Origin of the sequence: Blattabacterium cuenoti, from assembly GCF_014252075.1 — a bacterium.
In the GTDB taxonomy this organism is placed as follows: domain Bacteria; phylum Bacteroidota; class Bacteroidia; order Flavobacteriales; family Blattabacteriaceae; genus Blattabacterium; species Blattabacterium cuenoti_AC.
Map to the genome: position 1 here is coordinate 288357 of NZ_CP059209.1, position 57671 is coordinate 346027.

Below are 57671 nucleotides of genomic sequence, written 5' to 3' on the forward strand. Positions count from 1 at the left end.
AATCTCATCCAAAACCTTTTTAGATTCTTGAGGAGAAAATCCAAGGACACTCAAAGCGCTTAAAGCTTCTTTTTTGATTAAATAAGGTGTATTTTCCAATAATTTTACGTTTTTTCCTTTTTTAGTAATAATTACTTTAGTAAATTTATCTTTCAGTTCAATAATAATTCTTTGAGCTGTTTTTTTTCCAATTCCTTTTACTTTTTCGAATACTTTTATATCTTCTTTATATATAGATTCTTTGATTTCATATGGAGTAAGAGAAGATAATAACATGATAGCAGAGTTTGGACCTATTCCATTCACGGATATCAAATAAGAAAATATTTTTCTTTCTATTTTGTCAAAAAAACCATACAAAACATGTTGATTTTCTTTGATAAAGAGATAAGTATGTATACATATATCTTTTCCTTCTTCTTCTAACAAAGAATAATAGGTATATAACGATATATGAATATGATATCCTACTCCATGACAATCTATTATTAAATAAGATTGATTTTTTTCTATTAACTTTCCTCTTAAACGTGTTATCACAGTATTATCAAAAAAAGTAGAGAATAAATCCTAAAAAATTATTTTTTTCTAAAAAAAATTTGTATAGGGACACCTCTAAAATCAAAGTGATAACGAATTTGATTTTCAACAAATCTTTTATAAGATTCTTTTATGTATTGAGGAAAATTAGAAAAAAAAATAAATATTGGCGTGCATGAGGGCAGCTGAGTACAATATTTGATGGTTATTAATTTATTTTTTTTCTTAGAAGGAGGAGGATTTTTTTTAAAAATTGGTAACATAATTTTATTTAAAATATTCGTTTTTAATCTGTTTTTACGGGATTTTAAAATCTGATCAGCTGTGGAAATAATATGATGGATTCCATCTTTATTTTTAGCAGATATAAAAAAAATGGGAACATTATCAAATGGAGATATTTTTTTTCGAATCAAAAATTCGTAATTTTTTTGAATAGAATAATTTTTATTATGAAATAAATCCCATTTGTTAATAAGAATTATAATCCCTTTATGATACTTTTTCACTAATCTAAAAATATTCATATCCTGTTTTTCCCATCCAAGAGACGCGTCTACCATTAGAAGACAAACATCAGTGTATTCTATTGTTTTTACCGTTCTCATAGAAGAATAAAATTCAATGTTTTCTCTTATTTTTGATTTTTTTCTTACTCCAGGAGTATCAACTAAAATACATTCATATCCCCATTTTTTGTAGAAAACGTCTAGACTATCTCTAGTTGTTCCAGAAATGTTCGTTACAATATGATGATTTTTATCTAGAAAAGAGTTAATCAAAGTAGATTTTCCGACATTTGGACGTCCTACCACAGAAAAACGAGGAAGAAATTCTTTTTCTACGAATTTTTCTTTTCTTTTAACGAATTCTTCTTTGAATATTCCTACTAATTTATCTAGTAATTCTCCCGTACCACTTCCATTTATAGCTGATATATAGTAATAGTTTACAAATCCTAAACGAAAAAAATCTGTATCAATGAATTTTCTGGTATCTACTTTATTCACTACTAATAAAGTGATTTTATGACATCTTCTGAGTATTTTAGCCATTTCTATATCCGTGTCGAATATTCCCATAATATCTACCAAAAATAAAATCACATCAGCTTCTTTGATTGCCATAAAAATTTGATTTTTTATTTCTTTTTCAAGTACATCATTTTTTGAAATCGTAAAACTAAAACCTCCTGTATCCACCACAGAGAATTTGACTCCATTCCATTCTGAATTCCCAAAAATGCGATCTCTTGTGACTCCACTTGTCATATGAACAATAGCTTGTTTTCTTCCTACAAGACGATTAAACAAAGTAGATTTTCCGACATTTGGACGTCCTACTATAGATACGATATAATTCATTTTGACAAATTATTTACAAAGGTAGAATTTTTTTATTAGTTTCATTCCTAGATTCTTAGTCAAAGTGTATATTACTAAAAAAAATAATGCGTATAGATATTGTTAGCTTAGTTCCTGAAATTCTTCATAGCCCTTTTTCCAATTCTATTATTAAAAGAGCAATCCATAAAGGATTGATTGATATTTATGTTCATGATTTACGTCAATATGGTTTAGGTAAGCGTAAAAAAGTAGACGATTATCCTTATGGAGGTGGATCCGGAATGGTTATTCGAATAGAACCTGTATATCAATGTTTTTCAAAATTGTTATCAGAACGAAATTATGATGAAAAAATTTTCATGACTCCTGATGGAAAGTTATTTTCACAAAAATATGCGAAAACTCTAACTGATAAAAAAAATATAATCATTCTTTGTGGACGTTATAAAGGAATTGATCAAAGAATTAGAGATCACATGATTTCCAAAGAAATATCTATTGGTAACTACATTTTATCTGGAGGAGAAATAGCAGCTGCTGTTGTAGTAGAATCTGTAGTTAGATTATTACCTGGTGTTATACAAAATAAAGATTCTATTCTTACGGATTCTTTTCAAAAAGAATCCGTAATCGCTCCTCCCATTTATACTCGTCCAGTCGTTTATAAAGGATGGTCAGTTCCAGAAATCCTTTTATCTGGACATCATCAAAAAATCAAAGATTGGTTTTATCAAAAATCCATGAAACTTAAACAAAAATTGGATTCTTAGAGGATCCATCAAAATGAATTTTACTATAAATTAAACGTTTTATAACTTTTTCAAGTTGTTCAAAATCAAAATTTTTGATCACATTTTGCATCAAATTTCTAATTTTTTCGTTACATAAATTTCCTATGCTTCCTTCATGAGAATAAAAACTCTTTGTTAAGGGTTTAAAACATCCATTTTGGATATCCAAACCGACTTTTTGATAAGCTTCTCTAAAAGAATATCCTTCTTCAACAACAAGTTTGTTAACTACTTCTACACTGAACAAGTATTCATACTTCTCTTCCTTAAGAATGTCCTTTCTTACTATGATATGATTCAACATGTACTGAAACATAGAAAAACATTTTTTTATTTCTTCAAAAAGAGGAATAAATCTTTCTTTAATAATTTGAAAATCTCTATGATATCCAGAGCAAAAATTAGAAGTAATCAAAGAAATTTCATTAGGCAATGATGTCATTCTATTACATTTAGCTCGTATCATCTCAAAAACATCTGGGTTTTTCTTATGAGGCATGATGCTAGATCCGGTAGTCATATTATCAGGAAAACTAATAAAATTGAAATTTTGGCTTAAATATAAGCAAATATCTTGTGCCATTTTACTTAAAGTTCTTGCTAAAGAAGCAATAGATTCTGAAACTATTCTTTCCATTTTCCCTCGTCCCATTTGAGCATATATTACATTGTAATTTAAATTTTCAAATCCCAATAAATCCGTTGTCATTTTTCGATTTAAAGGTAAAGAAGATCCATAACCAGCAGCGGATCCTAAAGGGTTTTTGTTGACAATGCGATATGCTGTACGAATTAATAGCAAATCATCTATTAAACTTTCTGCATATGCAGCGAACCAAAGTCCAAAAGAAGAAGGCATAGCTATTTGATAATGAGTATAACCAGGCATTAATGTATTTTTATGTTGTTCACTTAATTTTAATAACAAATCAAAAAAAGAATAAGTGATCAAAACTATTTCTTTGATTTCTGTGCGAACAAAAAGTTTTAAGTCTACCAATATTTGATCATTTCTGGATCGCCCACTATGTATTTTTTTTCCTACGTTTCCTAAACGATTTGTTAACAAAAACTCTATTTGAGAATGAATATCTTCTATTCCTTCATCTATTCTAAAATTATTCTTTAATATTTCGTGAACATAAATGTTACGTAACTCCTTAATCAAGACTTCTAAATCTTTTTGATTTAATAGACCAATACTTTTCAACATAATGATGTGAGCTATAGTTCCTATAACATCATGTGGAGCTAAAAGTAAATCTATTTTAGAATCCTTCCCTGAAGTAAAATTTTCTATTTTTTTATCAAAACTAAAATTAGTCTTTTTATCCCAAATTTTCACGAAAAAACATTTTTATTCTATCTTTGATCGAAGATAAAACTATAAATTTTTATGGAAATAAGAAAAATTTTTAATAAAAATCATGGATTATGAGTAAACATAATCCTATAAAAAATTATACAGCAGATAGTATTCAATCTCTTGAAGGAATAGAACATATCAGACTCAGACCTTCTATGTATATTGGAGACGTAGGAATTAGAGGGTTGCATCATTTAGTTTACGAAGTGATAGATAATTCTGTCGATGAAGCCTTAGCAGGTTTTTGCAATAAAATATGGGTAACAATTCACAAAAATGGATTTATTACCGTACTTGACAATGGTCGTGGAATTCCAATCGACATTCATAAGAAAGAAGGAAAATCTGCTCTTGAAGTAGTTATGACAAAAATTGGAGCAGGTGGAAAATTTGATAAAAATTCTTACAAAGTTTCAGGAGGATTACACGGTGTAGGAATTTCCTGTGTCAATGCTCTATCTGAAAAACTTATAGTAACAATTTATCGTAACGGAAAAATTTATCAACAAGAGTATTTAAAAGGAAAACCCCTTTATCCTGTAAAATGTTTAGGAAAATCCAATATGAAAGGAACAAAAATTTATTATCTTGCTGATCATTCTATTTTTAATTCCATTACATATAATTATGAAATTTTAGCCAATCGATTGAAAGAACTGGCTTTTTTAAATAAAGGACTGTACTTATTTTTAAAAGATGAAAGAGAGAACATCAAAGAATATTTTTTTTCTAAAAATGGATTAAAAGAATATCTTCCTCTTTTAGATAAAAATCAGGAATCTTTAACAAAAAATGTCATTTTTATTGAAGGAGAAAAAGATAATACAATTGTAGAAGTAGCGATGCAGTACAATACTTCTTTTAAAGAAAAAATTTATTCTTATGTTAACAACATAAATACTTATGAAGGAGGAACTCATCTTTCTGGATTTAGAAGAGCACTAACAAGAACGTTAAAAAAATATGCGGATGGATATGGAGTTTTATCTAATAAGGATAAAGTGGAGTTGACTGGAGATGATTTTAGGGAAGGAATTACAGCTATTATATCTGTTAGGGTAATGGAACCTCAGTTTGAAGGACAAACTAAGACTAAATTAAGTAATCACGAAGTGGGAGGAATTGTAGATAAAATAGTAGGGGAAATGTTGAACAGTTATTTAGAAGAACATCCCAGTGATAGAAAAAAGATTATTGATAAAGTCCTTTTAGCAGCTAAAGCTCGTCAAGCCGCTAAAAAAGCTCGTGAATTAATACAAAAAAAGAATCCCATCAATAATAGTATTTTACCTGGAAAGTTAGCAGATTGTTCTTTCAATAATCCAGAAAGCAGTGAAATATATTTGGTTGAAGGAGATTCTGCTGGAGGGACAGCTAAACAAGGTAGAGACAGAAATTTTCAAGCTATTTTACCTTTACGAGGTAAAATTTTAAATGTTGAAAAAGCTATGCAGTATAAAATATTTGAAAATGAGGAAATAAAAAATATATTTACTTCTTTAGGAGTCTCTATTGGAACAGAAGAAGATCAAGAAATTTTAAATGTAAAAAAACTGAGATACAATAAAATTATTATTATGACAGATGCGGATATAGATGGAAGTCATATTTCTACTTTAATTTTAACATTGTTCTTTCGTTATATGAAACCATTAATAGAAAAAGGACACATTTATATTGCAACACCTCCACTTTATTTAATTCGAAAAGGAAATCATTCTCAATATGCTTGGAGTGATCAAGAAAGAGAAAATATACTCAATCAATTAGGAGGAAGAAAAACTGTGAATATTCAACGTTACAAAGGATTAGGAGAGATGAATGCGGAACAGCTTTGGGAAACGACTATGAACCCCAATAAGAGAACTTTACGAAAAGTCAACATAGAAAATCATGCGGAAGCAGACAAAATCTTTTCCATTCTTATGGGAGATGAAGTTCCACCACGTAGAAATTTCATAGAAAAAAATGCAATACATGCAAAAATTGATGTATAGTATTTTATTCAATTCAATACATATCATTACATCATGAATTATATTCAATCAATCCTGTTAGGGTTTATTGAAGGAATTACAGAGTTTTTACCTATTTCTTCTACAGGACATATGATCCTTGCAGCTTCTATTATGGGAATACTAGAATATAAAATAACAAATTTATTTCTTATCTCTGTTCAGCTTGGAGCAGTTTTATCAGTAGTTTTTTTGTATAGAAAAAAATTTCTTTTTCAAGAATGGGGTTTTTACCTAAAAATTTTTTTAGCTAGTTTTCCTGTAGGAATTTTGGGTTTTTTTTCTTCCAAAAAAACAAATTTTTTATTAGGGGATCCACTGATTGTTGCTCTATCTCTTTTTATAGGAGGATTAGTCATTTTGAAAGCAGAAAATTTTTATGAAAAAAATTCCCCTCATCAAAAGAACAGAATTACTTATTTTAAAGCTTTTACTATTGGATTATTTCAATGTATGGCTTTGATCCCAGGAGTATCTAGGAGTGCAACAACCATTGTTGCTTGTATGCTACAAAATGTGAATAGAAAAAAAGCTATTGAATTCTCTTTCTTTTTATCTGTTCCCGTTATTGTAATTGCTACATTTAAAAAATTATTTGACTATTATTTTCAATTAAATTCTTTTACATTTAAAGAGATAGAATTATTATTTTTAGGAAACATAGTAGCTTTCATTACTGGAATGATAGTTATCAAATGTTTTATGAAATATTTGAAAAGAAATAATTTCAAATTATTGGGATACTACAGAATCATTTTGGGTATTTTTTTTCTTGTTATACATTATTTGATTAAACCGATTGGAAAATTTTGATAAAAAATTTATTAGAATTTCAAAACGGAAAAATGTTGTTAATAGATAAACCGTGGGGATGGACTTCTTTTGAAGTTGTGAGAAAAATTAAAAATTCTATTCTCACGAATACTCTTACTACAAAAAAAGGAAATTTAAAAATAGGACACGCAGGAACTTTAGATCCTCTTGCTACAGGGTTATTAATTGTTCTAACAGGAAAATATACTAAAAAAGTATATGATATTCAAAATTATAAAAAAACTTATACAGGTATTATCAAATTAGGCTGTGAAACTTTATCTTTTGATTCAGAAACAGAGGAATATAATTTTTCTTCCACTTTTCACATCACTCCTCAACTTATTAGAAAAACATCTAAAAAATTTATAGGAGAAATCGATCAATATCCTCCCTCTTTTTCTGCCTTAAAAAAAAAAGGAAGAAGATATTATGAGTATGCTAGAAAAGGAGAAAAAATAAATTCTATGAAATCGAGACGTGTCAAAATTTATCAATTTCATATCCTAAAAATAGGGATTCCCTACATAAAATTTTTTATAGAATGTGGAAAAGGAACTTACATTAGATCTCTTGCTCAAGATTTTGGAAAAGCACTCAGAAGCGGATCTTATCTCCTTTCTTTAAGAAGAGAACGTATAGGAAATTTTTCTACAAATAGTTCTTATGATTTAGATCTTTCAGAAAAATTCAAAATTCCATGTTATTTATTAAATTAAATTTTATATTTTTTGTACCATCCATGAAATCTTTTGTGGCATTCTTCATCAGTTAAAACTCCTTTTTTCACTCCTTCTAATAAATGTTTTTTGAGTAATACACCGTTTTTAGAAAAAATGGATCTTACCGTGTTGGTAGGTTGTGCCCCTTTCATTAACCAGGATACAGCATTTTCCATTTTTAATACAGTTGAAGGAGGATCCGTATGAGGATTATAAGTTCCTAGTTTTTCAATAAATTTACCATCTCTTGGAGAACGAGAATCAGCTACAACTATATGATAAATAGGTCTATGTTTTTTTCCTATTCTTTTTAAACGTATTTTAACAGACATAATTTGATGGATTTAAATAACAACCAAAAAACCTTAATTTAGGCATAATTATAATGTTTTTGAAAAAAAAATGGTATATATTTACACGTAGACCCGTTGTGTAACGGTAGCACAGCAGATTTTGGTTCTGTAAGTTGGGGTTCGAGTCCCTACGGGTCTGTTACCGACCGTATATTTTTTAATTTGATTTTTGAGATATGTTGAATTTTACAAAATGAGTATTGGAATGAAAGTAAAAAAGGAAAAAGTTTTATTAATAGCTTTTTTAAATGTTTTAGCATATGTATTGATTCATTTGTTCAAATCTTTTTTAGGATTGGATAAATTGACTCTTTGCATATTAAGATGCTTCGTCATATCTATTTTCATATTGTATGCCTTTCTGAAAAAAGATTTAACTACTTGGATCTTATTATCCATTATCATAGGAATAGAAATGGGATTAGATCTTCCAAAAATTGCTGTAGAACTAAGATTTTTATCTCAAATATTTTTGAGATTGATAAAAACTATTATTGCTCCAATATTATTTTCAACTTTAGTAGTTGGTATAGCAAGTCATTCTAATATTAAACAATTAGGCAGCATGGGATGGAAATCCCTGCTATATTTTGAAGTTGTTACAACTTTAGCTTTATTTATTGGTCTTATTGCTATTAATGTCTCTCAAGCTGGTGTAGGTATTGTTATCCCTTCGGGAATAACAGAACAACAATTGCCAAAAGTAGAAAGTAGAACTTGGCAAAACACTATTCTTCATGTGTTCCCAGAAAATTTTATCAAATCTATATATCATGGAGATGTATTACCTATAGTGGTCTTTTCTGTTATTTTCGGAATTTCCATGGTTTTTTTGGAAGAAAAAAAACGAACTCCTATATTACTATTTGCAGAGAGTCTTTCAGAAATCATGTTTAAATTTACTAAAATTATAATGTATTTTGCTCCTATAGGAGTAGGATCCGCTATAGCTTATACAGTAGGACATATGGGGTTGGATATTTTATATAATTTATTTCAATTATTGTTGACTCTTTATATTGCTTTACTTATTTTTTTGATAGTTGTTTTACTTCCTATTATTTTATGGATTAAAGTTCCTTTAAAAAGTTTTATTAAAGCATTAACTGAACCTGTATCACTTGCGTTTGCTACGACGAGTTCCGAATCCGCCTTACCTCTACTTATGGAAAATTTAGAGAAATTAGGCGTTCCAAGAAAAATTATTGCTTTTGTGATTCCTACAGGTTATAGTTTCAATTTGGATGGGACTACTTTATATTTATCTTTAGCTACTGTTTTTGTAGCACAAGCATCTGGTATTCCTTTGAGTTTTAGTCAACAAATATTCATAGGGTTGACTTTAATTTTAACTAGCAAAGGAGTAGCAGGAGTTCCTAGGGCTTCTTTAGTTATTCTTTTAGCCACTGTTGCTTCTTTTGGATTACCCACTTGGCCTATATTGGCTATTATAGGCATAGATGAATTAATGGACATGGCTCGCACGACCGTAAATGTAATAGGAAATGGATTAGCTAGTTGTGTTATAGCTCGTTCTGAGGGAGAATTGGACGATAAAAAAATGTTAGATTATATCAATCAAAGTGAAAATGATTTGTAATTAAATTTTGAAAAAAAACAGTTTTTTTTATAGAAAAAAAAAATATTCTATAGACCCAAATGGAGTTGTCACAAAAAAAAGTCATTCTAATATTGCTTTAATTAAATATTGGGGGAAGGATAAGAATAAAATTCAAATCCCGTTGAATTCCTCTATTAGTTATTCACTGGGAGGGGTCTACACGGTCACACGATTAATTTATAGAAAAAAAAAGAAAAAAAAAAAGAAATTTTTCCATAAGAGTTTTTCTGTCTGGAAAAGAAAAAAATAGTTTTCTTCCAAAGATTTTGGAATTTTTTCATAGAATTTCATTTTATTGTTCTTATTTACGAGATTTTAATTTTATTATCAAGACCTATAATACTTTTCCACATAGTAGTGGAATAGCTTCTTCTGCTTCTTCTATGAGTGCTTTAGCATTATGCATTATGGAAATAGAAAAAAAATTAGTTTCTTCTTTAAAAGAAGATTTTTTTTTAAAAAAAGCTTCTTTTTTAGCAAGATTAGGTTCCGGAAGTGCTTGCAGATCTATTTATCCTGGACTTGTTGTCTGGGGATGTCATCAATCAATAAAAGGAAGTAATGATCTTTATGCTATTCCATATCCATATAAAGTACACCCCATTTTTACAAAAATGGTAAATACTATTTTAATAATAGATGAAGAACCTAAAAAAATTTTGAGTTCAAAAGGGCATCAGTTGATGAATAACCATCCTTATGCTAGAGAAAGACTTAAATGTGCTAATAAAAATATGGATAGGCTTATATCCATATTAAAAATAGGAGATTTTCAAGAATTTGGAGAATTGATAGAACATGAAGCTTTGACTCTTCATGCCATGATCATGACATCTCGTCCCTATTTTTTATGGATGAAACCAAATACTCTGAAGGTTCTTTATACTGTATGGGATTTTAGAATACAAAGCAAGAAAAATATCTATTTTACATTAGACGCAGGTGCAAATGTTCATCTTTTATACCCTATTCAAGAAAAAAAATTCATTCTAAAATGGATATATAGCGATCTTTTTTCTTATTGTAAAAAAATTATAGAAAGTTTTTGTTATTAATTATATTTGTGTGATTCATCATATGGTGGACGTAGCTCAGTTGGTTTAGAGCATCAGATTGTGGTTCTGAGGGTCGCCGGTTCGAATCCGGTCGTCCACCCGATTTTTTTTTTTAATTTAATGCCTTTTTTATTCTTGTGAAGGCTTCTATAATTTTATCTTCTGAGGAAGCGTAAGAAATACGCAAACATTCATGATTCCCAAATGCACTCCCACTCACTGTAGCAACTTGAGCTTTTTCAAGTAAAAATTCAGAAAAATCATCTGCATTTTGAATAATTTTACCATATAATTTTTTTCCAAAAAAATATGAAACTTTTGGAAAAATATAAAAAGCTCCATTTGGTTTATTAAATTGAAACCCATCAATTTCTTTGATCAGATCCAAAACTAAGTTTCTTCTTTTTTTAAACTCTTTGATCATATATCCTATTTTACTCGGATCGTTTTTTAATGCAGCAATAGATGCTCTCTGTGCAATAGAATTAGCACAAGAAGTCATTTGACCCTGTATCTTATCACAAGATTGAGCAATCCATTCTGGAGCCCCAATATATCCAATTCTCCAACCAGTCATTGAAAAAGCCTTAGAGAGTCCATTTAGTGTAATTACTTGATTATAAATATCAGGAAATATAGCAATACTAGTAGCATGTTCGTCAGAGTAACAAATATGTTCATAAATCTCATCAGAAAGAATCATGATTTTTGGATGTTTTTTAAAAATTTCTGCTAAATCTCTTAATTCTTGATAAGAATAAACACTTCCTGTCGGATTACAAGGAGTACTGAAAATAAATAATTTCGTTTTAGAGGTTATTGCTTTTTCTAGCTGTTTTGGATGAATCTTAAAATTATTTTTCATGCTTGTTTGGACTACAACAGGATAAGATTCACACAATTTTACCATTTGTAAATAACTAACCCAATAAGGAGCGGGAATAAGAACTTCATCATTTTGATTCAGCAAAGAGAAAAGAACATTCATTATAGCTTGTTTTGCTCCAGTAGAAACTACAATTTGAGAAGGGGTATATTTTAAATGATTATCACGGTATAATTTTTCGCATATTACTTTTCTAAGTTCTAAATATCCGGATACAGGAGTATAATAATGATAACCTTCATCTATCGCTTGTTTAGCAGCATCTAAAACAAAATTAGGAGGTAAAAAGTCCGGTTCTCCCAAACTTAAGTTAATAATGTCATATCCTTTATTTTTTAATTCTCTGGCTTTAGCTGACATAGCTATGGTTTGCGAATAAGATATATTCTGTAAACGATGAGACAATCTATTTTTCATAGATATTATTAGAATTTGAAATGATTACAAATCTAAATAAATTTGTTTATAAATTTATTGATCCATTAATATGGAATTAATTAAAAAATATTTTCCAGATCTATTGAACCAACAAATCTATAAGTTATCTTCTTTGAAAAATTTATACGCATATTGGAATTCACATGTGAATTTAATTTCTAGAAAGACATTCTACGATTTTTATCAACAACATGTACTTTTTTGTTTAGGAATAGCTAAAGTATTTTCTTTTTTCCCTGGATCATGTGTTATGGATTTAGGCACAGGAGGAGGATTTCCGGGGATTCCTTTATCCATAGTTTTTCCTCATACAGAATTTTTATTGGTCGATTCTATTCTAAAAAAAATTAAAATTATAGAAAAAATCATATATAATCTTCATTTAAAAAATGCACATCCTATTTGTATACGTGCAGAAAAATTAGAAAATAAGTTTGATTTTGTGGTCTCTCGAGCTGTCACAAAAATAGATATAATCCATAATTGGATAAAAAATAAATTTAAATGCAAATCTAATTCTAAAATTCAAAATGGAGCTTTATATCTAAAAGGAGGAAATCTTTCTGAGGAATTAAAAAAAATTCCTCATGCAATAGAATATCCTTTAAATCATTATTTTAAAGAACCATTTTTTATAACTAAAAAAGTAATTTGGATTTCCAATATTTAAGAAACCGATTAAAAATGAATCCTAAGAAAATTTTTATAGAAAAAGTGAAAAAAAAAGGAGGATGGGTTAATGCTCATGCTCACTTAGATAGAGCTTATACTCTAACAAAAAAAAATTTCAAATATTCTTATTTTTCCATCAAAAAAAAATGGTATCTGGTTGATGAAATGAAACGTTTAGCTACAGAAGAGGATATTTATATCCGTATGGAAAAAGCTTTGGAATATTTTTTAATGCAAGGAACACAAGCTTTGTGCACCTTTATTGATGTGGATGAAATAATTGAAGATCGTGCCTTGAAAGCAGCTAAAAAATTGAAAAATAATTATGGAAATTCCATCCATATTCGTTTCGCAAATCAAGTTCTGAAAGGGGTATTAGACAAAAAATCAAAATATTGGTTCGATAAATCAGTAGAATTTGTGGATATTATTGGGGGGTTACCCGCTAAAGATTATGGAAAAGAAGATGAACATCTAGATATTTTATTAAAAACAGCTAAAAAAAAGGAAAAAATAGTCCATGTACATGTTGATCAATTTAATACTAGCGAAGAAAAAGAAACCGAAAAATTAGCCAAAAAAACGATTGAACATGGAATGCAAGGAAAAGTAGTAGCTATACATAGTATTTCTTTAGCAGCACATGCTAGAGCTTATCGTTATGAAACATATCAATTAATGAAAAAAGCAGATTTAATGGTAATCTCTTGTCCCATTGCTTGGATTGATCATACCAGAAGTGAACGTTTGAGCCCTAGCCATAATTCTATCACTCCAGTGGACGAAATGGTTCCTGAAGGAATCATAGTGGCTTTTGGAACAGATAACATTTGTGATATCTACAAACCTTTTTCTGATGGAAATCTCTGGATAGAATTACGTGTCATGTTAGAAGCTTGTCATTATTATGATATAGATCATTTAGTAGAAATTGCTACAATAAACGGATTAAGAGTATTAGGATTAGTAAATAAATAACTTATTTTTTTCCTCCTTTTTCTGGACGCATTTGTGGAAAAAGTAAAACTTCTTGAATAGAGTTTTTTTGAGTAAGTAACATCACTAAACGATCTATTCCTATTCCAATTCCTGCAGTAGGAGGCATTCCAAATTCTAAAGCACGTATAAAATCTTGATCAACTGACATTGATTCATCTTTTGTATTTTTTTCGGAGAACTTCATTTGTTCTCGTAAACGATTAAGTTGATCTATAGGATCATTAAGTTCTGAATAAGCATTGGCAATTTCTTGACCATTGATAATAAGTTCAAAACGTTCTGATAAATTTTTTTTATGACGATGTCTTTTAGTCAGAGGACTCATTTCTACTGGATAATCAATAATGAAAGTAGGATTAATGTAATTTTTTTCGCATTTTTCTTCAAAAATGTTCTCAATCAGTTTCGCTTTACTCATTTTAACATTTTCTTCTATATGCAATTTTTGACATACTTTTCTTAAGTCCTCCTTTTCCATTTTTTCTAGATCAAATCCTGTGTATTTTTTAATAGAATCCAATATAGAAATACGGGAAAAAGGAGTTTTAAAATTAATATGATTATTTTCTTTTTCTTGAAATTTATTCCAGATACACTTCATCAGTTTTTCTGTAAAATTCATCATCCAATAATAGTCTTTATAAGCTATATAAAGTTCTAGTACAGTAAATTCTGGATTATGAATTCGATCCATCCCCTCATTTCTGAAATTTCTAGAAAATTCATAGACGCCGTGAAATCCCCCAATTATAAGTCTTTTCAAATAAAGTTCATTAGCTATACGTAAATACAATGGAATTCCTAATGTATTGTGATAAGTTTCAAAAGGACGAGCTATAGCTCCTCCAGGAATAGATTGTAGAATAGGAGTATCTACTTCGATATACCCTTTATCATCCAAAAAATTTCTTATTTCCTGTATGATACGAGTACGTTTTAAGAAAATTTCTTTGACATGATCATTGACTATAAGATCTACATAACGCATACGATAACGTTGTTCTGTATTGGAAAAAGCATCATATGTTTTTTTATTTTTTTTATCCACTTTTACTTGTGGTAATGGTCGTATAGATTTGGATAACAAAGTTAATTTATGAGCATATATAGTGATTTCATTCATTTTCGTTTTAAATAAAAAACCTGTCACTCCAATAATATCTCCTATATCTATAAGTTTTTTTAAAAAAATATTGTAAGTATCCTCTTTCCCCATTTCCTCCGAGTCTAAATGATTTTTAGAAAAGTATATCTGTATGCACCCTGTATGATCTTTGATTTCTCCAAAAGAAGCTTTTCCTAAAATACGCAAACGCATTAAACGTCCGGCTATGCTAATAGTTTCTTTTTCTGTAAAATTTTTTAGTATATTACAAATTGTAGAGGTTACATTGTATTCTTCTGATGGATAAGGATTTATTCCTAGTAACTTTAGTTGATCTAGTTTTTTTCTGCGTATGATTTCTTGTTCTGATAAATAAGACATAGATTGATTTGTGTATGGACCGGACTAAAAATGAACAAAACGAAGGTACATTTGTTTATAATATTGTTTATAATATTATATAAATTTTAAAAAACTATGAAAAAAAAAATCCTTTTTTTCGAAGACTTAGGAAAAAAAGAATATGAAGAAACTTGGAGATACCAGAAAAAATTATTTGATGAGATTATTCAAAAAAAAGTAAATAACATTTCTTCTCAAGAAGCCGGATATTTTCTATTTGTAGAACACCACCATGTATATACTATAGGGAAAAATGGAAAAAAAGATAACCATTTGTTAGTTTCATCAGATTTTTTAGAAAAAATAGATGCAACTTTTTATCAAACAGACAGAGGAGGTGATATCACTTACCATGGTCCTGGACAATTGATAGGATATCCCATTCTAAATATGGATTATTTTTTTACGGATATTCATAAATACCTTCGTCTTTTAGAAGAAGTCATTATCCATTTTTTATGGAAAAATTATGGGATCAAGGGAGAACGAAAAAAAGGAAAAACAGGAGTATGGTTTCATAATCATGTAAAAAACGAAAAATCAAGAAAAATATGTGCAATAGGAATTAGGATGAGTCGTTGGGTAACCATGCACGGATTTTCTTTAAATGTCAATACAGATTTACGGTATTTTGATTATATTATTCCTTGTGGAATTTCAGATCAAGAAGTAACTTCTTTGAAAAAAGAATTAAAAAAGAATAATATCTCTTTTCAAGAGGTAAAACGTATGGTCAAAAAATCTTTTCAAGAGATTTTTGATGTGGAATTCACACCTATGTCAAAAAAATTGGATCAATAATTCAGAAATTTCTAATTTTATTTATGGGGTTGGCTATCATAATTCCATCTTTGTCTATTTTTGTGATGAATACATCTTGTAATGTGTTTTTATATAATAAATTGGATGAATTCAATGGAATCTTAGCTCTAATATAATTTTCTGTATACCCATATAAATATTCTTTATTTGTAGAATTTTTTTCAAATAAAACGGTTTTCTTCGTATGAATTTGTCTTTCGCAAAAAAAACGATATTTTTTTTTTGAAAGATTTCTCAAGATTTGATTACGCTTCCATTGTATTTTTTTCGAGACATGTCCCTGTATAGTGATCGATTTTGTATTTGGTCGAGGAGAATAAGTAAATATGTGCAGAGATGAAATTTCTAATTTTTTCAAAAAATGATAAGTTTCCAAAAAATGTTTATGTGTTTCTCCAGGAAACCCAACAATAACATCTGAACCTATATAAGCATCTGGGATGAACCATCGTATTTTTTTTACTTTTTCTTGATAAAGTTCTCGTCTATAACGTCTCTGCATTTTTTTCAATATATCGTTGCTTCCAGATTGTAAAGGAATATGAAAATGAGGAACAAAATGTTTGCTTTTAGACAAAAATTCAATACATTTATTTTTCAATAAATTAGGTTCTATAGAAGATAAACGTATTCTTCCTTCTTCCTGTATTTGATCTATAGCTTGTATTAAATCAAAAAATGTATACAAACGACGATTTTCTCCATATATTTTTTTTCCATAATCTCCAATATTGATACCTGTTAAAACGATTTCTTTCACTCCTTTTTGAAAAAGAAACCTAATATTTTTCAATATATTTTCCATACTATCAGAACGAGAGGATCCTCTTGATATGGGAATAATGCAATAGCTACATTTATAATCACATCCATCCTGTATTTTTAAAAAAGAGCGAGTTCTATCTCCAACAGAAAATGATGGAAAATAAGAATTTTTTGTTTTTGTATTTGAAATGATTTTTGGATGACATTTTTTCAATAATTCTCGATCAAGATAATCTATGATTTTGAATTTTTCTTCAGAACCTAAAACTAGATCAACTCCAACAATAGAAGAAACTTTTTTAGAATTCAGTTGAGCATAACATCCTATTGCTATAATAAAAGCTTGTGAATTATGATTCATAGCAGAACGTACAATGTGCCTAAATTCAACTTCTGCGTTTTCTGTTACAGAACAACTATTGATTACATAAATATCTGCATAACTCTTGAAAGGAACATGTTGATAATATAAATTCGAAAATTGTCTTGCTATAGTAGAGGTTTCTGCGTAATTGAGTTTACACCCCATAGTATAAAATGCTACTTTTTTTTTCCCCATTTATTTAATGTAATGAAGAGAAAAGGATCAGATGATCTTTATCTGATCCACTTTTCTAAGATGAAAAATAATCTATAATTCCACTATGACTAGCTTTCATCGCTCTTTTTCCTTTTGTCCAATTTGCTGGGCAAACTTCTCCATTTTTTTCATAATATTGAAGAGCATCTATCATGCGAATAGCTTCATGCACATTTCTCCCTAAAGGAAAATCATTAATTAAAAAATGTCGGATAATCCCTTCTTTATCTATTAAAAATAATCCTCTGTAAGCAATAAGTTCACCCGTTGCTTCTTTAAATCCTTTATCATGATTGCAAATCCAATCTCCAGACAAAACTCCATAGTTATGAGATATGGTTTTATTAATATCAGAAACAATAGGGTAGGTCACCCCATCTATTCCACCTTTTTCTTTTGGCATCTGCAACCAAGCCCAATGAGATTGTTCTGTGTCCGTAGATACAGCAATAATTTGTACATTTCTATTCTCAAAATCCTTTATTTTTTCTTGAAATGCATAAATTTCTGTGGGGCATACAAAAGTAAAATCTTTAGGATAGAAGAAAAGCAAAACATACTTTCTTCCATAAAATTGTTCTAAAGTGAAATTTTGTACAATATCTTTTCCATTTAATACCGCACTAGCCGTAAAATTAGGCGCTTTTCTTGAAATTAATGTCTTCATTTTTCGCAAGTTTATATGCACGAATTTACCAAAAAAATTATTATAGAAAAAAATCACACATATCTATGTAACTCCTTATGAATTTCATTTTTGATATTTGTTAAATACATGATCTTTTTGAGAAAAGATTTTTTATCATCATTTTTTGTTAAATGATGATGAATGATTTCTTTTTTAATTAATTTTGAAAGATATAAAGATCTATATCTTAATAAAAGATCCATTATATATTTATCTATGTGATCTTCGTGAGAAGAAACTTGTATTCCTTTTTTATCCCATTTGGATAATAAATAAAATTTATGATTTTGATTTTCTTTATCATAAAATCCATTCAAATGACCTTTTTTTTCCTTTTGTAAACAAATTTTATCAAATATTTCTTGGTTCTTTTTCAAAGAAAAACGTAAATTCCAATGTTTGAAAGCATGTAATATTTTTTCGAAAACTGTTGTGTTGCATTTTTCTTTTTTTATTATTTTATTTCCATGATTTAAAATAAATTGAATCAATTCTTCTTCAAGAAGAAGAAGAGTGTTTTGATTCTTTTTTTTGTGATGAATCGCTTTAATCGTAGGCGTAGGAAGTCGAAGTCTTTGTCTATTTTTTTTGTTGATTCTTTCCAATTCATGAATTAAAACTTCTTGACGAATTTGTAGCATTTTGGATGCTTCTTGCAAGTATAATTCTTTTTGAAGAACATTGGATATTTTTGAAATACTATTCAAAATGTTTAAAATCAAAAAAGATTTTTTAATAGGATCATCTTGATGATATTTTTCATATATTTTTTGTTTAAAAGAAACAAAATTATAACTTCTTTTCGATAAAAAATATCTTAATTGAGAGAGAGAATACTTTTTAGATATAGAATCTGGATCTTCTCCGTTAGAAATAAATAATATACGTAAATTCATTCCTTGTTCCAGTATCATATTAATTCCTCTTAAAGAGGCTTGAATTCCAGAACGATCTCCATCATAAAAAAGAACAACATTTTTTGTAAATTTTTTGATCAATAGTATTTGATCGACTGTCAGTGAAATTCCAGAAGAAGAAACCACATTCTTGATTCCAGATTGATGTAAAGAAATAACATCTGTATATCCTTCCACTAAATAACAAAGATCTTCTTTGATAATGTTTTTTTTAGCTTGAAATAACCCATATAAAATTTTACTTTTTTGAAAGACATCGCTTTCGGATGAATTGATATATTTAGAAGAAGAACTAGAATCAATATTCCTCCCACCAAAACCTATGACCCTTCCTGATAAATTATGGATTGGAAACATCACACGTTGACGAAAGCAATCAAAAAAATTATTATAATATTTCCTGAAAACAGTAAAACCAGATCTTTTTAGATCCCGTATTTTAAATCCTTTTTCTAAGGCCTTGTTTGTAAAAAAATTCCCAGAAAGAGGGGAATAACCTAATTCAAATTTCTGAATGATTTTCATATTAAATCCTCTTTTTTGAATTAAATAATTGAATCCATTTTTCTGTCCCTCTTTAGTAAAAAACAATTGATTTATGAAAAAACGTTTTGCATAATCTTGTATCAAGTATAATTTTTCATGTTCTTCATCGTCTATTTTACTAAATTTTTCTGTATAATCAATTTTAATATCATATCTCTTAGCAAGATAACGTAATGATTCTACATAAGTAGAATGTTCATGTTCCATAAGAAAAGTAATAATATTTCCACCTTTTCCAGAACTGAAATCTTTCCATATTTTTTTTGTAGGAGAAACTATAAAAGAAGGTGTTTTTTCATTAGAAAAAGGACTAAGTCCTCTATAGTTTAGACCACTTTTTTTTAACTCTAAAAAATCTCCAATCACTTCTTCTATACAAGAAACAGAAAGTATTTTTTTTATAGTTTCTTTAGAAATCATGACAAATCATTATTACAAAATTTCATTCTATGAATAATTTTTTTTGGATTCGAATTAGAAAAAATAGTAGTTCCTGATACTAATATATCTGCTCCATTATTGAATAATAAAGAAGCATTTTCTAAATTAATACCTCCATCAACTTCTATGAGAGCAGAAGAATCTTTTTTTAAGATTAAATCTTTAGTATCTTCTAATTTTTGATATGTTTGTCTAATAAACTTCTGTCCGCTAGAACCAGGATTAACACTCATCAATAAAACAAAATCTATATCTTTAATAATATCTTGTAAAAGAAAAACTGGAGTATGCGGATTCACAGCTACACCTACTTTCATTCCATATTCTTTAATAGAATAAATAGTTTTATTTAAGTGAATACAAGCTTCATAATGAATGTGTAAATGATCGGCTCCACAGTCTTTAAATTGTTCAATATACAGATCTGGTTGTAATATCATTAAATGAACATCTATAGGTTTATTAGCGTATTTTTTTACATATTTAGTAAACAATGGGCCAAAAGAAATATTAGAAACAAAAGAGGAATCCATAATATCAATATGGAACCAATCTGATTCACTTTCATTCAGCATTTCTATATCACGATGTAAAAAAGCTAAATTAGCTGAAAGTAAGGATGGAGCTATAATTTTTTTCATATTTATATAGGATTTAGAAGCGTAAGCGTTTTCTAGAAATATTTTTTTATGAAATTATAGTTTCACTAATTCCAGTATTCGAAAAACCACCATCATGATACAAATTTTGCATCGTTACTTTTCTTGTTAAATCTGAAAAAAGTGTAATTATATAGTTAGCACAATCTTGTGCTGAAGCGTTTCCTAATGGAGATATTTTCTCAGAAAATAGAAAAAATTTATTAAAACCTTTAATGGATTTTGCTGCTCTTGTTATACTAGGAGATTGTGATACAGTATTAACCCTAACCTTTTCTTTGACTCCCCAATGATAACCAAAATTACGTGTAATACTTTCTAAATAGGACTTATAATCAGACATATCACCATAATGTGGAAAACTTCGTTGAGAAGCAATATATGTTAAAGCTACAATAGAACCCCACCTATTCATCGCTTTTTTATTCCAAGCCGTTTGCATAATTTTATGATAAGAGACAGCAGATATTTCCCATCCTTTTCTTAAAAATTCATAATTCAGAGAGGTATAAGTCAATCCTTTTCGTATATTTATAGACATAGCTATAGAATGCAATAAAAAATCTATTTTTCCTCCAAAATGATCTAATGTTTTTTCAAACAAAATATTAAGATCTGATATGGAAGTGGCGTCTGCTGGAATAACCATAGATTTTGTTTTATGAGATAATTCATGAATTTTTCCAATTCTTAAAGAAGCAGGGGTATTAGTTAATACAAAAGATGCTTTTTCTTCATAAGCACGTTCCGCAACTTTCCAAGCAATAGAATTTTCATCGAAGGCACCAAATATAATCCCTTTTTTTCCTTTCAATAGATTGTAAGACATAGTTAAAATTTTTAACTAAAAATACCTAAAATACCTATTTTTTGAATTTCATATTAAAAATTTCCTTTATGACAGGTAAATAATCCAACTTTTCCCATGTGAAAAGTTCTACTTCTTGTTTTTTTGGATTTCCTTCTATATCCAAAAAAGACTTATATACTTTTCTTGGAGTTTTTCCCATATGTCCATACACAGATGTTTCTTCATACATTGGTTGACGTAATTTTAATCTTTTTTCTATAGCATAAGGACGTAAATCAAAAATTTGATTTATATTCGACGCAATCTTTTCATTATCTATCTTTGATTTGCCATAGGTATTGACAAAAATACCAATCGGTTCTGAAATTCCTGCTGCATAGGAAATTTGTATCAGTAATTCATCTGAAATTCCTGCTGCAACAAGGTTTTTCGCTATATGTCTAGCCGCATAAGCGCCAGATCTATCCATTTTAGATGGATCCTTTCCAGAAAAAGCTCCTCCTCCATGAGATCCTCTTCCTCCATAAGTATCCACGATAATCTTTCTTCCAGTCAGTCCAGTATCTCCATGAGGGCCTCCAATGACAAATTTTCCTGTAGAATTAATGTAATATTTTGTTTTATCTGTAAATAATTTTTTTACATTTTTTGATCGTATATTATTCTTTACTCTTGGAATCAGAATGTTTATAACATCCTGAACAATACGTTTATGCATTCTTTTTTTAGTATCAAATTCATCATGCTGAGTTGAAATCACTATAGAGTGAATATGCACCGGAGCATTTGTATTCGAATATTCCAAAGTAACTTGAGATTTTGCATCTGGACGTAAGTAAGTCATTTTTTCTCCTTCATTTCGAATTGATGAAAGTTCCCTTAATATATGATGTGAGATCTCTAATGTTAAAGGCATATAATTTTCAGTCTCTTTAACAGCGTAACCAAACACGATTCCTTGATCTCCAGATCCTTGATCTTCTTTTTTGGATCTATTAATCCCCTCTAATAGATCCAAAGACTGTTCTTGAATAGAAGAAATAATTCCACAAGAATCTGCATTGAATCTATATTCATTTTTTGTATATCCTATTTTTCTAAGTATATCACGAGCTATTTTTTGAACATTAACCCAACTTTTAGAATTGACTTCTCCAGCTAATATAATTTGTCCAGTGGTCACTAAAGTTTCTATAGCTACTTTTGCATCTGGGTCAGACGCTATAAAATGATCTAATATAGAGTCCGATATTTGGTCTGAAATTTTATCAGGGTGACCTTCTGAAACAGATTCGCTGGTAAATAAATAAGCCATTTTTTTAGGACTGAGCTATTTAAGTTCTATAAATAATTACCTGATTTGATTTTGAATTTTAATAGATTCCTGGTGCAAAAGTTTAAAAAATCCTTCAAGGAATTCTTCAGAAATTCCTAAACTTCTACCTAAGTGAATAGATTTTTCCATAATTTTTTTCCATCTTTCAGGTTGAAATATAGCTACATCTGAAGATTTTTTTAAAACTCCTAATTTCTTTGAAATGTTCATTCTTTCTGCTAAAAGCGCGATAATATTTTCATCTAGTTCATCAATGAAAATTCTAAAAGAATCTAAATCTCTTTTACTTTTTTGATCACATTTTTTGAGATCTGTTAATTTTTTTAATATTTTCAAAAGATTTTCAGGAGTAATTTGTTGTTGAGCGTCACTCCAAGCATGATCAGGATCACAATGACTTTCTATCATTAATCCTTCATATTGAAAATGATAAGCTTTTTTTGCTATATCAAAAATTCCTTCTTTATTTCCGCAAATATGTGAAGGATCACATATAATGGGTATTCTAGGAAGAATCCTCCTAAAATTTAACAAAAAATTCCAATTAGGTTGATTACGATATTTAGAGTTTTTGTAGGTATAGAAACCACGGTGTATCACTCCCAATTTTCTAATTCCTTTACTAAACAAACGTTCCAAAGCTCCTATCCATAATTCTATATCAGGATGAATTGGATTTTTAACCAAAATAATTTTATTATTTTCTCCTTCCAGAGCTTCCGCTATTTCTTGAATAGTGAAAGGACTAGCTGTACTTCTAGCACCTATCCAAAGAACATCTATTTCAAAAGAAATAGCTAGTTTAACGTGTTCTGCATTAGCTATTTCTGTGGATACCATGAATCCAGTATTTTTTTTAACTTTACGAAGCCATTCAAGTCCTTTTTTTCCAATACCTTCAAAATTATTTGGTTTTGTCCTAGGTTTCCATATTCCTGCCCGAAATACTTGAACATAGGAAGGATTTAACCGATTGGCTGTTTCTAATATTTGTTGTTCACTTTCTGCACTACAAGGACCAGAGATAATTAAAGGTTTATTTAATTTATCAATCCAGGATCTGTCTATACTATTATTCAGTTTTTCCATCACAACACATTTAATTTACACATATTTTTTATCTTTTATATTATTCGCCTTTTTCATATATTGATCTATTTTATGAAATTTTTTATTTATTAAATAATTACGAAATATTTCTAAATGATCAATGTAAAAATCTATAGCTTTAATCAAATTCTCTCTATTAGAAATAAAAATAGGTAACCACGTTTCAGGCTTACTTTTCGCTAACCGAGTGGTTGAATCTAATCCACTTCCCATCATATTATTAAAAATTTTTTCTTCATTCTTAAATTTTTTTAAAACTGTACTAGCTAAAGAAAAGGATATTACATGAGGTAAATGAGATATATAAGCAATATATAAATCATGTTCTTTAGAGGTAATATAAATCATACGCATTTTCATAAGAGAATAGATCTTTTTTGCAATAAACATTGCATCTGGATCGCTCAGTTCAGAGTCACAAATAATGCAATTTTTTTGATAAAAAAGATCATAATGAGCTGAAATTGGTCCAGAATTTTCAATTCCTGCAATAGGATGCGTAGCTACAAAACGACTTCTTTTTGGATGAGAAAAAACTCGATTACAAATATCATATTTAGTAGATCCAGTATCTAAAATTACTGTATCTGCATTAATTTTATTAAGGATACTTGGAAGAATTTTTTCTATTCCATCCACTGGGATAGATAAAATAATTACTGAAGATTGCATAATGAGATCCTGCAAAGGAATTATTTCGTCTACAATTCCAAGTTTTACAGCATGTAAAGCATTTTCCTCATTCGAGTCTGTTCCTATAAATTTATCTCCAAAATTTGATTTTCGTAATCCTAAACCAATGGATCCACCAATTAACCCTAATCCTATAATTCCAATATTCATGAAAAAATTCTATTTTTTGCTTGTTCCAAAATTTTTACTGGACAACACATAGAAAACCTTACATATCCTTTCCCATTATTTCCAAACACTCTACCAGGTGTAATAAATATGTGATGATTTCTAAGAAATTCGTCAGACCATATACGATCATTTTTTTCTGGACCGGTTATTCTTGCCCAAACAAATATTCCGGAACTTTTTTTCTGATATTCTAAATTTAGATAATCACATATTTCCCATATTATTCTTCTGCGTTGAAGATATTCTTTATTAAGTTTTTCAAACCATTTTGAATCATGATTCATAGCTTCTATAGCCCCAATTTGAATGGGATAATACATACCAGAATCCATTTGACTTTTTACTTTTAGTATATTCTTAATAAATTCTTTTTTTCCTATTATCATTCCAACACGCCATCCTGGCATATTGTAACTTTTACTTAATGAATTTAATTCCAAGGATATATCTTTGGCTCCTTTGACATTAAAGATACTTAAAGGACGTTCACAATTCAATATAAAGCTATAAGGGTTATCATGAACGAGTAAAATGCGGTTTCTTTTCGCAAAAAGAACAATTTTTTCTAACTTATCAAAAGTAATTGTTGCCCCCGTAGGCATGTGAGGATAATTTATCCACATAATTTTTACCTTAGTGTGATTGTTATTTTCTAACAAGTTAATATCAGGAGTCCAATTTCTATCCTCATAAAGATTATAATAAATAATTTCTGCTTCCAAAAGCCTTGATATAGACGAATAAGTAGGATATCCAGGATTTGGAATTAATACCTGATCCCCTTTGTCTAAATAAGACATACTTATATGCATAATTCCTTCCTTAGAACCCATTAATGGCAAAATCTCATTTTTAGGATCTACATTTACTTGATATGTTTTTTCATACCAATTCGAAATGGAATTACGTAATTCTTCTATTCCAATATAACTTTGATAAGTATTCGAATGCTTGAGTTCCGACGCTTTTTTCATTTTATCTATAACCCCTTTTGGAGGAAGTAGATCAGGATTTCCAATTCCCAAATTAATGATTTTGATTCCATTTTTTTCAAAATGATTAATTTCCTTCATTTTTTCGGAAAAAAAGTATTCCGATACTTGATTCATTTTTTTTGATGCTACAATCATTAGGATCTAATTCTACCATTTTTATATTCTCCCATAATAGACAATTTATGAAGACAGGGAATTTTTAGGATGCTTTTTTTCATTTTTTCATAATCTTTTATATTATTGAATATAATATCCACATAAAAGGAATACTCCCAAGGTCTTTGTATTATAGGAATAGATTGTATTTTAGTCATATTGATTCCAATACCGGATATCATACTCAAAATCTGAGATAAACTTCCAGTAGTATGCAATATTTTGAATATTAGTGAAGCTTTATTAAAGGAATCATTTTCTTGTTTACAACAATTTTTAATGATAAAAAATCTAGTAAAATTACTTGTAATAGTTTGTATATTCCTGGAAATAATTTCTAACCCATATTCTTTAGCTGCATTCTCAGACGCTATGGCTGCTAAACCTTTTTTTTTGCATATAGAAATATATTTAGCGGCAGCAGCTGTATCTGAGTATTCGGATATTTTGATATAAGGATGTGCATCGATAAATAATTCACATTGCAAAATAGCCATAGGATGAGAATAAATTTCTTTAATATCTTCTATATTTTGCCCTGGATAAGCCATTAAATGATGTTGTATGGGCATATACACCTCTCCTACTATTTTCAAATTATATTCAGACAAAAGACTGTAATTAGTCAATATTGTCCCCGCTATGGTATTTTCTATAGCCATAACTCCAATATCTACATTGGATTTAGCAACGGAAATAGCTAGTTCCCTGAAAGAAGAACATTCCATCAACTTGTAATTAGATCCTTCAAAATATCTGGAAACGGCAGCATGATGAAAACACCCTTTAACCCCTTGTATAGCTATTTTTTTCATGAAACTAAAGAAAGATTGAATTACTTGGAAAACCCGAAAGTTTCATTATCAATCAAGCGGAAAAATTTGAAACAAATATAATAAATTATTTGATTTAATGCAATTTATTCTTTGATCTTTCAGAATTAACAAAAAAAAGATTAAAACGGTTAACTTTATATTTTCGTGTTCTACTATTTTATTTTTATGCCAAAAAAAAAATCTTCTACAGGATGGAGGAATGAAAACAAGCACCCTTCCCTTTCTGAAGTTTTTTCTTCCGTTTCTGTTCCTAAAAAAAAAGGAATGTGGAGAAAACTTTTTGCTTTTACTGGTCCAGGACTATTGATCGCTGTCGGGTATATGGACCCCGGAAATTGGGCAACAGATATTGCTGGAGGGGCGAAATTTGGTTATATGCTTTTATCAGTTATTTTTATATCCAATTTTTTAGCCATTATTTTGCAACATTTGGCTTTAAAATTAGGAATTGTTTGTGAGAGAGATTTGGCACAAGCTTGTAGGGATCATTATCCACCCTTTATTAGTTTTATATTATGGATTTTATGTGAAATAGCCATTTCTGCTTGTGATTTAGCAGAAATAATTGGTTCTGTGTTAGCCTTAAAACTACTTTTTGGAATTCCCATAACATGGGGAGTATTGATTACAGCTATCGATATTTTAATCATTTTGTTTTTTCAATATAAAGGGTTTAGATATATTGAAAGCGTGGTTGCAGCCTTAATATTTACAATTTTAGTTTGTTTTAGTTTTGAAATTATTAGCTCAAAACCGGAAATTTTTTCCATATTAAAAGGCATTATTCCTAATCCAGAAATAATAAAAAACTCACAATCTTTTTATATATCTATCGGAATATTAGGAGCTACCGTAATGCCACACAATCTTTATCTACACTCAAGTATCATACAAACTAGAGATTATCCACGTACTATTGAAGGGAAAAAAATGGCTATAAAATATGCAACCATAGATAGTACCTTATCTTTATCTCTAGCTTTTTTTATCAATGCGGCTATACTAATTATATCTGCAGCCACTTTTCACAAAGATGGATATACAGAAGTTGCAGATATTATGCATGCACACAAACTTTTAACTCCTATACTCGGATCTAGCCTTGCTGGAGTTTTTTTTGCATTAGCTTTACTGGCATCAGGACAGAATTCCACACTAACTGGAACTTTAGCTGGACAAATAGTCATGGAAGGATTTCTGAATATCAGATTAAAACCTTGGATCAGAAGATTAATCACAAGACTGATAGCTATTGTTCCAGCTATGATCGCTTCTATTGTTTATGGAGAAAAAGGAACAGGTGAATTATTAATAATTAGTCAAATAATTTTATCAGTACAATTAAGTTTCGCTATTGTTCCATTAGTTTCTTTCACAGGAGATTCTAAAAAAATGGGCCCATTTGTCAATGGACCAATTTTAAAAATATCAGCTTGGTTGATTACTGTCATAGTGATATTCCTAAATTTATTTTTATTATATGATATTTTCCTTTAGTTTTAGTTAAGATGCTAATACTTCAAAATTTAACGTAAACTCGCGTTGTTGATGCAATCGTATATTTGCCTGATGTTTTCCTATTGTTTTAATGACTTTATTTCCAGGAATTCTAATAAATTTTTTATCTATTGAAATTCCTTCTTTATTCAAAATTTTCATGAGTTCTTGATTATTAATAGAACCGAAAAGTTTTCCTCCTTTTCCCACTTTAGCTGGGATTTTAATAGTTAATTTTCTTAACTTATTTTCTATTTGTTTTGACTTTTCAATTAGAAAATTTTCTTTTTTGGAGCGTTGCTTCAATATTTCACGAGTATTTTTTATTATTCCAGGTAATGCTAAAACCGCATACCCCTTAGGAATTAAATAATTTCTAGCATAACCAGGTTTAACATCTAATTCATCATATTGAAACCCCAAATTTTCTACATCTTTTTTTAAAAGAATTTTCATTTTTTTATCTTATCTTAAATCATCTGTAACAAAAGGCAAAAGTCCAATTTGCCTACATCTCTTGATAGCCGCATTTAATTTGTTTTGATTTTTTTGTAATGTCCCTGTAATACGACGTGGCAATATTTTCCCTTGTGCATTCAGGAATTTAATTAAAAATGTAGGATCCTTATAATCTATATATTTAATATTTCTTTGTTTAAAATAACAATATTTTTTTTCTACTTTTGTTTCTATTTTAATAGGAGATAAGTATCTTAAATCACTATCTTGTTGTTTTGTATTTTGATGTGTTTCCTCTAATATCATAATTCTTCATCTTTTTTTAATAATTTTTTTCTTCTTCTTTCTCCATATTCTACTCCATATTTATTTAATTTGACAGTTAAAAAACGTAAAATACGTTCATCTTGTCTTAATTTTAATTCTAAATCAGAGATTAAATTGGGGATCAACAAAAATTCAAATAAATGATAACAACCACTTTGTTTTTTTTGAATAGAATAAGCTAGTTTTTTTAATCCCCAATGTTCCTGATAAAGGATTTTTCCTTTTTTTTGGATTAGATAATTTTCATATTCTTTTGCTGTTTCTTTTGCTTGATCATCAGATAATATAGGAGTGATTATCATGATGTTTTCATAATGTTTAAGCATTGAATTTTTTTTACTTTTTACTAAAATGTAAATCTATATTTTTATGTTCTTTTTTCAAAAGAACATTCTATATTTTTTCTTTGATTTTATTTATCAATTTTTCTACGCGTTGTATGCTTTCTTCTTTTCCTAGCATTTCTAAAATCATGAAAATATCAATTCCTTTTAGAACCCCGACTAAAGCCAAGCGGAATAATTGCATGATTTTATGTCTATTTTTTCGATCCTCTTGAAACAAGTTTCTCAAATTGAGAGACGTAAATTGACTTGTATGAGATAACAATATTTTTGCATTTTCTAATTGATCGATAGATTTTTGATGACAAATTTTATTGAAAAAATTAGATTCATAAGAATTAGGAGAAATAAAAAAATAAAAAGAATGTTCCCATATTTCATGAACGAAATATATTCTATCAATCGTTATATGAATAATTTTCCACAAATAATCTTTTTTACAGAAGATCGAAACTTTTTTAAGTTTTTCGCAAAGAAATGAAAATATTTCTTTTTTATTTTTATTCAAATATTTTTTATTGAACCAATTAGCTTTTTTTAGATCAAAAAAAACACCAGATTTATTTATTTTTTCCAGAGAAAAAAAATTTATTAATTCTTGTAAAGAAAAAATTTCCCTTTTGATTCCAGGATTCCATCCTAATAAAGCTAACATATTCACGAATGATTCCGGAAAATAACCTAACTCCCTATATCCTGGAATGATGATTTGAGTCTCTGGAACTTTCCATTGAATAGGAAATATAGGATAATCTAAGCTATCTGCATTTCTTTTGCTTATTTTACCCTTTCCATCCTTTCTTAAAATTAAAGGTAAATGTGCAAAATGAGGTGGGATCCACCCAAAAGACCTATACAATAATATATGCAAAGACATAGATGAAAGCCATTCTTCTCCTCTTAAAACATGAGTGATTTTCATAAGATGATCGTCTATTGTATTAGCTAAATGATAAGTAGCCACTCCATCTGATTTTAACAAAATCTTATCGTCTAAATGATCTGTATCTACTATTATATTTCCACGTATGAGATCATACATATTCAATTTTTCTCCAGGTTGTGTTTTGAATCGAATCACATAGGAAGAACAAGATTGTAATTTTGCATGTAATTGTTTTTTCGTCATAGTTAAAGAATTATCCATATCCATTCGAATTCTATAATTATAAGAAAAAGTTAATCCACGATCGTTATATTCCTTCCTTTTTTGATCAATATCTGTATCAAAAGCATAATAAGCATATCCTTTTTCTAACAATTGATTTATATAATAACGATAAATATTCAATCTTTCAGATTGATAATAAGGGTAATAAGGGCCACCATAACCTACTCCTTCATCAGGTTCTATATGACACCATTTTAAAGTTTCAAGAATATACGATTCAGAATTAGAAACAAATCTTTTTCGATCAGTATCTTCTATTCTAAGAATAAATGTTCCTCCATGTTTTTTAGCAAAAAGATAATTATATAATGCAGTTCTGATTCCACCTAAATGAAGTGGTCCTGTAGGACTAGGAGCAAAACGAACTCTTACAAAATTTTGTAACATAATAAATAATTAATGAATCTTATTTTCCAATGCAAAATTTTGAGAAAATATTTTTCAGAATATCTTCACTTGTTACTTCTCCCGTTATCTCTCCTAAATAACGCAATGCTTCTTTAATATAGATAGAAACTAAATCTTCTGAAAGCCCTTTTTTTAAAGCATCATAGGCTAATAAAACCTCTCTTAATGAAAGTTTCAAAGTTTCATAATGTCTGCTTTGTGTAACAACTATATTCTTTTCTTTTAATCTTTCAATAAATAAATGATTTAAAGTATCTAGGACTTTTTTTACTTCGTGACGATTTTTGGAAGAAATTTCAAAAAAATAAGAAACCTTAGACTTGATATTATCAAAATCATGAAAATAGGATAAGTCTGATTTATTCGCTATTGCAAAAATATCTTTTAATGGATACTTTTTTTTAATTTTTTGAATATCACTAATAATTTTTTTCTGTTTTTTTCTTTTTGAAGAATCAAAAATATATAATATCACTTGAGACTCTTCTATTTTATTCATGGTTTTTTCAACACCCATAGTTTCTATGGGATCTAGGGTTTTTCTAATTCCTGCTGTATCAAAAAAATGAAAAAGAATTCCATTTAAAACGATTTCTCCTTCTACACAATCTCGAGTCGTTCCTTCTATATGGGATATAATAGAACGATTTTCTTGAATCACCTGATTGAAAAAAGTAGATTTTCCGACATTGGTTTCTCCAATAATGACCACATCTACTCCTTTTTTTATGGCATTCCCCAACGAAAAAGATTCAATTAAATCTTTTAAAGTATCTTCTAATTCTTGTAAAAATGAAAAAAGTTCTGATCTACTAACAAAAATCACATTTTCTTCAGAAAAATCTAACTCAAGTTCTAGTAAAGATGCAAAATCCAACAATTTTTTTCTTAAATTATTAATGGTTTTAGATAATTTTCCTTTGATTTGTTGTAAAGAAATTTCATGATAAGCTTTATTTTCAGATAAAATCAATTCGGCTATAGCTTCTGCTTGTGATAAATCCACTTTTTTATTTAGAAAAGCACGAAATGTAAATTCTCCAGGACGGGCTAAACGGATTCCTTTTCTAATTAGCAATTGCAAAATCTTTTGTTGAATATAATAAGATCCATGACAAGAGATCTCTATCATATTTTCTCCTGTATAAGAAAAAGGAGATCTAAAAATAGAAATTAATACTTGATCCAATAAATTCTTATCTTCTTCTATAAGATACCCTAAATGAATAGTATGTGTAGATTGATTTTTCAGTTTTTTTCCAGGTTTAATAGGAAGAAAAATATTTTCAACAGTAGATATGGAAGTTTTTCCAGAAAGACGAATAACAGAGATAGCACTGGCCCCAATAGGAGTTGCTAAAGCAACAATGGTATCTTCATCTTCTAACATAATGACAAAGATTAGATGAATATAAAAATAAGAATTTTTTAATTCACATGATTTCAATTAACTTCAATTTATGAGATCTTTTGACAAATTTTACTGTTTATTTCAAAAAACTCTTCAAAATTTATATACAGAACCTAAAGAGATAGAAAGTCTATTTTTTTTACTTATGACCCACATTTTTAAATGTGATAAAACAACTGTTTTATTACAATTAAGCAGAAAAAAAAAATCAATTTTTTGATTTATAAAAAATTAATCAAAAAATTATGGGAATTAAAAAAAAATAGACCTATTCAATATGTAATTGGAAAGGCCTACTTTTTTGGAATGGAATTCATAGTTAATGAAAATGTATTCATACCAAGACCAGAAACAGAAGAACTTGTGTACTGGATTCTAAAAGATCACAAGAATACAAGCAACATTAAAATATTTGATATTGGAACAGGAAGTGGATGCATTAGTATTACCTTAAAAAAGAAAAAACCTGAAATTGGACATATTCATGCAATAGATTTTGATCAAAAAGCTCTTGATATAGCTCGTAAAAATGCAAAATTACATAATGTAAAAATTTCATTTAAAAAAGTGGATCTTTTGAAAAATTCTATTTTTTCGATCCCAAAAATGAATAAAAAGTCTGTTAGCATTATTGTGAGTAATCCTCCTTATGTCAGACTATCTGAAAGAAAATTATTACATCCAAATATTATTCAATACGAACCTTTTCAAGCTTTATTTGTTCCTGATGAAGACCCTTTGATTTTTTATAAAAAAATTTCCTTTTGGATCAAAAAAAAATTGACCGGAATTGTTTATGTTTATTTTGAAATCAACCAATTTATTTATTTAGATATTATTCATTTTTTGAAAAAAAAAGGATTTTTAAATATAAAAATAAGGAAAGATTTTCAAGGTTTTTTCAGAATGATTCGTGCAGTATATTACGTAGATAAATAAATAAGATTAAAATCACATGGATCAAAAAAAAATAATAGAAAAAAAAATACACAAACTAAGAAAAGAATTATCAAAATATAATTATAAATATTATAGAATGGACATTTCCGAAATCTCGGATTATCATTTTGATAAAAAATTAGAAAAATTGTCTTTTTTAGAAAAAAAATATCCTGAATTCTATGATCCGACCTCCCCCACAATAAAAATAGGAGCAGAGTTTCATAAAACGTCCTCTATCTCTACAATTTTTTATCATAAATACAAAATGTATTCTCTTCAAAACACCTATTCTAAAAAAGAATTAATAATTTGGAAAAAAAAAATCAGTAAATTAATTCATCCTTTATCCTTTGTCTGTGAACTAAAATATGATGGAGTATCCATTAATTTAATTTATAAAAACGGATTTTTAACAAATGCGCTTACTCGTGGAGATGGAGAAAAAGGAGAAAATGTCACAGAAAATATAAAAACTATAAAATACGTTCCATTAAAATTAAAAGGATATAATTATCCTGCGTATCTTGAAATACGTGGAGAAGTTTTTCTTCCTACAAAAAATTTTATAGAAATTAATAAAAAACGTATAAAAAGTGGACAAAATCCTTATGCAAATCCAAGAAATACGGCTAGTGGAACACTAAAAATTCATGATCATAAAGAAGTCCGTAAAAGAAATTTGTTTTGTATAGCATTTCATGTTGCGGGAAAAAATTTGCCTTTTAACACACAATATGAATCTCTCAAATACATAAAAAATTGGGGTTTTCAAATTCCAGAAACAGCACGTTTTTGTAAAAATATAGAAGAAGTATTTCATTTCATAGATTTTTGGAATCTATGGAAAGAGAAACTCCCCTACCAAATAGATGGAATCGTTATTAAAGTAAATGAATATCAAAAACAATCTTTTTTAGGGTTCACCAATAAATATCCACGATGGGCTATTGCCTATAAATTCAAACAAAAATTGTCTGAAACCAAACTATTAAGCCTTACGTTCCAAGTAGGACGTACTGGGATAATTACTCCTGTAGCAAATGTAGTTCCCATCTCTATTTCTGGAACCAGAATCAAAAGAGTTGCTCTTTACAATGACAGTTTTATACAAAAAATGGGAATTCATTATGGAGATTCACTTTTATTAGAAAAAGGAGGAAATATTATTCCAAAAGTAACAAAAATCAATATAAAAAAAAGATCTAGTAAAGCATTTCCTGTATTATTTTTAAATAAATGCCCATCATGCAATAGCACTTTAACAAAAAAAAATGAATTATTTTACTGCACAAGTAAAAACTGTTCTTCTCAAAGAAGAAAAAAAATAAAACATTTCGTAAGCGAAAGGGCTATGGATATTCAAAATATTGGGGAAAAAATGATAAAAAAACTATACGAAAAAGGTTTATTATATAATTCTTATAATTTATATGAATTAAAAAAAGAAGAACTCCTTCAAATAGAAGGAATTAAAGAAAAATTGGGAAATAGCATTATAAAAAACATAGAAAAATCTAAATCTAATCCCTTTTATAAAGTATTATATTCCTTAGGGATTCGTCATGTAGGAGAGTATATTTCAAGGAAATTAACCGAACACTTTTTGGATATCAATTCTTTAATGCATACAAACTATGATCATTTAATTTCTATTTCAGGAATAGGAAAAAAAATAACAGAAAGCATAATCACTTATTTTTCAATTCCTGAAAATCAAAAAGTAGTTAAAAAGCTAATCAAATATGGATTAAATTTTTCAAAATGTTCTATGAGTAAAAAATTTTCTTATATCGAAGGAAAATCTTTTGTCTTCACAGGAAAATTATCTTGTATGACCCGAAATCAAGCTAAAAATATGGTAGAAAATCTAGGTGGAAGTGTCTATCATACTGTCAATAATAAAATTGATTTCATAGTAGTTGGAAAAAATTTTGGTTCAAAATTCAAAAAAAGTATGGAAAAAAATCATATAAAAATTCTAACAGAAAATCTTTTTATTGATATACTTAAAAAAGAAAAATAAATCAAATTTTAAACGATTGTTTTAAAAGAAAAATAGTCAGTATAGATGGTTTTGTTTTTCATATAGAAAACAGTATATTTAATTCTTAAGTGATGATGATGAATTCATGCATCACAGAATTAATGCATCATTTAAGTAAGAAATCTATTTTTTTATGTTACTAAAAAATATATTTACAGAATCTGGATTCGAGTCTGAAGCGGAGTTTATACCCTTAATGAGTCAAGATGAAGAGGATCAGCTTCTTAAAGACGATGTTCCTGAACAATTATGTATATTAACAGTCAGAAATATGGTTTTATATTCAGGAATTGTTTTTCCAATCATAGCAGGAAAAAGTGGATCCATTCAATTGTTACAAGATGCTTATGGATTTGATAAAACAGTTGGAGTATTAACACAAAAAAATTCTGGAATAGAAAATCTCAGTGAAAAAGATTTGTATTCTATTGGAACGGTTGCTAAAATCTTAAAATTACTAAAAATGCCTGATGGAAATACCACTGTTATTTTACAGGGAAAAAGAAGATTCAAAGTCAATCGTTTCATTCAAAATGATCCCTATTTTAAAGCAGAAATCATAGCTTTAGAAGAAAACAAACCTTCCTGCAAGGATAAAGAATATCTTGCTTTGGTAGAATCCATAAAGGAAATTGCCATAAAGATCATTCAGGATAACCCTAATATTCCATCAGAAGCGAGTATTGCCATTAGAAATATAGAAAGTCCTTCTTTTTTAATCAACTTTGTAGCAGCTAATATGAATTTAGCTACCAGAGATAAACAAAAATTGTTAGAATATGATGATTTAAAAAAAAGAGCAATGGAAACGTTGCGTTTTCTCAACGTAGAACATCAACAAATTAAATTAAAAAATGATATTCAATCTCGTGTTCGTAGTGATATGGATCAGCAACAGAGAGAATATTTTTTGCATCAGCAAATTAAAGCCATACAAGAAGAATTAGGAGATATCTCTTATGAAAAAGAAATTGATGAAATGCGCGCTAAGGCGTCCAGAAAAAAATGGACAAAAGAAGCAAAAAAACAGTTTGATAGAGAATTGCTAAAAATGCAAAGAATTAATCCTCAAATGCCTGAATACACAGTGCAGAGAAACTATCTAGAATTGATGATTGATCTCCCTTGGGGTAGATATTCAAAAGATAGTTTTGATTTAGAATATGCACAAAAAATATTAGATAGAGATCACTATGGACTGGAAAAAGTCAAAGAACGTATTATAGAATATTTAGCTGTCTTAAAGTTAAGAGGGGACATGCGTTCTCCTATTTTATGCTTTTACGGACCACCTGGGGTAGGAAAAACTTCCTTAGGAAGATCTATAGCCACTGCTCTGAAAAGAAAATACGTACGTATTTCTTTAGGGGGATTACATGATGAATCTGAAATTCGTGGACACAGAAGGACTTATATAGGAGCCATGCCTGGTCGGCTTTTGCAATCTATACGAAAAGTAGGAACTTCCAATCCTGTTTTTGTGATAGACGAAATAGATAAAATGGGTTTAGGTACAAATGGAGATCCTTCTTCCGCTATGTTAGAAGTTTTAGATCCTGAACAAAATACTTCTTTTTACGACAATTTTTTAGAAATGGGTTATGATTTGTCAAAAGTATTGTTTATTGCTACAGCAAATTCACTTTCCCATATCCAACCAGCTCTTATAGATAGAATGGAAGTTATAGAAATGAATGGATATACCGTGGAAGAAAAAACACAAATTGTAAAGAAACATATACTTCCTAAACAACTAAAAGATAATGGATTAAAAAAATCAGAATTAATACTTGGAACGAAACAAATAGAAAAAGTCATTGAAAGTTACACCAGAGAATCCGGATTGAGAACTTTGGAAAAACATATTGCTAAATTAGCTCGTTATGTAGCCAAGCATATTGCTATGAACAAAAAATATGTGAAACATTTAAGTATTGAAAAAATAGAAAGTATTCTCGGAATTCCAAATGACCCTGATCGTTATGAAGAAAATAATGTTCCAGGTGTAGTTACAGGTTTAGCTTGGACTCATTTTGGTGGGGATATTTTATATATTGAATCCAGTTTATCCAAGGGAAAAGGTAATTTAAGTATTACTGGAAATTTAGGAGAAGTAATGAAAGAATCTGCAACGATTGCTTTGCAGTATATTAAAGCGAATTATAAAAAATTTAACATAGATCCTATCATGTTTGAAGAAAAAAATGTACATGTTCATGTTCCTGAAGGAGCTGTCCCCAAAGATGGTCCATCTGCAGGAATAACAATGTTAACCTCTTTGGTGTCAAGTTTTACGAAAAGAAAGTTAAGACCCAATTTGGCTATGACAGGAGAAATTACCCTGAGAGGGAAGGTCCTTCCTGTAGGTGGGATTAAAGAAAAAATTCTAGCGGCTAAACGGGCTAATATTAAAGAAATTATTCTTTCACAGGACAATAAAAAAGATGTAGAAGAAATTAAACCAGAACATTTAAAAGGATTAACCTTTGATTATGTTAGAAATATGAATGACGTGATTCATTTATCTTTATTGTAAAGAAATTAATTCAAACATAATTTCTATATCTTTTTTTGATTGATTAAAAATATGATGAATGAATTAGAAGATATGAGTTCCTCAGTTCATAAAGAATACTTAATTCAATTAGCGAAAAAATACGGAACTCCACTTTATATATATGATTCTTGCAAAATCAAGAAACAATATATCAATATGAAAAATGCTTTCAGTGGAATCAATAATTTAATAATTAATTATGCTTGTAAAGCTAATACAAATCTGAATATATTAAAATTTTTAAAAAAATTAGGAAGTGGATTAGATACGGTATCTATCCAGGAAGTAGAATTAGGATTAAAAGCTGGATTTCCGCCTAAAAGCATTATATTCACACCTAACTGTGTTTCTATTCAAGAAATCAAGAAAGCCGTTGGTTTTGGAGTTAGAATTAACCTAGATAATCTATCCATTTTAGAACAGTTTGGAGAATATTATCCAAATTATTCTATAGGTATAAGAATCAATCCGCATATTATGGCAGGAGGAAATTCAAAAATTTCAGTAGGACATATTGATTCTAAATTTGGAATTTCTTATTATCAAATTCCTCATATGAAAAGAATATTAAAAAATACAGGCCTCAAAATAGAAGGATTTCATATGCATACAGGATCTGATATATTAGACGTAAAATCCTTTTTAGAAGGGGCGAAAATATTGTTTCAAACAGCTATTGATTTTCCAAATCTTGATTATATTGATTTTGGAAGTGGTTTTAAAGTTCCATATAAAAAAAATGATATCAAAACAGATCTTACTTATTTAAGTGATTTTATCACGGATAAATTTAAAGATTTTTGTAAAGATTACGGAAGTCAAATTGCTTTGATTTTTGAACCCGGTAAATTTTTAGTTAGTGAATCTGGATATTTTTTAGTTAATGTAAATGTCATAAAACATACTACTTCGACTGTATTTGCTGGAGTAGATTCAGGTTTTAATCATTTCCTTCGTCCTATGTTTTATAATGCTTATCACTGTATTGAAAATATTTCTAATCCAAACGGTCGTTTTCGTTTTTACACAGTCGTTGGATATATTTGTGAATCGGATACTTTTGGTTTGAATAGAAAAATTCAAGAAATCCGTGAAGGGGATATTTTGTGCATGAAAAATGCGGGAGCTTACTGTTTTTCTATGTCTTCTAATTATAATTCTCGTTATAGACCTGCTGAAGTTTTGATTTTTCAGGGAAAAGATTTTCTTATAAGAAAAAGAGAAACTATGCAAGATCTTCTGAGAAACATAGTGGAAATACATATGTAAATGGAGAGATGGCAGAGTGGTTAATTGCGACGGTCTTGAAAACCGTTGAGGGTTATGCCTCCGGGGGTTCGAATCCCTCTCTCTCCGCTACCGCTACAGTAATCAAAGTAATTTAATTTCAAAAGATAAAAGTTTTTAAAAATTTTTTTTGGATTCATGTTCAACTTGTATTTTCTTTAATTTTATTAGTTGTTTTTCAATACTTTCATTAGTGACTTTTTCAAATAATAATGTGGAGGACCCTAATAAATGTCCTGGACATAAAATTTTTTCTTTGATTTGATTCCAAAAAAAAGTTTTCAAACGAAGCATCTCTAACAATTTTTTTGCAGTATTTGGAAGAAATGGTTCTGATAATTGAGCTAACATTCCAACAATTTGTAAAGAAACATAAAGAATAGTTTTTACACGTTTTTTTTCTTTTTTTTTCCAAGGTTCTTCTTCTGTTAAATATTTGTTTCCGAGTTTAGCTAAATTCATAAAACATGACAAGGATTCTCTGAATTTATAGGATTCAATCAAATCACCTATATGTTCTGGATAATTTTTGATTCTTTTTAAAATATTTTTATCCTTTATAGATAAAATACCTGGATTAGGAACAACGCCATCGTTGTACTTTTTAACTAAAGTTAGACTTCTATTTACAAAATTTCCTAATATAGCAACCAATTCGGTATTATTTTTTATTTGAAAATCTTTCCAGTTGAAATTATTGTCTTTTTTTTCTGGCATATTAGCAATGAGAATGTAACGAAGGTTATCCTGTTGATTTGGAAAATCTTCTAGATATTCATGCCCCCATACTGCCCAATTTTTAGAAGTAGATATCTTTTTATTTTCTAAATGGAGAAATTCATTAGCTAATATTTTATCCGGAAGTATATATCCACCATCATATGCTTTAAGGATTACTGGAAAAATAATGCAATGAAAAACAATATTATCTTTTCCTATGAATTGAATTAATTTAGTTTTTTTATCTTTCCAATAAGGTTTCCAATCTATCTTTTTTCGTTTAGACCATTCTATAGTAGAAGAAATATATCCTATAGGAGCTTCGAACCATACATACAGAACCTTCCCCTTTTCTTGCAAAATTGGAACAGGAACACCCCAATTTAAATCTCTTGTTATAGCACGAGGTTTTAATCCTTGATCTAACCAAGATTTTGCTTGTCCATAGACATTCACTTTCCAATCTTTTCGATGACTAATTAAAATCCATTTTTCTAAGAATTTTTGATATTTATTCAAAGGAAAATACCAATGTTTAGTTTTTTTCAAAACAGGAAAGCTTCCGCTTATAGTAGATTTTGGATGTATTAAATCTTCAGGAATTAACGAACTGCCACAATTTTCGCACTGATCTCCATAAGCTTCCTCTTTTTGACAATTGGGGCATATCCCGGAAATATACCTATCCGATAAGAATTGTTGAGCTTCTTCATCATAATATTGTTCAGATACTTTTTCAAAAATTTTTTCTTTTTCATGAAGTTTTTTAAAAAAAGAAGTAGAAATTTCATAATGAATTTCTGTAGAAGTTCTGGAATAGTTATCAAATTGTATCCCGAAATTCGTAAAACAATCTTTGATCATATGATGATACTTATTTACTATTTCTTGAGGAGTTTTCTTTTCTTTTTTAGCTTGCATAGCAATAGGGACTCCATGTTCATCCGATCCACATATAAAAATAACATCTTTCTTTTTTCGTCTCAGATAACGAACAAAAACATCTGCAGGAAAATAAACTCCTGCTAAATGACCTATATGAATTGGTCCATTTGCATATGGCAAAGCAGCAGTGACTGTATATTTATTTGATTTTTTCATAATAGAATAAATTTTTCATAAAATATGAATAATAATAAAAAATTATTTTTAATAGACGCATATCCCCTTATTTATCAAAGTTATTATGCTTACATCAATAAGCCACTTTTTACTTCCAAAGGACTCAACACTTCGCCTATCATAAATTTCACATACCTTTTGATGAAAACATTAAATGATGAGAAGCCTTCTTATATGGCTATTATTTTTGATGACAATCAAGAAATTTCTTTTCGAAAAAAAGAATATTATAAGTATAAGGAACATAGAAAGAAAACTCCTCAAGCTATTTGCATAGCAATTCCTTATATTAGAAAAATTTTAAAAACCTTTCAAATTTCTTATTTTTATGCAAAAAATGGATATGAGGCCGATGATCTTATCGGAACAATAGCTAAAAAAGCTGAAAATAAAGGATATATTATTTATATAATTACTTTGGACAAAGATTTTTTTCAATTGGTCACAGAAAACATTAAAGTTTATATACCTCCTTTTAAAGGAAATCCAAAAAAAATATTCGGAATAGAGGAAATAAAAAAAAAATTTGGAGTTACCCATCCAAAACAAGTTATAGATTTATGGAGTATGATGGGAGATCCTTCTGATAATATACCAGGATTACCAGGAATAGGAGAAAAAAATGCTAAAAAATTTATTCAAAAATATGGGAGCATTGAAAAACTATTAAATTCTACTCATCATCTTAATGGAAAGATTCAAAAAAATATTGAAGAAAACAAAAATTTAGGTCTTTTATCCAAGAAATTAATTACTATTGTTACTAATATTCCCCTTTTTTCTTTTCATGAGAATAAATTTTATGTCAAAAAACCAAATTGGCATTCCATTAAAAAAATATTCGGAGAACTTGAATTCATAAGATTATTAAAAATAGCTCATCAATATTATAAATATAAAACGTAAGATTCTATAAAATTTATATTTTATCATGTAATTCCAAACTTCTATGTGAAGCATAGGTTTCATATTTTTTCCTTTTTGAATAGAATTTCGAATAAAAGAAGAAGATATTTCAATAATTGGAGCCTTCAAAAAAATTATATTATTCCGTTTAAAAACAGGATTGTAGAAATTACCAATTCTAGGGTAAACCAAAATATCATATTTATTCAAAATAATTTTATAATTTTTCCATTTTCTTAAAGAAGAAAAAGAATCTTGTCCCAAGATAATATAAAATTGATTTTTAGGATATTTTTTCTCTATATTGGACAATGTATGAATTGTATAAGAAGGGGAATATCCGGATTCTATATCTAAAACACTCATTTTTTCATAATCAAAAACAGCTATTTGAACCATTTTTATGCGGTGTTCATAATCTAAAAGATTTTTTTTTTTAATGGATTTTGTGGAGAAACTACAAACCAAACATGATCTATATCTAAAAATTCTGTGATATAATTAGCAATAATTGTATGTCCTAAATGGATGGGGTTAAATGAACCAAAATAAAGTCCTATTTTCATATTTTCATTAATCAATCAAACAAAAAATATCGAGCCTGTATCTCGATATTTTTATACTATTATCTTATCTTTATTATATTATTGATATCAAATCATTTTAATACGATAACTCAATCCTAAAATGATAAAATGATTATTCTTATTTTCTTTTTTAATTTGATCTAAATTGTAATTAACTATTTGATTTTGATACAAAAAATGAAAACTTAAATCATCATTTTTGATGATAGGAAGAAATTCTATCCCTCCATAATAAGTATATGCTTTTTTGAACAATTTATTTTCACCCAAAATATCATTGACTCCTTTTTTAGAGGTTCCCATTTCATAAACTCCTTTTGCAATCAAATTCCATTTTGGAATAAAATTGTATTTCAATTTCACTAAATAAGTTCCATATTTTACAGAAGCTACATTATGATAATCAGAATTCCATGAACGTAAGATTTTTGTTACATTTCCGTTTCTTTCTATGTCTTCATCACTTAATATATAATCCGCTTCTATAGAAAAAGGTTTAAAATCTAATTTACTCCCTAAAGCTAGCAATTTCCAAAATTTTTTATTTTCATTTTCTTGAAAAATAGAATAGGACCATCTGTTTTGTATTATTTGATTATTGAACAAACTCCAAATCCAATTCACAGAATAACCCATAGGATGATGATTCACTTTTTGAACTGTACTTTCTTCCCTATTATTATTTGAATTTGTGATGCTATTTACAATTTGAAATTGTAATTCATGATTTTTGATTGGAAGATAAATAAAATTAAATCCAACAGGATTATCCTTATTTTTATATACATTCGTATACCGATATGGTGATTCATAGAAATTATTAGAATATTCTATGCTTCCAAAAGAAGCTGGTTGTTTTCCTATCAAAAAGTAAAGTTTTTCATTCCACTTATATTTTAAATAAGCTAAATCAACTGTTCTGTTATTTTCTATATTATTCAATTTTTTTGAAAAACGATAACTGATTTTGTCATTTACCTTTCCTTTAACTTCTAAATTTAAATAGTCTTCAGAAAAACGAGACCCCTCAAACAATTCTTTTCTTACTGTAGAATTAATACTACTCCTAAAATCTATAAACATGTTAAAATGAGAATTTTCATTTTTTTTTTGATGAAATGTTACTTCATCAGCGTAGCTGTAATTATGAAAAGTATAAAAAAATCCTAAAAAAAGAATAAAGGAAATTATTTTTGTTTTTTTCATTTTTTTAATTTTATTATTTTATTATAATATAATAAATTTTACAGTGAAAAAATATTTAATTTCTTTTAAAAAACTACTTTTTTAGAAAAAAAATGTACAAAAATATTTCAAAAGAAAATGCTAAAAAAAAAAGAAAAAACGAAAAAAATAAAACTATTAGAACTTTTTTAGGATTTTTTTTATTGGTGAGTAGCCTATTTTTATTATTAAGTTTTTTTTCTTTCCTTTTTCATTGGAAAAATGATCAAAGTCAATTGGAAAAATTTTTCGATAAAAAAATCATAGCGGAAAATCTACTTGGAATAATGGGGGCTTTTGTCTCTCACTACTTCATTCACTGTGGAATAGGAGTGAGCGCTTTCTTTATTCCGATATCATTGTTTTTAACAGGATTAAAAATTCTTTTTGTAAGAAGAAAACTATTGAATAATTTTTATAAATCAACAATATATAAATTTATCTTTTTCAGTATATGGCTTCCAATTACTTTTTCTATTGTTATTCCTGATCAAGGAATATTGAGTGGAATTTTTGGATTTGAAATAGGAAACTTGTTTATCCATTTATTTGGAAAAATAGGATCATATATACTTCTTTTTACGAGTATTATTTTTTACTCTATCATTATTTTTAGTATAACGGATCTAAACATAAAAAATGGAGTACGACAAAAAATCCATTTTTACGAAAAAACAAATCCAATATTCAAATTTTGTAATATTTTAAATACAATGATTGTCAATAGACCATTGAAAAAAAACAATGGGTCTAGTTTTAGCAGTAAAAAATATAAAAAAAACCTCCATTCTATCCTTTATAAGGAAGATATTTCTTCCATATCAATGAATAATTTAGAAATAGATTCTAATAAAAAAAAAATAGTCCAAGTGCTTAACTATTATAAAATAGAAATATGTCAAATCAAAACTATTGTAGGTCCTACAATCATATTGTATGAAATCTATCCTAAGATAGGAACACGGATTTCCAAAATCAAGAATTTAAAAAATGAGATTGCTTTAAATTTATCTGCTATATCTATAAGGATTATAGCCCCCATGCCTGGAAAAGGATCCATTGGAATAGAAATTCCGAATCAAAATCGTTATCCTGTTTATATGAAAGATATTCTTTTTTCAGAAGAGAGTAACAAAAAAAGTCATCAAATGGAGCTCCCTATTTCTTTAGGAAAAACAGTATTTAATAAAATTTTTGTTATAGATTTAGCTAAAATGCCTCATTTACTTATAGCAGGATCAACTGGACAAGGAAAATCCGTAGGATTAAATGTTATGATTATTTTCTTATTATATAAAAAGAATCCAGAAGATATCAAATTTATTTTTATTGATCCAAAAAAAGTAGAATTATCTATATACAAAAATCTTTCAAAATCTTATTTTGCTACTCTTCCAAATTCTATAGAAGAACCTATTATCACAGATTTACATAAAGTAAAAAACATATTAAATTCTTTATGTAAAGAGATGGATAAAAGATATGTTATTTTGGAAAAATTTAAAGTTAGAAATATTCAAGAATACAATGTCAAATACAATAAAAAATATCATTTACCTTATATTATACTAATAATTGATGAATTCGCCGACTTAAGTTTTTATTTTCATCAAAAAAAACAAATAGAAACGTATATAACACGTTTAGCACAACTTGCTCGAGCTGTAGGCATTCATTTGATTATAGCTACACAACGTCCATCAGTTGATGTAATTACCGGATTAATTAAATCAAATTTCACTGCAAGAATTGCATTTCGAGTAAGTTCTAAAATAGATTCTAGAACTATATTAGATTGTACAGGAGCTGAACAATTGATAGGAAAAGGAGATCTTCTATTTTCTAATCGAAATGAGTTGATACGGTTACAATGCCCATTCATAGAATTATCAGATATTCAAAAAATCGTTGATTTTTATGGAAATCATGATAAAAAAAACGAATACTTCTTATTGCCAGAACCGGATTAAGTCAAATATTCAATGAGATGAATCCAATAAAAAAACTGGATCTATATATGATTCGTTTATTTATAGCTCCTTTTTTAATTATATTTTCTACAATATTCATTGTTTTTATGATTCAATTTTTTTGGAGTCAAATAGATGAATTGATTGGGAAAGATATTGATATTTTAATAATAATAAAATTTATATTTTACTTCGGAATATCTATTATTCCATTAGTTACTCCTATATCACTATTATTAACTTCTATAATAACATTTGGTAATTTTTCAGAAAATCAAGAACTTACTGCTATAAAATCTTCTGGTATATCGCTTTTTCGCATCATGATGCCTATTTTAGGAATAACCTGCATTTTATCGATTGGATTGTATTTTTTCTCAGATTTAGCCATTCCAAAAGCGAAAATTAAAGCTAGAAAATTAGGATATCAAATATTATTAACTCATCCCTCTTTTAAATTAAAAGAAGGAATTTTTGTAAATTTATTACCAGATTTTTTCATAAAAATAGACAGAAAATCGAAAAAAAATAAACAATTGCATAATATATTTATTTTTTTTTATGATAAAAATTTACTAGTAAATACTATTCTTTCTCAAAAAGGATTTTTAACTCCAAATGAAAATAAATCTGAATTTATTCAATTAAAATTAATGAATGGAATTTTGTATAGCGAAAATCCGAATGAAACCAAAAAACAATCCTCTTATCAAATTGTAAAATTTGATACTTTAATTCAAAACTTTAAAATTCCTTCCTATGACTATAAAGGAATAAAAAGCTTAGATGACTATGATTCCTATGATACCCAAAATTTAATTCAAAAAATTAACTTATTAAAAAAAGAAAAAAATAATTCTGAATATCAAAAAAAAAATATCTATAAATTATTTAAGCTGCAATTAGAATTACAAAAAAAATTTACATTTCCAGTAACATGCATTATAATGTTTATGATTGGAGCTCCTTTAGGAGCTATTATTAGAAAAGGAGGAATAGGTTATTCTACCATTGCGGCATTAACTATATTTATTATTTATTATACTTTGCTGACTATCACACAAAATAAGGTAGAAAAAGCTGAAATTTGTCCATGGATAGGAGCATGGATTCCGAATTTTATTTTTTTTCCAATAAGCATATGGATGACTTATAAAACGGTAACGAAAGATTTTTATATTCAATAAAAAAAATAGATATGGTTTTTGGTTCAAATCAAAATTTAGATAGTATTGAAGAAGCCATACAGGATATACAAAGTGGAAAAATAGTTATTGTGGTTGATGATCAAAATCGTGAAAATGAAGGAGATTTTATAGTTTCCGCTGAAAAAATAACTCCTCAAATTGTCAATTTTCTCATTACTCACGGTAGAGGGCTCCTTTGTGTTTCCTTAACAGAAGATAAATGTGATCAATTAGAACTTCAAATGATGGTAAAAAATAACACTGATCCTAGAAAAACGGCTTTCACAGTATCTGTAGATTTACGAGGATATGGCGTTAGCACTGGAATTTCAGTTTCAGATAGAGCAAAAACTATTTTTGCCTTAGTAAACAAAGTAAATCCAGAAGCATTTAATAAACCAGGTCACATATTTCCTCTTCGTGCAAAAAAAGGAGGAGTCTTAGAAAGACCTGGACATACAGAGGCTGCTATTGATATAACGAAAATGGCTGGATGTACCCCAGGAGGGGTTTTGGTGGAAATACTGAATGAGGATGGATCTATGGCACGTCTCCCACAATTGATTCAGATTTCCAAAAAATTCCATATAAAAATTATATCCATAGAGGATCTTATAAAATATCTTAAACATAAAAGAAAAAGATAAAAATGCGGTCTGGACGGGATTTGAACCCGCGACCCCATGCGTGACAGGCATGTATTCTAACCAACTGAACTACCAGACCAAAAAACTAAATTAAAATATCTAATTTTTTTCTGATATCCTCTTTAGAGGAAATTCCAATATGCATATCTTTTTTTTCTCCGTTCTTAAAAAAAATCATGGTGGGAATGCTTCGTATTCCATATTTAGAAGAATATTTTGGATTATTATCCACATTTAACTTAAAAATAAATGCTTTATTATGATATTCAGTAAATATATCTTCTAATAAAACTGACAAAGCTCGACATGGAGAACACCATGGAGCCCAAAAATCCACCAAAACGGGTTTATCCGATTCATGAACTAACTTTTCAAAGTTATCATCGTTTATTTCTTGTAACATATTTTTTCATTTAAAGAACATAACAAATTTACCTTTTTTGTTTCAAATTCAAAAGTGAAAATCTTTTAACAAACAGATATAAATATCTATTCCTTCCATGATTTCTGAAATCAAGATGTATTCATTAGGCGTATGAGAACGGACGCTATCTCCTACTCCCATTTTAATAGTAGAAAAAGGCATAATGCTTTGGTCTGAAAGAGTTGGAGATCCATAAGTTTTTCTTCCTATTTTTTGAGCTTTTAAAACAATGGGATGCATAGGATTTATGAAAGAAGAGTTTAAATGAGAAAAACGTGGTTTCATTTTAGAGTGAATTCTTTTTTGTATAATTTCAATTAATTCCTCATTTTTATATAACTCATTGGTCCTAATATCTACTACAAAATAACAAAAATCAGGTATCACATTATGTTGTATTCCTCCTTGGATTTGAGTCACATTTAAGGTAGTGAAACCTAGTAATTCCGATTTTCTATAAAAAGACAAATTTCTTAAATTTTCTATGTCTTTTGTCGCGACATAAATAGCATTTATTCCTATATCTCTTGCAGAATGTCCTGTCTTTCCTTCAGCCATAAAATCCAATACCATTAATCCTTTTTCAGCAATAGCTACTTGCATCTGCGTTGGTTCTCCAACAATTCCTAAGTCTATACATCCCAATTCAGGTAAAATAGCTCTTACGCCTAAGGGGCCAGATATTTCTTCTTCCGCAGTAATTGAAAGAATTAATTTGTAAGGTAATTCAGATAAATTACTTAAATATATAAAAGTGGATATTAACGAAACAACGGAAGCTCCAGCATCATTACTGCCTAACCCTATAAGTTTATCTTCTTTTCTGATAGCAGAAAAAGGATCCGTTTTCCAAATTTTTCCTGGGTGAACCGTATCATGATGAGAATTTAATAGTATAGTTCTTCTATTTTCTTTTTTTAAATAGTTCGTATTTTCAGTCCATATATTGTTATATTTTCTTTTAACATGAAATCCATACTTCTGAAGATAATCTTCTATAAGAAAAGATACCTTGTTTTCTTGTTTGGATATAGAAGGAGTGTTTATAAGTTGTATAAGAAGCTCTATCGCTTCTTTCTTTAAAACTTGCAAATTGACTACGGACATATAATAGTCTTATTATTAACATCATTTAAATAATTAGGGAGGCCTATACTGACCTGAGATACTCCATTTTTTAATGCAAAAAAAGCATTTTCCAATTTAGGGATCATTCCATTTGTTATGGTATGATTTTCTTTCATTTTTTGAAATGAATTAAAATTTATTTTTTGAAAAAAAGATTCAGAATCCTGTATATTTCGTAATACTCCTTTTTTTTCAAAACAAAAATGTAATTCCGTTTCACAATTTTTTTCCTTTGCTAAGGATATAGCAATATAAGAAGCTATTGTATCTGCATTTGTGTTTAGTAGATTTCCCATTCCGTCATGAGTTATAGAACATAATACAGGAATGATATTATTTTTCAATAAAAATTTTATTAAACGTGTATTAACACTTTTGCTATTTATATCCCCCACATATCCATAATCAATATTTGTTTTTTTTCGTAAATATGATTTAATGCAATTTCCATCTGCTCCACATAACCCAAAAGCATTACAGTAATGAGATTGTAATAGAGCTACAATATTTTTATTGATCATTCCTGCATAAGTCATAACAACTATATCCAGAGTTTCTTTATCTGTTATTCTTCTCCCTTGTATAATTTTTTGTAAAATTCCCATTTTATTTGAAATAAAATCGGCTTTTTTTCCTCCTCCATGAATCAACACTTTATATCCTTGTAGTTGACAAAAAGATTTCAAAGAAAAATTAAGATCCTTTTGGTCATTAATTAAATGACCTCCAATTTTAACTATATGAATTTTCATGATAAAGATTGTAGAATTTTTAAAAAAATTATTTGTGAAGCAAAAATTCTATTTTCTGCTTGTTGCAATACAATGGAATGTTTTCCATCTAAAACAGAATCTTCAACCACAACATTTCTCCTGACAGGTAAACAATGCATAAATTTAGCTTCATTGGTAAGTTTCATTTTATTTACAGTGATCATCCAGTCAGAATTTTTACAGAGCATTTTTCCATAATCTAAATAACTACTCCAATTTTTTGCATAAATAAAATCTGCATTTATAAAAGCCACATCTTGATGATGTGTGGTAAAAACTCCATTAGAAAATATCTTATGAAGATCGTATTTTTCTGGACACGCAATAGTGAAATCTATTTTATCTATTTTTGATATCCATTGAGAAAAAGAATTTGCCACTGAATGAGGCAATGGTTTAATATGAGGAGCCCAACTTAACACTACTTTACATCTTTTTTTAAAAAAAGATGTAAATTCGGCAATAGTCATTACGTCTGCTAAAGACTGTAAAGGATGCAAAGTTGCACTTTCCATGTTAACGACTGGGACTCTAGAATATTTTAATATTTTATTAAAAATTATTTCTTTGTAATCATAATCTCTATCTGATAAACTAGGAAAAGTTCTGACAGCAAGAATATCACAATATATGCTCATGACAGAAACAGCTTCTTTAAGATGTTCTTGTGTCATTTTCATTACAGTTCCATCATTCATTTCAATTTTCCAAGAATCCTTATGAACATCTAATATCCAAGTATTGCATCCTAAGTTAAAAGCTGCTTTTTGACAACTAATTCTTGTCCGTAAACTAGGATTAAAAAAAACCAATCCAATTGTTTTATTTTTTCCAATATGTTTAAATTCATATGGATTTTTCTTTAAAAAAAGAGCTTCTTTAATTAGATCATATACGTTAATAACATCTTCTACGCTAAAAAATTTTTTCATAAACTTTTTCATTTATATTCATCCCAAGCTTTTATAAACAATTGGTCCATAGATAAATTACAAAATGCTTGTATAAAAGCTTTTGCTAGACGGGCATTGGTGAGCAGAGGTATATTAAAATCAACGGAATAACGTCTTATAGCATAATCATTATCCAATTCTGATTTACTTAGATTTTTTGGAATATTAATAATAAGATCCAATTTTCTATTTTTTATCAATTCAATAACATTTGAATATTTTTTGACATTAGGCCAATAAACTCTGATAGATGGAATTCCATTATTGGATAAAAAGTTATTGGTTCCCTCTGTCGCAAATAATATATATCCTTTTTTATGCAATAGTTTGACTACTTCTAAAAGATCCAATTTAGATTCAATAGGACCTCCAGATATTAATATATTTTTTTTTGGAATGCTATAACCAACAGAAAGCATGGATTTTAAAAGTGCTTCATCAAAAGTATTTCCTAAACACCCCACTTCTCCTGTGGAAGCCATATCCACACCCAAAATAGGATCTGCATCTTGCAAACGAGAGAAAGAAAATTGAGAAGCTTTTACTCCTAAAAAATTTGTAATAAAAAAATTAGGTTCTATTTTATTTTTCTTCTTTCCAAGAATAACTTGAGTAGCTAATTCAATCATATTAAAATGAGAAACTTTTGATACGAAAGGAAAACTACGAGATGCTCTCAAATTACATTCAATTACTTTGATTTCATTATCTTTAGATAAAAATTGAATATTGAAAGGACCAGATATATTAAAATATTTGGAAATTTTCTTAGAAATATTAATTATTTCTTTTAATGTTGACAAATAGAGATTATGTGGAGGGTATACTAAAGTAGCATCTCCTGAATGGACTCCTGCAAATTCTACGTGTTCTGATATAGCATAATACAAAATTTCTCCATTTTGAGAAACAGCATCTAATTCAATCTCTTTTGCATTTCTAATAAATTCTGTAATAATTAATGGATATTCAGGAGATATAGATCCCTTTTCATTAAGATAATTTTGTAATTCCTCTTGATTAGAAAGAACATTCATATCTGCTCCCGAAAGAACATACGAAGGTCTGACTAATATGGGAAAATCTACTTCTTTTACAAATTGATAAATGGTATCAAAATCGGATAATTCTTTCCATCTAGGCTGTCCGATTTTTAAATAATCCATAGCATTGGAAAATTTATATCTATTTTCTACTTTGTCTATAGAAATAGGGGAGGTCCCTAAAATTTTTACTTTTCTTTCATAAAGTTTTAAAACCAAATTATTAGGAATTTGTCCTCCCATGGAAACAATTGTTCCTTTCGGATTTTCCAGTTCAATAATATCCAAGACACGTTCTAAAGTAAGTTCTTCGAAATATAATCTATCACATACATCAAAATCAGTACTCATTGTTTCAGGATTATAATTAATCATTATTGATCTGTAAGATTCTTTATTAACAGTATTTAATGCATTGACACAACACCAATCAAATTCTACACTACTTCCAATTCTATAAACACCAGATCCTAATGTTATAACAGATTTTCCATCTTTTTCATAAATGATATCATGTTGAATGGCATGATAGGTCAAATATAAATAATTTGTGTATGACGGATATTCAGAAGCTAAAGTATCAATCTGTCTCACATATGGAATTATATTTTTTTCTTTTCTATATTCTCTTATTTCTTTTTCTAAATGATAAATACTATGATATTTACATTGATTATTTTTTTTAACAAAAAAAATACTAGCTATTTGCATATCCGAAAAACCTTTTTTCTTTGCTTCCCGTAACAATTCGTCCGGAATATCTCTCCAATTATCAAAATAATCTATCTTTTTTTTTGTTTGAAAAATATTATCAAGTTGATATAAAAACCATGGATCAATTTTGGTTAAATCATGTATCTCTTTCATAGATAGTCCTTCTTCTAAAGCTTCTTCTAAAAAGAAAATCCTTTGATCTGTAGGTTTTTTAAGTGATTCTTTCAGTAGACGATTAGATCCTAGTTTTTTTTTATGAATATTGATAAATCCTTGCATCCCGGTATCTAACATTCGAAGACCTTTTTGTAAAGCTTCTTCAAAAGAACCTCCAATAGCCATTACTTCTCCCACACTTTTCATGCTACTTCCAATTCTATTAGAAACTCCATAAAATTTTTTGAGATCCCACCTCGGAATTTTGCATACTACATAATCCAATGCTGGTTCAAAAAAAGCAGAAGTATTTTTAGTCACAGAATTCTTCAATTCATGCAAACCGTATCCTACAGACAATTTTGCCGCCACAAAAGCTAAAGGATAACCAGTTGCTTTAGATGCAAGAGCACTTGAACGAGAAAGACGTGCATTAACTTCTATAACACGATAGTCTTCTGAATTAGGATCTAATGCAAATTGAACGTTGCATTCTCCAATTATATTAAAATTTCTGGCAATATATATAGATAATTTTCTTAAATTATAATATTCAGAATTTGTTAGAGTTTGAGACGGTGCTACTACAATACTTTCTCCTGTATGAATTCCTATAGGATCAAAATTTTCCATATTACATACAGCAATACAATTATCAAACCTGTCTCTAACTATTTCATATTCAACCTCTTTCCACCCTTTTAAATATTCTTCTACAACAATTTGAGAAGAATAGGAAAAAGCCTTACTTACTATTTTTTTTAAATCATTAATATTTTTCGCGACCCCACTTCCCAACCCACCAAGTGTATAAGCAGATCTAATAATAATAGGGAACCCTATTTCTAAAGAATAAGAAATAGCATCATCCATAGAATGAGCCACAAAACTCCTTGCTGTTTTTATATTAATATGAGTCAACCTATTTCGAAACAAGTTCCTATCTTCACTGTGAATAATAGACTCAATAGGAGTTCCTAAGACTTGAATTTTATATTTCTCTATAATTCCTTCTTGAAAGAGCTGAATTCCACAATTTAATGCAGTTTGCCCACCAAAAGACAATAGAATTCCTTTTGGTTTTTCCTTATCTATAACACCTTTAATAAAAAATAAAGTCAAAGGAAGAAAATAAACTTTATCAGCAACTTCTTTCGAAGTTTGAATTGTGGCAATATTTGGATTAATCAATATAGTATAAATCCCTTCCTCTTTAAGGGCTTTTAATGCTTGTGTTCCAGAATAATCAAATTCACCAGCTTCTCCTATTTTTAATGCACCTGATCCCAGGATAAGTACTTTGTCTATTTTCATACTAATTTTGGAAGATTATTTTAATTATTGCTTCTAACAATTGAATTGATAAAAAGATCGAATAAAAATTCGGTATCCGTAGGTCCACCTGAAGCTTCTGGATGAAACTGTACCGAAAAAAAAGGTTTATAATCATGAATGATTCCTTCGCAAGTATCATCATTTAAATTTTTAAAAAAAATTTCCCATTCTTTAGGAAGATTTATTGCATCCAAAACATATCCATGGTTTTGTGATGTAATAAAACATTTTCCTGTTTTTAGTGATAAAACTGGCTGATTATGACCTCTATGTGCATATTTTAATTTATAAGTATCACCTCCTGCTGCAATTCCCAAAAGTTGATTTCCCAAACATATACCAAATATAGGTCGTTCTTTTTTCATAGCTATACGAATATAATGTATAGGTTTTTCATAAATTTTAGGATTTCCAGGACCATTAGAAAGAACCAATCCATCAAATTCTTCATTTGTAAAATCATAATCCCATGGAACCCTTATAATAGTACAATTTCTTCTCAAGAGACAACGTAAAATATTATTCTTTAAACCAAAGTCTACGAGCAATATTTTATATTTTCCATTTCCATATGTGATTTTTTCATGAATAGAGACTTTTTCAGAAAGGTTATCCTGATTTGGGTCATAAAAAGGAAGATTTTCATTTTTCATTAAAATTTTACCTAACATAGATCCTCCTTTTTTTCTAAGTTTTTTTGCAATGAATCTGGTGTCTAGGCCAAATAATCCAGGAACTCCATTTTTAGATAACCAATCAGATAGAGATAAACTCATATTCCAATGATACGGTCTGTTAGAATAATAAGAAATAATAAGCCCAGATACTTGAATTCTATCGGATTCATAAAATTTAGGAATAGATTCATATTCTTTACAAGAAGAAGATGGAATTCCATAATTTCCTATTATCGGATAAGTATAAGTAAGGATTTGCCCTTTGTAAGAGGGGTCCGTCATACTTTCTGTATAACCGGTCATAGCTGTATTAAATACAACCTCTCCAGAAGAGGATACTGGTGCTCCGAAATGATAAGCTTCATACCTTGTTCCATCTTCTAACATAAGGATAGCCCTGTTTCTTATTTTATTATTTTCCATTTTTTTTATATAGATATGCTAAGGCATTCTTTAATTTTGTAAGGAATAATTTGATATGACTTACGTTAATATTCATCGGAGGAAGTAATCGTAAAACATATGGATTGTTAGATATTCCAATAAATACTTTCTCTTTATAAATTAAAATATTTTTTAAATCCTGAATAGGAAAATCAAATTCTACTCCTAGCATGAGCCCTCTCCCCCTTATTTTTTTAATCTCAGGAATGAGACGCAATTCTTGTAACAGTATTTTTCCCATTTTTTTTGCATTTTCAATTAAATTTTCTTTTTGAATGATTTCTAATACAGCAATTCCAGCTGTACAAGCTAAATGATTTCCACCAAAAGTAGTCCCTAACATACCATAATATGGTTTAAATTTAGGATGTATGAGTACCCCACCTATAGGAAACCCATTTCCCATCCCCTTAGCTATAGTAATTAAATCTGGTTTTACAGGATAGAATTGGTGAGAAAAAAAAGATCCTGTTCTTCCATATCCACTTTGAACTTCGTCAATAATCAACACTGTATCGTATTTATTACAAAGATCTCTAACTTTACAAAAAAAGTCTAACCCTGGATCTACAATTCCAGATATTCCTTGTATTCCTTCAGTAATTAAAGCACAGACATCTTTGTTCTTTAATTCTTCTTCTAAAGAATCAACATTTTGATAGTCTATAAATATAGTTTCATGTTGAGCATTAAAAGGGGATACTAATTTATAGTTATCCGTAACCGATACACTTCCACTTGTTCTTCCATGGAAAGATCCCTTAAAAGCAATAACCTTTTTTTTTCCTGTATGAAAAGAAGCTATTTTCAATGCATTTTCATTAGATTCTGTCCCAGAATTACATATAAATAAGGAATAATCTTTATATCCTGATATCTTTCCAAGAAGATTCGCCAATTTATATTTTTGAGAAATATAAACACTATTAGAATAATAGGATATTTTATGAATCTGTTCAGTTAAGGATTTTACATAATATGGATGTGAATGACCAATCGAAATCACAGCATGTCCTCCATAAAAATCTAAATACATATTTCCTTTCACATCAAACAAATAAGATCCTTTGCTTTTATTTAATTCTATATCTAGAATAGGATAAACGTCAAATAATTTCATATTTTTTTTGATTAGAAACGAACGGATTTCAATTTTAAACCACAAGTTTCATCCAAATTAAATATAAGATTCATATTTTGTATGGCTTGACCAGAAGCTCCTTTTATAAGATTATCTATAATACTAACAACAACCAATTTATCCTTCTCTTTAACAAGATATAAAATACATTTATTAGTATTGACTACTTGTTTTACATCGATGTTAATATCAGAAATATTTACAAATGGATGATTTTTATAATATTCTTTATATATTTCCCTATTCTTTTTTAAAGAAAAAGTAGAATAAGTATATAAAGTGGTTATAATTCCTCTTGAGAAATTTCCTCTATAAGGGATAAAATAAACTTTAGAACAAAAATTATTTTGTACTTGATGAATGGTTTGTTCGATTTCCTGTAAATGTTGATGTTGAAAGATATTGTAAACAGAAATATTATTATTCCTCCAACTAAAATGGTTCGTTTCACTCTGTTCCCTTCCAGATCCTGTAGAACCAGTTATAGCACTAATATGAATATTATTTTTTAATAATTGATTTTTAGCTAATGGCAAAATTGCTAAAAGAATAGCTGTAGCAAAACATCCAGGATTGGCTATATTATTCGATTTTTTTATTGTTTCTTTTTGTAACTCTGGTAATCCATAGACAAAATTTCTCTTTTTAAAAGAGGATTCATTCATGATTCTGAAATCTTGACTTAAATCAATGACTTTTGTTATTTCTGATATGTGATTCAATTCTTTTCTAGATTGTCCATGTCCTGAACAAAGAAATACTACATCTATTTCTTTTTTTAAATCACGAGTAAATTTCATATCTTTTATTTCTCCTAATAGATCTTGATGAACCAAATGAATCAATTCTCCTGTATGACTTCTACTAACTATACTTTTTATTTTTATTTTTGGATGATGAATCATCAATCTAATTAATTCTCCAGCAGTATATCCAGCACCTCCAATAATACCTATTTCAATCATTTTTCTTTTTTATTTAAGTTATGATACATTTTCATTTGATTGCTCAAAATCTTTGTAAAACCCCTCACATCTTCTGCACTCCAAGCATAATTCATTTCTCCATATTGAGCCATGTTAGAAGATTCCATTAAATCAAATTTAGATTTGATCCCTACTAAATGAAATCTATAAGGATAGAGAATCATATCTACAGTCCCGGTCAATCTTTCTTGTGTACTTTTTAAAAACTTTTCTATATCACGCATGACAGGATCTAAGTATTGAGCTTCATGAAGTAACATACCATACCAATTAGAGAGTTGTTCTTTCCAATAAAGTTGCCATTTCGTGAGAATATGTTTCTCTAATAGATGATGTGCCTTAATAATAATAATTGCAGCTGAAGCTTCAAAAGCGACTCTTCCCTTAATACCCAAAATCGTATCTCCTATGTGAATTCCTCTTCCTATAGCAAATTC

The 57671-nt window shown here is 28.3% G+C and carries 49 protein-coding genes, 4 tRNA genes and 2 pseudogenes (2 of these 55 cut by a window edge); 21 read left to right on the top strand and 34 right to left on the bottom strand.

What is annotated here, in order from left to right:
- On the bottom strand, positions 1-540 hold the 5' portion of the coding sequence (gene ruvA, locus H0H47_RS01380; RefSeq protein ID WP_185866248.1) for a Holliday junction branch migration protein RuvA. Its footprint begins 63 nt before the window's first position; 540 of the gene's 603 nt are visible here — the first part of the coding sequence; its start codon is at positions 538-540; its stop codon lies off the left edge, out of view.
- Between the two features lie 38 nt (positions 541-578).
- Complete coding sequence (gene der, locus H0H47_RS01385) at positions 579-1904, bottom strand: ribosome biogenesis GTPase Der (RefSeq protein WP_185866249.1); 1326 nt, start codon at positions 1902-1904, stop codon at positions 579-581.
- An 86-nt stretch (positions 1905-1990) separates the two neighbouring features.
- Between der and trmD the strand changes: the two genes are divergently transcribed.
- Positions 1991-2656: a tRNA (guanosine(37)-N1)-methyltransferase TrmD gene (gene trmD, locus H0H47_RS01390; protein WP_185866250.1), complete on the top strand. Its 666-nt coding sequence runs from the start codon at positions 1991-1993 to the stop codon at positions 2654-2656.
- On the opposite strand, the gene argH is transcribed toward trmD, so the two are convergent.
- Positions 2634-4022, bottom strand: a complete 1389-nt coding sequence (gene argH / locus H0H47_RS01395) for an argininosuccinate lyase (RefSeq protein ID WP_185866251.1) — start codon at positions 4020-4022, stop codon at positions 2634-2636. The two genes, trmD and argH, sit on opposite strands and share 23 nt — an antisense overlap.
- Positions 4023-4111: 89 nt before the next feature.
- Between argH and gyrB the strand changes: the two genes are divergently transcribed.
- The 3 genes from gyrB to truB are packed head-to-tail and all read left to right on the top strand — an operon-like array spanning position 4112 to position 7590.
- On the top strand, positions 4112-6040 hold the full coding sequence (gene gyrB / locus H0H47_RS01400; protein ID WP_185866252.1) for a DNA topoisomerase (ATP-hydrolyzing) subunit B: 1929 nt from the start codon (positions 4112-4114) through the stop codon (positions 6038-6040).
- A 33-nt stretch (positions 6041-6073) separates the two neighbouring features.
- Complete coding sequence (locus H0H47_RS01405; protein ID WP_185866253.1) at positions 6074-6871, top strand: undecaprenyl-diphosphate phosphatase; 798 nt, start codon at positions 6074-6076, stop codon at positions 6869-6871.
- Positions 6868-7590, top strand: coding sequence for a tRNA pseudouridine(55) synthase TruB (truB, locus tag H0H47_RS01410; RefSeq protein WP_185866254.1), 723 nt, complete (start codon positions 6868-6870; stop codon positions 7588-7590). Before H0H47_RS01405 ends, truB begins: the two co-directional genes overlap by 4 nt.
- Here truB and rpsP read toward each other — a convergent pair.
- A complete protein-coding gene (rpsP, locus tag H0H47_RS01415) occupies positions 7587-7925 on the bottom strand; it encodes a 30S ribosomal protein S16 (RefSeq protein ID WP_185866255.1) in 339 nt (112 codons plus the stop codon). The genes truB and rpsP overlap by 4 nt on opposite strands.
- 89 nt (positions 7926-8014) lie before the next feature.
- On the opposite strand from rpsP, the gene H0H47_RS01420 reads away from it, so the two are divergent.
- From H0H47_RS01420 to H0H47_RS01435, 4 genes and pseudogenes are all read left to right on the top strand, one after another.
- A tRNA-Gln gene (locus tag H0H47_RS01420) sits at positions 8015-8085 on the top strand.
- Between the two features lie 54 nt (positions 8086-8139).
- Positions 8140-9546: a dicarboxylate/amino acid:cation symporter gene (locus tag H0H47_RS01425; protein WP_185866256.1), complete on the top strand. Its 1407-nt coding sequence runs from the start codon at positions 8140-8142 to the stop codon at positions 9544-9546.
- A gap of 7 nt (positions 9547-9553) precedes the next feature.
- Positions 9554-10622, top strand: a pseudogene (locus tag H0H47_RS01430) (diphosphomevalonate/mevalonate 3,5-bisphosphate decarboxylase family protein).
- A 25-nt stretch (positions 10623-10647) separates the two neighbouring features.
- Positions 10648-10722: transfer RNA gene (locus tag H0H47_RS01435), tRNA-His, on the top strand.
- A gap of 12 nt (positions 10723-10734) precedes the next feature.
- On the opposite strand, the gene H0H47_RS01440 is transcribed toward H0H47_RS01435, so the two are convergent.
- The gene (locus H0H47_RS01440) at positions 10735-11925 is read right to left on the bottom strand and encodes a pyridoxal phosphate-dependent aminotransferase (RefSeq protein ID WP_185866257.1); all 1191 of its coding nucleotides are present in this window, start codon (positions 11923-11925) and stop codon (positions 10735-10737) included.
- A gap of 70 nt (positions 11926-11995) precedes the next feature.
- Here H0H47_RS01440 and rsmG point away from each other — a divergent pair, with 70 nt between their 5' ends.
- Entirely contained in the window at positions 11996-12616 is a 621-nt protein-coding gene (gene rsmG, locus H0H47_RS01445; RefSeq protein ID WP_185866258.1) for a 16S rRNA (guanine(527)-N(7))-methyltransferase RsmG, read from the top strand.
- A 14-nt stretch (positions 12617-12630) separates the two neighbouring features.
- Positions 12631-13596: an amidohydrolase family protein gene (locus H0H47_RS01450; RefSeq protein WP_185866259.1), complete on the top strand. Its 966-nt coding sequence runs from the start codon at positions 12631-12633 to the stop codon at positions 13594-13596.
- A 1-nt stretch (position 13597) separates the two neighbouring features.
- On the opposite strand, the gene lysS is transcribed toward H0H47_RS01450, so the two are convergent.
- Positions 13598-15103 carry a lysine--tRNA ligase gene (lysS, locus tag H0H47_RS01455; RefSeq protein WP_185866260.1) on the bottom strand — a complete coding sequence of 502 codons (1506 nt, stop codon included), beginning with the start codon at positions 15101-15103 and terminating at the stop codon, positions 13598-13600.
- Between the two features lie 96 nt (positions 15104-15199).
- On the opposite strand from lysS, the gene lipB reads away from it, so the two are divergent.
- On the top strand, positions 15200-15925 hold the full coding sequence (gene lipB, locus H0H47_RS01460; protein WP_185866261.1) for a lipoyl(octanoyl) transferase LipB: 726 nt from the start codon (positions 15200-15202) through the stop codon (positions 15923-15925).
- A gap of 1 nt (position 15926) precedes the next feature.
- On the opposite strand, the gene mtaB is transcribed toward lipB, so the two are convergent.
- Genes mtaB through H0H47_RS01510 form a run of 10 tightly spaced genes read right to left on the bottom strand, consistent with a single transcriptional unit; the run spans position 15927 to position 26629 of the window.
- Positions 15927-17270: a tRNA (N(6)-L-threonylcarbamoyladenosine(37)-C(2))-methylthiotransferase MtaB gene (mtaB, locus tag H0H47_RS01465; RefSeq protein ID WP_185866262.1), complete on the bottom strand. Its 1344-nt coding sequence runs from the start codon at positions 17268-17270 to the stop codon at positions 15927-15929.
- A 55-nt stretch (positions 17271-17325) separates the two neighbouring features.
- Positions 17326-17958, bottom strand: coding sequence for a peroxiredoxin (locus H0H47_RS01470; RefSeq protein WP_185866263.1), 633 nt, complete (start codon positions 17956-17958; stop codon positions 17326-17328).
- Between the two features lie 53 nt (positions 17959-18011).
- A complete protein-coding gene (gene dnaG / locus H0H47_RS01475) occupies positions 18012-19862 on the bottom strand; it encodes a DNA primase (protein ID WP_185866264.1) in 1851 nt (616 codons plus the stop codon).
- On the bottom strand, positions 19859-20524 hold the full coding sequence (gene rpe / locus H0H47_RS01480; protein WP_185866265.1) for a ribulose-phosphate 3-epimerase: 666 nt from the start codon (positions 20522-20524) through the stop codon (positions 19859-19861). The genes dnaG and rpe overlap by 4 nt, the downstream gene beginning before the upstream one ends.
- A gap of 46 nt (positions 20525-20570) precedes the next feature.
- The gene (locus H0H47_RS01485) at positions 20571-21371 is read right to left on the bottom strand and encodes an enoyl-ACP reductase FabI (RefSeq protein ID WP_185866266.1); all 801 of its coding nucleotides are present in this window, start codon (positions 21369-21371) and stop codon (positions 20571-20573) included.
- A 34-nt stretch (positions 21372-21405) separates the two neighbouring features.
- Positions 21406-22668 (bottom strand): methionine adenosyltransferase, encoded by a 1263-nt coding sequence (metK, locus tag H0H47_RS01490; RefSeq protein WP_185866267.1) that lies wholly within the window; start codon positions 22666-22668, stop codon positions 21406-21408.
- A 36-nt stretch (positions 22669-22704) separates the two neighbouring features.
- Positions 22705-23778 carry a bifunctional 3-deoxy-7-phosphoheptulonate synthase/chorismate mutase type II gene (locus H0H47_RS01495; RefSeq protein ID WP_185866268.1) on the bottom strand — a complete coding sequence of 358 codons (1074 nt, stop codon included), beginning with the start codon at positions 23776-23778 and terminating at the stop codon, positions 22705-22707.
- A gap of 15 nt (positions 23779-23793) precedes the next feature.
- The gene (locus H0H47_RS01500) at positions 23794-24642 is read right to left on the bottom strand and encodes a prephenate dehydrogenase (protein ID WP_185866269.1); all 849 of its coding nucleotides are present in this window, start codon (positions 24640-24642) and stop codon (positions 23794-23796) included.
- Positions 24639-25793 (bottom strand): pyridoxal phosphate-dependent aminotransferase, encoded by a 1155-nt coding sequence (locus H0H47_RS01505; protein WP_185866270.1) that lies wholly within the window; start codon positions 25791-25793, stop codon positions 24639-24641. Before H0H47_RS01505 ends, H0H47_RS01500 begins: the two co-directional genes overlap by 4 nt.
- Entirely contained in the window at positions 25793-26629 is an 837-nt protein-coding gene (locus H0H47_RS01510; RefSeq protein WP_185866271.1) for a prephenate dehydratase, read from the bottom strand. The genes H0H47_RS01505 and H0H47_RS01510 overlap by 1 nt, the downstream gene beginning before the upstream one ends.
- A gap of 186 nt (positions 26630-26815) precedes the next feature.
- Here H0H47_RS01510 and H0H47_RS01515 point away from each other — a divergent pair, with 186 nt between their 5' ends.
- Positions 26816-28147: an Nramp family divalent metal transporter gene (locus H0H47_RS01515; protein WP_185866272.1), complete on the top strand. Its 1332-nt coding sequence runs from the start codon at positions 26816-26818 to the stop codon at positions 28145-28147.
- Positions 28148-28153: 6 nt separating this feature from the next.
- On the opposite strand, the gene rplI is transcribed toward H0H47_RS01515, so the two are convergent.
- The 5 genes from rplI to mnmE form a co-directional block, all read right to left on the bottom strand.
- Positions 28154-28603 carry a 50S ribosomal protein L9 gene (rplI, locus tag H0H47_RS01520; RefSeq protein WP_185866273.1) on the bottom strand — a complete coding sequence of 150 codons (450 nt, stop codon included), beginning with the start codon at positions 28601-28603 and terminating at the stop codon, positions 28154-28156.
- A 9-nt stretch (positions 28604-28612) separates the two neighbouring features.
- Positions 28613-28912 (bottom strand): 30S ribosomal protein S18, encoded by a 300-nt coding sequence (rpsR, locus tag H0H47_RS01525; RefSeq protein ID WP_185866274.1) that lies wholly within the window; start codon positions 28910-28912, stop codon positions 28613-28615.
- The gene (gene rpsF, locus H0H47_RS01530) at positions 28909-29259 is read right to left on the bottom strand and encodes a 30S ribosomal protein S6 (RefSeq protein WP_185866275.1); all 351 of its coding nucleotides are present in this window, start codon (positions 29257-29259) and stop codon (positions 28909-28911) included. The genes rpsR and rpsF overlap by 4 nt, the downstream gene beginning before the upstream one ends.
- A gap of 67 nt (positions 29260-29326) precedes the next feature.
- Positions 29327-30835, bottom strand: a complete 1509-nt coding sequence (gene gltX, locus H0H47_RS01535) for a glutamate--tRNA ligase (protein WP_185866276.1) — start codon at positions 30833-30835, stop codon at positions 29327-29329.
- A 19-nt stretch (positions 30836-30854) separates the two neighbouring features.
- Positions 30855-32246, bottom strand: coding sequence for a tRNA uridine-5-carboxymethylaminomethyl(34) synthesis GTPase MnmE (mnmE, locus tag H0H47_RS01540; RefSeq protein ID WP_185865753.1), 1392 nt, complete (start codon positions 32244-32246; stop codon positions 30855-30857).
- Between the two features lie 237 nt (positions 32247-32483).
- Between mnmE and H0H47_RS01545 the strand changes: the two genes are divergently transcribed.
- From H0H47_RS01545 to H0H47_RS01565, 5 genes are all read left to right on the top strand, one after another.
- Positions 32484-33206, top strand: a complete 723-nt coding sequence (locus H0H47_RS01545) for a N5-glutamine methyltransferase family protein (protein WP_238785074.1) — start codon at positions 32484-32486, stop codon at positions 33204-33206.
- 16 nt (positions 33207-33222) lie between these two features.
- Positions 33223-35232: an NAD-dependent DNA ligase LigA gene (gene ligA, locus H0H47_RS01550; protein WP_185865754.1), complete on the top strand. Its 2010-nt coding sequence runs from the start codon at positions 33223-33225 to the stop codon at positions 35230-35232.
- Positions 35233-35386: 154 nt separating this feature from the next.
- Complete coding sequence (lon, locus tag H0H47_RS01555; protein WP_185865755.1) at positions 35387-37789, top strand: endopeptidase La; 2403 nt, start codon at positions 35387-35389, stop codon at positions 37787-37789.
- 54 nt (positions 37790-37843) lie between these two features.
- Positions 37844-39079, top strand: coding sequence for a diaminopimelate decarboxylase (gene lysA, locus H0H47_RS01560; protein ID WP_185866305.1), 1236 nt, complete (start codon positions 37844-37846; stop codon positions 39077-39079).
- A gap of 2 nt (positions 39080-39081) precedes the next feature.
- Positions 39082-39166, top strand: a tRNA-Ser gene (locus H0H47_RS01565).
- A gap of 48 nt (positions 39167-39214) precedes the next feature.
- Here H0H47_RS01565 and metG read toward each other — a convergent pair.
- Positions 39215-40918 (bottom strand): methionine--tRNA ligase, encoded by a 1704-nt coding sequence (metG, locus tag H0H47_RS01570; RefSeq protein WP_185865756.1) that lies wholly within the window; start codon positions 40916-40918, stop codon positions 39215-39217.
- Between the two features lie 24 nt (positions 40919-40942).
- Between metG and H0H47_RS01575 the strand changes: the two genes are divergently transcribed.
- Entirely contained in the window at positions 40943-41845 is a 903-nt protein-coding gene (locus tag H0H47_RS01575; RefSeq protein WP_185865757.1) for a 5'-3' exonuclease, read from the top strand.
- On the opposite strand, the pseudogene nadD reads toward H0H47_RS01575, so the two are convergent.
- Both nadD and H0H47_RS01585 read right to left on the bottom strand, forming a co-directional pair.
- Positions 41807-42411: pseudogene (nadD, locus tag H0H47_RS01580) on the bottom strand (nicotinate (nicotinamide) nucleotide adenylyltransferase). The gene H0H47_RS01575 and the pseudogene nadD sit on opposite strands and share 39 nt — an antisense overlap.
- A gap of 87 nt (positions 42412-42498) precedes the next feature.
- Positions 42499-43638 carry a porin gene (locus H0H47_RS01585; RefSeq protein ID WP_185865758.1) on the bottom strand — a complete coding sequence of 380 codons (1140 nt, stop codon included), beginning with the start codon at positions 43636-43638 and terminating at the stop codon, positions 42499-42501.
- 92 nt (positions 43639-43730) lie between these two features.
- Here H0H47_RS01585 and H0H47_RS01590 point away from each other — a divergent pair, with 92 nt between their 5' ends.
- The 3 genes from H0H47_RS01590 to ribB are packed head-to-tail and all read left to right on the top strand — an operon-like array spanning position 43731 to position 47460.
- Positions 43731-45626, top strand: a complete 1896-nt coding sequence (locus H0H47_RS01590) for a DNA translocase FtsK 4TM domain-containing protein (RefSeq protein WP_185865759.1) — start codon at positions 43731-43733, stop codon at positions 45624-45626.
- Positions 45627-45643: 17 nt separating this feature from the next.
- Entirely contained in the window at positions 45644-46813 is a 1170-nt protein-coding gene (locus tag H0H47_RS01595; protein ID WP_185865760.1) for an LptF/LptG family permease, read from the top strand.
- 11 nt (positions 46814-46824) lie between these two features.
- Positions 46825-47460 (top strand): 3,4-dihydroxy-2-butanone-4-phosphate synthase, encoded by a 636-nt coding sequence (gene ribB, locus H0H47_RS01600; RefSeq protein ID WP_185865761.1) that lies wholly within the window; start codon positions 46825-46827, stop codon positions 47458-47460.
- 5 nt (positions 47461-47465) lie between these two features.
- Here the strand turns inward: ribB and H0H47_RS01605 are convergent.
- The 10 genes from H0H47_RS01605 to H0H47_RS01650 form a co-directional block, all read right to left on the bottom strand.
- Positions 47466-47539: transfer RNA gene (locus tag H0H47_RS01605), tRNA-Asp, on the bottom strand.
- A 6-nt stretch (positions 47540-47545) separates the two neighbouring features.
- Positions 47546-47863, bottom strand: a complete 318-nt coding sequence (gene trxA, locus H0H47_RS01610; RefSeq protein WP_185865762.1) for a thioredoxin — start codon at positions 47861-47863, stop codon at positions 47546-47548.
- A 48-nt stretch (positions 47864-47911) separates the two neighbouring features.
- Entirely contained in the window at positions 47912-48991 is a 1080-nt protein-coding gene (locus tag H0H47_RS01615) for a M20 family metallo-hydrolase (RefSeq protein WP_185865763.1), read from the bottom strand.
- Positions 48982-49764 carry an acetylglutamate kinase gene (argB, locus tag H0H47_RS01620; protein ID WP_185865764.1) on the bottom strand — a complete coding sequence of 261 codons (783 nt, stop codon included), beginning with the start codon at positions 49762-49764 and terminating at the stop codon, positions 48982-48984. Before argB ends, H0H47_RS01615 begins: the two co-directional genes overlap by 10 nt.
- Positions 49761-50717, bottom strand: coding sequence for an N-acetylornithine carbamoyltransferase (locus H0H47_RS01625; protein ID WP_185865765.1), 957 nt, complete (start codon positions 50715-50717; stop codon positions 49761-49763). Before H0H47_RS01625 ends, argB begins: the two co-directional genes overlap by 4 nt.
- An 8-nt stretch (positions 50718-50725) precedes the next feature.
- Positions 50726-53965: a carbamoyl-phosphate synthase (glutamine-hydrolyzing) large subunit gene (carB, locus tag H0H47_RS01630; RefSeq protein WP_185865766.1), complete on the bottom strand. Its 3240-nt coding sequence runs from the start codon at positions 53963-53965 to the stop codon at positions 50726-50728.
- Between the two features lie 20 nt (positions 53966-53985).
- Entirely contained in the window at positions 53986-55086 is a 1101-nt protein-coding gene (gene carA / locus H0H47_RS01635; RefSeq protein ID WP_185865767.1) for a glutamine-hydrolyzing carbamoyl-phosphate synthase small subunit, read from the bottom strand.
- Positions 55076-56227, bottom strand: a complete 1152-nt coding sequence (locus tag H0H47_RS01640) for an aspartate aminotransferase family protein (protein WP_185865768.1) — start codon at positions 56225-56227, stop codon at positions 55076-55078. Before H0H47_RS01640 ends, carA begins: the two co-directional genes overlap by 11 nt.
- Before the next feature lie 11 nt (positions 56228-56238).
- Positions 56239-57213, bottom strand: a complete 975-nt coding sequence (gene argC, locus H0H47_RS01645) for an N-acetyl-gamma-glutamyl-phosphate reductase (protein WP_185865769.1) — start codon at positions 57211-57213, stop codon at positions 56239-56241.
- Positions 57210-57671: the end of an argininosuccinate synthase domain-containing protein gene (locus H0H47_RS01650; protein ID WP_185865770.1), read on the bottom strand. 1320 nt of this gene lie beyond the right edge of the window; the window shows 462 of its 1782 coding nt (coding positions 1321-1782); the start codon falls outside the window, past its right edge — the gene reads right to left on this strand; its stop codon occupies positions 57210-57212. The genes argC and H0H47_RS01650 overlap by 4 nt, the downstream gene beginning before the upstream one ends.

Coding starts and splice junctions, on each gene's coding strand:
- metG (WP_185865756.1), bottom strand. CDS start 40,918: ATGAAAAAATCAAATAAATATACAGTCACTGCTGCTTTGCCATATGCA.
- H0H47_RS01625 (WP_185865765.1), bottom strand. CDS start 50,717: ATGAAAAAATTTTTTAGCGTAGAAGATGTTATTAACGTATATGATCTA.
- H0H47_RS01470 (WP_185866263.1), bottom strand. CDS start 17,958: ATGAAGACATTAATTTCAAGAAAAGCGCCTAATTTTACGGCTAGTGCG.
- H0H47_RS01495 (WP_185866268.1), bottom strand. CDS start 23,778: ATGGAAAAACTGAATAATAGTATAGACAGATCCTGGATTGATAAATTA.
- mnmE (WP_185865753.1), bottom strand. CDS start 32,246: ATGTTAGAAGATGAAGATACCATTGTTGCTTTAGCAACTCCTATTGGG.
- H0H47_RS01515 (WP_185866272.1), top strand. CDS start 26,816: ATGCCAAAAAAAAAATCTTCTACAGGATGGAGGAATGAAAACAAGCAC.
- H0H47_RS01640 (WP_185865768.1), bottom strand. CDS start 56,227: ATGAAATTATTTGACGTTTATCCTATTCTAGATATAGAATTAAATAAA.
- H0H47_RS01405 (WP_185866253.1), top strand. CDS start 6,074: ATGAATTATATTCAATCAATCCTGTTAGGGTTTATTGAAGGAATTACA.
- lysA (WP_185866305.1), top strand. CDS start 37,844: ATGAATGAATTAGAAGATATGAGTTCCTCAGTTCATAAAGAATACTTA.
- lon (WP_185865755.1), top strand. CDS start 35,387: ATGTTACTAAAAAATATATTTACAGAATCTGGATTCGAGTCTGAAGCG.
- H0H47_RS01575 (WP_185865757.1), top strand. CDS start 40,943: ATGAATAATAATAAAAAATTATTTTTAATAGACGCATATCCCCTTATT.
- argC (WP_185865769.1), bottom strand. CDS start 57,213: ATGATTGAAATAGGTATTATTGGAGGTGCTGGATATACTGCTGGAGAA.
- ribB (WP_185865761.1), top strand. CDS start 46,825: ATGGTTTTTGGTTCAAATCAAAATTTAGATAGTATTGAAGAAGCCATA.
- argB (WP_185865764.1), bottom strand. CDS start 49,764: ATGAAAATTCATATAGTTAAAATTGGAGGTCATTTAATTAATGACCAA.
- rpsF (WP_185866275.1), bottom strand. CDS start 29,259: ATGCTTAAACATTATGAAAACATCATGATAATCACTCCTATATTATCT.
- metK (WP_185866267.1), bottom strand. CDS start 22,668: ATGGCTTATTTATTTACCAGCGAATCTGTTTCAGAAGGTCACCCTGAT.
- lysS (WP_185866260.1), bottom strand. CDS start 15,103: ATGTCTTATTTATCAGAACAAGAAATCATACGCAGAAAAAAACTAGAT.
- ligA (WP_185865754.1), top strand. CDS start 33,223: ATGGATCAAAAAAAAATAATAGAAAAAAAAATACACAAACTAAGAAAA.
- H0H47_RS01590 (WP_185865759.1), top strand. CDS start 43,731: ATGTACAAAAATATTTCAAAAGAAAATGCTAAAAAAAAAAGAAAAAAC.
- mtaB (WP_185866262.1), bottom strand. CDS start 17,270: ATGGGGAAAAAAAAAGTAGCATTTTATACTATGGGGTGTAAACTCAAT.
- H0H47_RS01510 (WP_185866271.1), bottom strand. CDS start 26,629: ATGAAAAAAATAGCTATACAAGGGGTTAAAGGGTGTTTTCATCATGCT.
- rpsR (WP_185866274.1), bottom strand. CDS start 28,912: ATGATATTAGAGGAAACACATCAAAATACAAAACAACAAGATAGTGAT.
- H0H47_RS01485 (WP_185866266.1), bottom strand. CDS start 21,371: ATGTCTTACAATCTATTGAAAGGAAAAAAAGGGATTATATTTGGTGCC.
- gyrB (WP_185866252.1), top strand. CDS start 4,112: ATGAGTAAACATAATCCTATAAAAAATTATACAGCAGATAGTATTCAA.
- rsmG (WP_185866258.1), top strand. CDS start 11,996: ATGGAATTAATTAAAAAATATTTTCCAGATCTATTGAACCAACAAATC.
- carB (WP_185865766.1), bottom strand. CDS start 53,965: ATGAAAATAGACAAAGTACTTATCCTGGGATCAGGTGCATTAAAAATA.
- H0H47_RS01505 (WP_185866270.1), bottom strand. CDS start 25,793: ATGATTGTAGCATCAAAAAAAATGAATCAAGTATCGGAATACTTTTTT.
- H0H47_RS01425 (WP_185866256.1), top strand. CDS start 8,140: ATGAGTATTGGAATGAAAGTAAAAAAGGAAAAAGTTTTATTAATAGCT.
- carA (WP_185865767.1), bottom strand. CDS start 55,086: ATGGAAAATAATAAAATAAGAAACAGGGCTATCCTTATGTTAGAAGAT.
- H0H47_RS01440 (WP_185866257.1), bottom strand. CDS start 11,925: ATGAAAAATAGATTGTCTCATCGTTTACAGAATATATCTTATTCGCAA.
- dnaG (WP_185866264.1), bottom strand. CDS start 19,862: ATGATTTCTAAAGAAACTATAAAAAAAATACTTTCTGTTTCTTGTATA.
- lipB (WP_185866261.1), top strand. CDS start 15,200: ATGAAAAAAAAAATCCTTTTTTTCGAAGACTTAGGAAAAAAAGAATAT.
- H0H47_RS01585 (WP_185865758.1), bottom strand. CDS start 43,638: ATGAAAAAAACAAAAATAATTTCCTTTATTCTTTTTTTAGGATTTTTT.
- rplI (WP_185866273.1), bottom strand. CDS start 28,603: ATGAAAATTCTTTTAAAAAAAGATGTAGAAAATTTGGGGTTTCAATAT.
- trxA (WP_185865762.1), bottom strand. CDS start 47,863: ATGTTACAAGAAATAAACGATGATAACTTTGAAAAGTTAGTTCATGAA.
- rpsP (WP_185866255.1), bottom strand. CDS start 7,925: ATGTCTGTTAAAATACGTTTAAAAAGAATAGGAAAAAAACATAGACCT.
- trmD (WP_185866250.1), top strand. CDS start 1,991: ATGCGTATAGATATTGTTAGCTTAGTTCCTGAAATTCTTCATAGCCCT.
- H0H47_RS01595 (WP_185865760.1), top strand. CDS start 45,644: ATGAATCCAATAAAAAAACTGGATCTATATATGATTCGTTTATTTATA.
- H0H47_RS01500 (WP_185866269.1), bottom strand. CDS start 24,642: ATGAATATTGGAATTATAGGATTAGGGTTAATTGGTGGATCCATTGGT.
- H0H47_RS01450 (WP_185866259.1), top strand. CDS start 12,631: ATGAATCCTAAGAAAATTTTTATAGAAAAAGTGAAAAAAAAAGGAGGA.
- H0H47_RS01615 (WP_185865763.1), bottom strand. CDS start 48,991: ATGTCCGTAGTCAATTTGCAAGTTTTAAAGAAAGAAGCGATAGAGCTT.
- gltX (WP_185866276.1), bottom strand. CDS start 30,835: ATGTTACAAAATTTTGTAAGAGTTCGTTTTGCTCCTAGTCCTACAGGA.
- der (WP_185866249.1), bottom strand. CDS start 1,904: ATGAATTATATCGTATCTATAGTAGGACGTCCAAATGTCGGAAAATCT.
- rpe (WP_185866265.1), bottom strand. CDS start 20,524: ATGAAAAAAATTATAGCTCCATCCTTACTTTCAGCTAATTTAGCTTTT.